The sequence below is a fragment of the Polaromonas sp. P1_E11 genome, assembly GCF_056405995.1.
In genome coordinates, this window is record NZ_JBFUBA010000002.1 from 397,304 (window position 1) to 453,671 (window position 56,368).

Sequence of the window (56,368 nt, forward strand, 5' to 3'; positions counted from 1 at the left end):
GTGCGGCCGGGGATGTATTCCATCACCAGGTAAGGTAGTTTTTCGAGGTCTCCCACCGCCACCAGGCGCGGCACATGCGGCCCGGTCAGCACGGAAAGCAGCTGCAGCTCGACCTCAAAGCCCACGATGTTTTCCGCACCGTCGCCGGGCGTCATGCGCGGCACCTTCATCACCAGCGGAAAAGGCACGGCGTGCGCTGTGTCTGCATACCCCACCTGGTAGATGTGCGCCATGCCGCCGGCATGCAGGCATTCGCCAACCACAAATCCATCCACCTCGGTCCCGGGTGCCATCAACCTCACAAGCCCGCCTCCAGCCGTTGCGCAAAGTATGCGGGCAGGCCGGCTGCGCGCACGTCGGCTGCGGCAGCCAGGTGGTCATAAGCCACGCGGTGGAAAGTCAGCTCGGCCAGTTCCGGGTCAAACAGCGCATACATGGCTTTGGTATTGCCGTCGCGCGGCTGGCCGACCGAACCCACGGTAGCGAGCCAGTAACGGTGCGCCGGCACCGGAATGAGCACACCCGGGGTTGGATGAAAGCGCATCAGCCCCTGCCCCGCGCCGTGGAAATACAGCGTCTGCTGGTGTACGTGTCCGCAAAACACATAGCGCACGTCCGGATCGAGCGATGCGGCATCAAGGCTGGCCTCGGCGCGGCGCTCGTTGTCCACATAGTGCCAGCGCCCCGGCGAGTCGGCACTGGCGTGTACCAGCAGCGCGGTGCCGAGGGTGGCCGTCAGTGGCAGTCCCTCCAGGAAATCCAGCTCATCCTTGTCCAGCCGCTCGTGCGTCCAGGCGGCGCCGCTCTGGTCGACCGAGCGGGCCTGTGCGGGCGGTGTTACCGTGTGCTGATCATGGTTTCCTCTGAGCACGACAGCACCCGCATCGGCCAGGCCGCGAATCCGTTGCACCACCTCGGCCGGCTGCGCGCCATAGCCCACCAGGTCTCCCAGTATGGCCAGACGGCCGGCGCCCTGCTCTGCAGCGTGGGCAAGGCAGGCCTCCAGCGCACGCAGGTTGGCGTGCACATCCGACAGCAGGGCTATTTTCATAAGGTGGGCCCAGTTTTATTTCACAGCAGGCAGTTCCATGCAGCTGATGTCCCGCCATTCGAGAGCAGGACAGTACAGTTTGCCGTAAAAGGAAGAGGCCGTGGCTGATTTTATGCCGCGTCAGCGCAGCTGCCATGCGCCAACAGGTAAGATGGCGGCCATCAGCATGCTACTGAATTAATAGCTGCTTGCGCTCGCCCTGACTGGGCTGCAGGCCAAAGTCATCTTTATCATCGCCTGCTTTATCGCTGTTGATCCCATCATGCATATCCGCCCTTACCAGGATTCGGACCTCACCGCAGTCGCTCTGCTGTTCACCGATGCGGTTCATGGCCTGGCGGGAAGCCACTACGACGCCGTGCAGCGCGAGGCCTGGGCGCCCCGCCCACCCGATCCGGGCCTATGGAAAACGCGGCTCGGGCCATTACAAATCTTGCTGGCGCAAGACGCGGAAGGCGGCGGTCTGCTGGGCTTTATTGGCTACGAAAAAAATGGCCATATCGACCTCCTGTTTACGTCGCCCGCTGCCGCACGCCGCGGTGTGGCCTCGCAGCTTTACGGCCATGCCGAAACTGCGCTGCGCGGTCTCTGCATCGTGGAGTTTTTTACCGAGGCCAGCCTGGTGAGCCGGCCATTTTTTGAGTGCCAGGGATTCGCGGTGAGGGAAGAACAACGCATTGAACGGCGCGGGGCCACACTGCGCCGCTTTGCGATGACGAAGACGGTTACCCTGGGCGACAAGGGTTAGTCAACGATTCAGATGGCGTCCGGCTCGTGCCGGATGCTTTCACGCGTGCGGTGGTGGTCGCGCAATTTTCCCAACGTATGGTCAAGCACCCGCTTGAGCTTGTCGCTTGCGCCGCGAAAGGCTTCGTCCTGGCTGGGCGCGTGGTGGTTGACCGCCAGTGGTTCATGGTGCGCCAGCCGCGCCTCCATCACGCAGCGCTTCTGGTCGGGGCTGATCTTGTCGCTGTTTTCATCACTCATATGGACTTCAATACGCGTGATGTCGCCCTTGAAGCGGCTCAGTGAGGTGTTGAGTTCGGTGCTGGCCCAGCGCTCGAACGATTCGCCGGTGTGCATGGTGTGATTGGAATTGACTTGGACTTGCATGGGTATTGTTTTCCTTTCAGGACGGTTACAGCGAAGAGGCCTGCCGGCCGGGCTGTCTTGTGGTTGCCAGGGAGGCAACTGGAAAATTCATTGTGCGCCCTGCACGACCGCGAGCGTGTAGTCCTGATCCCCACCCTGAAGTAAGGGGGGTTTTCCACACCGCACACGGCCGTACGGTTTCCTCAAGTGGCGAGTGCTTCACCGGGCTTCGGAAAGCGCCAGGCAGCGTGCGCCGATAAATTCCCTCAGCAGGCGCAGGCCGGGCGTCAGTTGTCGCCGCCCCGGTAACACCATGTACAGCGGTACAGCCTCGGTTTGCCATTCTGTGCACAGGGCGACCAGCCGCCCCGCAGCCAGGTCGCCCGCCACATCCAGCCGCGACTTGTAAGTGATGCCGCGGCCGGCCAGGGCCCATCGGCGAACCGCGTCTCCATCGTTGGCGACATTGCCGCCAGTGGCACGCACCGTGAGCTCTTCGCCATTTCTCCAGAACTTCCAACGGTCATACACGTCTTCGCCCAGCATGAAGCACAGGCAGATATGTTTTGCCAGTCCCTGCGGCGTGTCAGGCGTACCGTGCAACGCGAGGTAGGCAGGTGACGCACACAGCACGCGCCGATTCGTCAAATCCACCGGCAACGCCAGCATGCTGGAATCGGGCGGCTCGCCTTGCCGAAAAGCCGCGTCCACCAGGTCGCTGTAGACATTGGTCACGCGATCCGACAGGTGCAGCCGGTATTGAATGCCGGGATGCAACAGCTGAAACGCTTCCAGCCAGGGCAGCAGCACATTGCGGCCGAAGTCTGATGGCGCGGCCAGCTGCAGCACCCCGCGCACCTGCTGCCGGCCACTCGCAAGCTCCAGCTGGGCATCGCGCAATGCCGCCAGCGCGGGCCGGCAATGCGCCAGAAACACCTCTCCCTCGCGCGTGAGGCGCAGGCTGCGGGTGGAACGCACAAAAAGCGGCGCCTGCAGTTCCTCCTCCAGCCGCTTGAGCGCGGCACTGGCCGCGGCGGGTGTCAGGTCCAGGCCGCGGGCGGTGGCAGACAGGCTGCCGGTGTCGACAGTGCGAACAAAGATTTCCAAGTCTTGCAGGGCTTTCATTTACAAATTTTATTTGCAAATAGCTTCAATTTAAAGCCTATTTATCTTCATTTTCAAACCCAATAAAGTTCAGGCATCAGTTTTGAGCACGACTGACCACAACGCCACACCACACCACACGCAAAGGAAATCACCATGAAAGCCATCGGCTACACACAAGCCCACGCACTCAACCAGACCGGCCAAACCGGTTTGACCGACATCACCCTGCCCGACCCGACGCCCACCGGCCACGACGTGCTGGTCGAGGTGAAAGCCGTGTCAGTGAACCCGGTGGACACCAAAGTACGCGCCAGCGCGGCGCGCAGCGCTGGCTCGGATTACAAGGTGTTGGGCTATGACGCCAGCGGCATCGTGCGCGCCGTCGGCCCCGAGGTCACACTGTTCAAGGCCGGTGACAAGGTCTGGTATGCGGGGTCCATCGCCCGGCCCGGCACCAACAGCGAACTCCACCTGGTCGATGAACGCATCGTCGGCCGCATGCCGCAAACGCTGGGGTTTGCCGAAGCGGCCGCCCTGCCGCTGACCAGCATCACCGCCTGGGAAATGCTGTTCGACCGTCTCGGTATCGTGCCGGGCAAAACACCCAACAACAAAACACTGCTCATCATCGGCGCCTCGGGCGGCGTGGGCTCGATCATGACGCAGCTAGCCACGCGCCTGACCTCGCTCACCGTGATAGGCACCGCGTCACGGCCGGAAACCCAGGCCTGGGTGAAGGAACTCGGCGCCCATCATGTCATCGACCACAGCCGGCCGATTGCCGAAGAGCTCAAGCGTATCGGCATCCCCGTGGCGGACTACATCGTGGGCCTCACGCAAACCGACAGCCACCTGGCACAAATCGCCGAAGCCATCGCACCACAAGGCAAGTTCGGCCTGATTGACGACCCGGTGAAGTTCGACATCACGCTGTTCAAACGCAAGAGCGCATCCATCCACTGGGAACTGATGTTCACCCGCCCCCTCTTCGGCACACCCGACATGGTGGCGCAGCACCGCCTGCTCAATGAGGTCGCCCAACTTGTCGATTCCGGCTTGATCCGCACGACGCTGACGGAAACGTTTGGTGCGATCAATGCCGCCAACTTGCGGCGGGCGCATGAGTTGGTGGAGTCCGGGAAGGCGCGGGGAAAGGTTGTGCTTGAAGGATGGGTTTGAGTTTTCCTGTTGAGGCCGGGGCTTGTTCCGGCCTTAACGCCGCAAAGTCTTGAACATCACAAACGCATCCACCAACCCCAACCTCACATGCCGGAAAGCCCCCGGCAAGGTCCCCACAATCTCAAACCCCAATCTTTGCCATAACCGAACAGCACGCTCATTCGTCGACACCACCAGGTTGAACTGCATCGCCAGAAAACCCATGGCCAGCGCTTCCTGCTGGGAGTGCTCGCACATCGCCGACGCCAGGCCTTTGCCCTGCGCTTCGGGCGCGACCACATAGCCGCAGTTGCAGACATGCGCACCCAGCCCCGGCTGGTTGGGTTTGATGAAGTAGGTGCCTAGCACTCGGCCGTCGTCGCTGTTCCCCTCACGCACTACATACGTCGCCCGGGGCGCGTCCATCCACACCGCGTGTATTTCAGCTTCTGTGCTGTGGGGCGAAAAGGCATAGGTGTCGCCTGCTTCAAAGGTGGCGCGCAGCAGCGGCCAAACAGCGGGCCAGTCGGCCTCGGTGCAGCGGCGGATCAAGGGCTTGGGTTCATTCATGGCGGATAGGGTTAAAAGTTATTTGCTATATTTTTAGTAGCCATACATCCATGTATTGGAATGGCTACAACCTCAAATCGCTTACAAACCTCAAGCCTTTGGAGGCGCATCAACAACCTCGGCCGCCGTGCGAAATGCCTCGACCGCGGCGGGCAGGCCGCAATAAATGCTCGCGTGCAGCAGCACTTCCTGAAGCTGCTCCGGCGTCACGCCGTTGTTGAGCGCGCCGCGCACATGGCCTTTGAGTTCATGCTGCTTGCCAAGGGCCGTCAGCATGGCCACGGTGATCAGGCTGCGTGTTTTGAGGTCCAGCCCCGGCCGCTGCCACACATCACCCCAGGCATTACGGGTCACAAAGTGCTGGATCGGCAGGGAAAAAGCGGTGGCCTTGTCGAAAGCATTGGCCACAAAATCCTCGCCCATCACCTGCTTGCGGGTGGCGAGGCCTTTGTCAAAATCCTTGTCTGCGGGCTGCGTCATGAAGGCTCCTCAAAAGACGAAGGGTAATGGAAAGGAAAAAAGCCCGCTCCGGTCTTCACCGGGGCGGGCTTGGCCTCAATCAGCGCCTATGTGGGTCTGCTCAATCAGGCAAGGTCGTAGCGGTCAAGGTTCATCACCTTGTTCCAGGCTGCCACAAAGTCACGCACGAAGACCTGCTGCGAATCGCTGCACGCATAGACTTCCGCAATGGCCCGCAGCTGCGAGTTCGAACCGAAGACGAGGTCTATCACCGTACCCGTCCATTTGAGTTCGCCCGTCGTGCGGTCGCGTCCCTCCAGCACATCTTCTGCGCCGGCAGATTTCTGCCACTTCGTGCGCATGTCGAGCAGGTTCACAAAGAAGTCGTTGCTCAAGGTTCCGGGCCGCTTGGTGAAAACACCGTGCTGGGCCTGCCCGACGTTGGCATTCAGGGCACGCATGCCGCCGACCAGAACCGCCATCTCGGGAGCGCTCAGCGTCATCAGGTTCGCGCGGTCCACCAGCTGCTCGGCTGCCCGCTGCGCCTGCCCCTTGCGGATGTAGTTTCGGAAACCGTCTGCGGCGGGTTCCAGCACGGCAAACGACGCCACATCGGTTTGCGCTTGCGAAGCGTCCGTGCGGCCCGGTGAAAAAGGCACCTTCACGTCGTGACCGGCTTTCCGTGCAGCCGCCTCGACGGCCGCGCAGCCACCCAGAACTATCAGGTCAGCCAGCGAGATTTTCTTGCGGCCGGACTGCGCGCCGTTGAACTCGCCCTGGATGGCCTCCAGCACTTTCAGGACTTTCGCCAGCTCGGCCGGTTGATTGACCTCCCAATCCTTTTGCGGTGCCAGGCGGATGCGCGCACCGTTCGCGCCGCCGCGCTTGTCGCTGCCACGGAAGGTGGAAGCAGACGCCCAGGCCGTTGTGACGAGCTGGGAGATGGAGAGCCCGGAGGCCAGAATCTTGGCCTTGAGGCCTTCAATATCCTGCTCATTGACCAGCGGATGATCGACGGCGGGAACAGGGTCCTGCCAGATCAGGGCCTCCTTCGGCACCAGCGGGCCGAGGTAGCGCGCGGCTGGGCCCATGTCGCGGTGCGTCAGCTTGTACCAGGCCCGGGCGAAGGCATCCGCAAACTCCTGAGGGTTCGCCATGAAACGCCGCGAGATCTTCTCGTAAGCCGGGTCCATGCGCATGGCCATATCAGCCGTGGTCATCATCGGGGCGTGGCGCAGCGCGGGGTCATGGGCATCCGGTACGGTGGTCGCTGCGGCGGGGTCTTTTGGCTTCCACTGGTGGGCGCCGGCGGGGCTCTTGGTCAGCTCCCACTCGTAGCCGAACAGGTTTTCAAAGTAACCGTTGTCCCACTTGGTGGGGTTCTTGGTCCAGGCACCTTCGATGCCGCTGGTGACGGTGTGCACGCCGTGCCCGCCGCCGAACTTGTTGATCCAGCCAAACCCCTGGTCTTCAATGGTGCCGCCCTCAGGCTCGGGCCCCACGTACTGGCCCGGATCGGCTGCGCCGTGAGCCTTGCCGAAGGTGTGCCCGCCGGCGGTGAGCGCAACAGTTTCTTCGTCGTTCATCGCCATGCGGGCGAAGGTCTCGCGGATGTCCCGCGCCGAACCCAGCGGGTCCGGTTTGCCGTTCGGGCCCTCGGGGTTCACATAGATCAGGCCCATCTGGACGGCGCCTAGCGGGTTTTCGAGTTCGCGGTCGCCGGTGTAGCGTTTGTCGCCCATCCACTCGGCTTCAGGGCCCCAGTAAATCTCTTCCGGCTCCCAGACGTCCGGGCGCCCGCCGGCAAAGCCGAAGGTCTTGAATCCCATGGAGTCCATGGCCACGGTACCGGCCAGAACCATCAGGTCGGCCCAGGAGATTTTGCGGCCGTATTTCTGCTTGATCGGCCACAGCAAGCGGCGCGCCTTGTCGAGGTTTCCGTTGTCCGGCCAGCTGTTGAGCGGCGCAAATCGCTGTGTACCGGAACCGGCGCCGCCGCGCCCGTCCGCGATCCGGTAGGTGCCTGCGCTGTGCCACGCCATGCGAACGAAGAATGGGCCGTAGTGGCCGTAGTCCGCAGGCCACCAGTCCTGCGAATCCGTCATCAGCTCATGGAGGTCTTTCACCACGGCATGCAGGTCCAGGGTCTTGAATTCCTCGGCATAGTTGAACGCCTCGCCCATGGGATCGGACAGCGATGAGTTCTGGTGAAGGATCTTGAGGTTCAGCTGGTTGGGCCACCAATCGGCGTTCGTTGCGGCACCAGCCAGGGCGTGTTTGCGGGCGCCGCCGGAGAACGGGCAGGTGCCTTCGCTTTGCGTGTTGTGATCAGCCATGATGAGTTACCTTTGATGATTAAGTGGTGCCGAATGACGGCATGGATTTGCACTGCGGGACAGCCAGGACGCTTTGGTCAAGGCCGTGTTTTGGGGCTGCTGATGGAGTCTCCTTTGACGGGCTTGCCAGGCGAATGGCCTGTGAAACACAGTCTAGGTTTCGCTGAGAAATAATCAAAGTCAATTAAAGGTATTTATCTAATAGTTTTTATCAATTACATCTGTTTTGGCTTCAATTCCCCAGCGCGACCTGGCGGCTAATCTGCAGTTACGCTTGGACCGAGTAACTTATCGAGTCACTTATAAAGCCCGTGAAGGAAACCCTCATGACAAGCCCCAAAACCGCCGGCACGGCACCCCGGTATCCTGTTCCTGAACTGAAGGACCTGCCGGAGGACATCAAAGCCAAAGTCCTGGAGGTGCAGGAAAAAGCCGGCTTCGTGCCCAACGTATTCCTGGCCCTCGCGCGCCGCCCTGCCGAATGGCGTGCCTTCTTCGCGTACCACGATGCGCTGATGCTCAAGGAAGAGGGCTCCAACCCCAACGGCAGCCTGACCAAGGGCGAGCGCGAGATGATCGTCACCACGACCAGCGCAGCCAACAAATGCCTGTACTGCGTGGTGGCGCACGGCGCCATCCTGCGCATTTATGAAAAGAAGCCCCTGGTGGCCGACCAGGTGGCGGTGAACTACCGCAAGGCCGACATCACACCGCGCCAGCGCGCCATGCTCGACTTTGCGATGAAGGTGTGCCTGCAAGCGGACCAGATTGAAGACAGCGACTTTGAAGCGCTGTACGGCCACGGTTTTGACGATGAAGACGCCTGGGACATCGCGGCCATCACGGCTTTTTTTGGCCTCTCCAACCGCATGGCGAGCTTCAGCAACATGCAGCCCAACCCCGAGTTTTACCTGATGGGCCGTGTGCCCAAGCCGCCCAAGGCCACCTGAAACCGCTCAGGCGCGAATCACGCCCAACACCCCTGCGCACCCGCTATGCTCATGAATCAGCCTTTTCACAAGACTTAAAAACCATGGCACCAGACGCCGCGTCCACCGCCGCGACACCCTCCACCCCATCAGCCAGCGCTTACGGCCTGACCGTGCGCAAACTGGAGATCGACCTGAGCGATGGCTTTGACCGCCACTGGTTTGGCGGCGATGCGTTCCTGAGCCAGTATCACAACGCCTTGTCGATGAGCTTCCCGGTCGGTGAGCAGTCGTTCATCGACGCCGTGCGCGACTGCGCCAAATTGCTGCCTCGCACGCCCGAGCACGCGCCGCTGCATGAAGCGACTGCGCAGTTCATCGGCCAGGAGGCTACCCACCGCCACATCCACGGCCTGTACAACGCACAACTGGAGAGGCAGGGCCTGGTCAACCGCTGGCAACACTGGGCCACAGCCCGCATTGACTTTGCCAAAAAACGCGGTGTGGCGCCACACCACTTCCTTGCGGTCACGGCGGCCTACGAACACCTTACGGCGGTGCTGGCCGACTACATGCTTCGCCACGGTGACGCTCTGGACCAGGCAGACCCGAAGATGCAGACCCTCTGGCGCTGGCACGCAGCCGAAGAGACCGAGCATCGCGCGGTAGCCTACGACCTGTACCAAGCGCTTGGCGGAAACCACGCATGGCGCGTACGCTGGTATGTCTACGCGCTGCTGCTGTTTTCCTGGGACTCTGGCCGGCAAACGGTGCTGAACCTCTGGCACGACGGCACGCTGTTCAAACCAGGCACATGGTGGAGCGCGATGAAATTTTTCTGGGGGAAAAATGGCGTTGTGTGGCGCTGTACCGCCCCGTTGCTGGCCTACTTCAGGCGGGACTTCCACCCCGACCAGGAAACTGTTGCTGAACCCGGCCAGCAAACCCGCGCCATTGCCCAGCGCTGGTTAAAAGAGCACGCGGACAGCTTTCGCGCAGTTCGCTGAAGCTTTGCTGCGATGCTGCAGCACCCATATGCCGCCAGGATTGCTATCTTATTGATAGCTGCTTGCGCACGGCCTGATTAGGTCAACGGGCTTTTTCTTTCAGAATTACGCTTCAACCAGCTTGCGCATCCACTCGGGCAAGGCTTTGGCCTTTTGCGCCGGAAAGTCCACCCAGATGGTGGTGGCGCCGCCCGCGGCGCAGATCACGCCCGGCGTATCCGCGCGCTCCATGGTGGCCCAGCTTTCAAAGGTGGTGCGGCCAGGGTCGCTCACGTACATCTTCATCAGCACGTCGCCCGGGTATTCCAGTTGCTTGTAGAAATTACAAAAGGCATTGACGATGACCGGGCCTTCGCCTTTCGGGTCGGGCTTGCAGCCAATGCCGTACATCCAGTCGATGCGGATGATTTCCAGGTAGCGAAAGTAGGTGCCGTTGTTGAGGTGGCCCATCGCGTCCATGTCGCCCCAGCGGATGGGGATGTGCATCTCATGCACCAGCTTTTTCTTTTCGGGAATTTCAATTTTCATGACGCCAATTTCCCCTATCGATGAGCCCTGATGGAAGCCAGGATTCCCAGTGTGAACAACACGCAGGCAGACAGTTGTACCAGTGTGGGCCAGTGGCCATCCCAGGCAAACGAATACAGCAGTGCAAAAATGGTTTCACTCACGATGAGCTGCCCGCACAGGCTGGCGCTGAGCCGCTGGCTGGCCATGTTCCACAAAATTGTCGCCAGCCAGGTGGAACCCAGACCGGCCAGGACACAGAGCAGCAGGAATACACCACGGTCTTCACGGCCGGCCAGCACGCTTGCGTTCGAACCCGCAAGCAGCCACATCAACAATGCCCCGAGGCCGGTTGCCACACCCAGCCAGTTGGCCCAGTCGGTGGCGTTGACTTCAGGGTGCCGCTTGAGCCAGGCTGAATTCAGGATGGCAAAAGCCGTCCAGCACACCAGCGAGGCCGACACAAACAGCATGCCGCGCCAGAAATGTGTAGCCGTTCCCTGACCGGCCTCATGAGTGGAACCCATCATGAGTGCCAGCCCTGCCAGAGTGAGCGCCAGGCCGGGCAGCAGGGAAGCCCAGCGCAGGCCTTGCGGCTTGCCGAGCAACATGACCCAAATGGGAATGGTACCGATCACCAGCGAAGGCACTTCGGTGCCGGCGTCGCGTATGGCCAGCACCAACAGCAGGTAGTAGCCGCTGAACCCGAGAATGCTCATGACCAGAGCGGCCCACGCCTGCCGCACCGTGGGCAGGCGGCGGGTGCGCCACCCCGCCAGCATCACCAGCACAGCCACCAAGCCGTACACCGCAAAGCGCCCGGCCGTCAGGTCAATGGACGAATAGCCGCCCACGCCCATGTCGAGCATGCGCGGCGCCACAAACACCAGGCCCCACAGCGCGCCCGCCGCGAGCCCGGCCAGAATGCCCGTCAACATCCGTCAGGCAGCGTGCGCAGTGGCTACCAGGCGCAAACCCAGCAGCCCCATCGCACCGGCGGCGGTGCGGTCTACCGCAGCCTTGCTGCGCAGGTAAGCCGCGCGCGATACGGCTGAAGACAAAACCACCGCCACCACGGCATACCAGCCGGTTTCCATCACGAGCACACCCACGAGCACCAGCAGGGCTGCGGGCAAGGGAAACTGCGCGGGCAGCAGGGCCGCGAACACGCTGCTGTAAACCACCACGATCTTCGGGTTGCTCAGCTGCGTCACCAGCCCCTGGCGAAAGGATTGCAGCACCGTGCGGCGCGAAGCGCCCTTGTCATCGCCGCTCATTTCCAGCGGCTGGCGCGCGCCGCGCCAGATGTTGAAGGCGATCCACATCAGGTACAGGCCGCCCACAACCTTGAGCGCCATGTAGACACCAGGCAAGGCGGCCAGCAACGCCTGCAGCCCGGCCAGCGCCAACGCAGCAAACACCAATGCCCCCAGGCCCATACCCACCGCGGCGGCCAGGCCGTCAGCGCGTGAACGCGAAACCGCGATGCGCGCAACCTGCACAAAACTGGGGCCCGGGCTGACCACGCCCGCCAGCAAGGCCAGGAAAATAAGGCCTATCGGGCCGAGGTAAGGCACTACCGAATCCATCATGTTGCTCTCCAGAAATTCATACGCCAAAACCGTCATCCGCCGCTATCACCGCGCCGTTGACAAAGTGGCTCTCACCACTGGCCAGCATCACCAGCAGCGCATCCAGGTCCTGCGGTTTGCCGATGCGCTTGCGCGGCAACATCTGCACCAGCTTCTTGCCTTGCTCGGTCTCCCAATGGTGATGGTTGATCTCGGTGTCAATATAGCCGGGGCAGATCGCATTGACGTTGATGCCGAACTTGCCCCACTCCAGCGCCATGGCTTTGGTCATCTGCACCACAGCCGCCTTGCTCATGCAGTACACGCCGATCTGCGGCAGTACGCGCAAGCCGGCCATGGAGGCGATGTTGATGATGCGGCCGCCGGCATAGTTGCCGGGCCCGGCACCGCGCGAACGGGCCAGCATGCGTTTGCCGACTTCCTGCGCCACGAAGAAGGCGCCCTTCACATTGGTGTTGAAGATGAAGTCGTAGTCTTCCTCGCCCACGTCCTGGATGCGCTGCGTGGTGCTCACACCGGAGTTGTTGACCAGAATGTCGATGGGCCCGACTTCCGTTTCAGCATGGGCCACGCCGGCCTTGATGCTGGCGTGGTCGGTCACGTCGAGCTCAACCACATGCGCATCGCCACCCGCAGCCTCAATCTGCGCGCGCAGGTCCTTGAGTTTGTCGAGCCTGCGGCTGGCCAGCACCACGGCCGCGCCGGCTCGGCTCAGCGTTTTGGCGAACTGCGCACCCAGCCCGCCGGATGCACCGGTCACGAGAGCGACACGCCCCGACAGATCAATGCTGTAAGCCATTAGAGGCTCCTCTCTCAATTTAAACCGTACAAAAGAGAACGACCGTTCGCATCGCCGCTTTCGCGACATAAAATCCAACGCGAGACCGACAATCCTTCCTGAAAATCATTATCAGCGAGTCCCCGATGAATACCCAAGAAATTCTGGCCCAGTTCGGCCCGCGCGAAGCAATGGAATATGACGTGGTCGTGGTGGGCGGAGGCCCGGGCGGCCTGGCCACTGCCATCCGGCTCAAACAACTCGCCGCTGAAAAGGGCACAGATGTTTCCGTGGTGGTGCTTGAAAAAGGTTCCGAGCCCGGCGCGCACATTCTCTCGGGCGCAGTGATGGACCCGAAGGCGCTGACCGAACTGCTGCCAGACTGGAAAGCCCGGGGCGCCCCGTTGAACCAGCCCGTTACCGCTGACGAGGTGCTTTTCCTGAGCGAAAAGAGCGCAATCAAGACACCGGCCTTTTTTGTGCCGGACTGCTTTCACAACGAAGGCAATTACGTCATCAGCCTGGGCAATGTGGTGCGCTGGCTGGCTCAGCAGGCTGAGGGCCTGGGCGTTGAAATCTTCCCCGGCTTCGCGGCGGCCGAAGTGCTCTACAACGACGACGGCTCCGTCAAGGGCGTGGCCACCGGCAACCTTGGCATCGGCAAGGACGGCCAACCTACCGACAACTTCCAGCTCGGCATGGAGCTGCATGGCAAGTACACCGTGTTTGCCGAAGGCGCGCGCGGCCACCTGGGCCGCCAGCTGATCAATCGCTTCAAACTGGATGAGGGCAAGGACCCGCAAGCCTATGCGCTGGGCGTGAAGGAGCTCTGGGAAATTGACCCCGCCAAACACAAACCCGGCCTGGTGATCCACACCGCCGGCTGGCCCATGGACAGCGAGACTTACGGTGGTGGCTTCATGTACCACCTGGAGGACAACAAGGTCACTCTGGGCATGGTCACAGGCCTCGACTACACCAACCCTTACCTCAGCCCTTTTGAAGAGATGCAGCGCTGGAAGACCCATCCCAGCATCAGGCAGTATCTCGACGGCGGCAAGCGCATCAGCTACGGCGCGCGTGCCATCACTGCAGGCGGCGCACTCAGCCTGCCAAAGACCGTGTTCCCCGGCGGCGCGCTGATCGGCTGCGAAGCCGGCTACCTGAACGCGGCCCGCATCAAGGGCAGCCATGCGGCCATCAAGACCGGCATGCTGGCTGCGGAGGCGGCCTATGACGCCGTAACCTCGGGCCGCCAGCACGACGAACTGGCAGCCTATCCCAAGGCTTATGCCGACAGCTGGCTGGCGCGGGAGTTGAACCAGTCGCGCAACTTCAAGGCCTGGTTCAAGAAGGGCCTCTACGTGGGATCCTTCATGACCGGCATCGAGCAATGGCTGCTGCCACGGCTGGGCATCAAAAGCCCGCCATGGACCATCCACCGCAGCCAGCCCGACTACGCGATGCTCAAGCCTGCGGCCCAATGCTCGCCCATCAGCTATCCCAAGCCCGACAACAAGATCACGTTCGACCGGCTGAGTTCGGTCTTCGTCTCCAACACCAACCATGAGGAACATCAGCCTGCGCACCTGACACTCAAGGATGCGAGTGTGCCGGTCAATATCAACCTGGCCCGGTACGCCGGTCCTGAAAGCCGCTACTGCCCGGCCGGTGTATATGAATTTGTGAAGAACCCCGATAACTCCGATCGCCTGCAGATCAACGCGCAAAACTGTGTTCACTGCAAAACCTGCGACATCAAGGATCCGACCCAAAACATCGTGTGGGTCACACCTGAAGGCGGCGGCGGACCCAACTACAGCGGCATGTAAGCAAGGCCTCTCCATCAACGAAAGCCCGGGCTCCCGGGCTTTTTTCATGCGCCGAGTTAATTCCCGGGCAATCGGCGCAACGTGAGAGCGGACGCAGCGGCCCCTGATCTTTGTGACTTTTTGTCGTCTGCTGTAGAGACGCCAACCGCTCACAAACAGTTCGGCAGCCCACCAGCTGACGATTTTCGGCCGCCATTCACAAGTGCTTACCGAACGATTCGAAACGCTTTGAGGCCTGCGTGACAGCTTCCCACGCAGTTATGCGGCTTACGCTGACATCCTTTCTTCACGCGTCAAAGACACTCGTGACTAGCCCCTGAAAAGGGACGGTCTGGCGATGTCTGGATGCCGCCTTTCCATGCAGCCCCCTGACGTGAACATGTTTCCGCAGTGTTACGCTGGCGCCGTGACCCGTATCAAATCCAACCCGCTGCAATGCAGCCTTTTGCAATGACCCTGAACAAACCGAGCGTGCTGCTAACCGGCGGAGCCGGATACATCGGAAGCCATACATTTGTGGCGCTGGTGAATGCCGGCTACCAGCCAGTCATCCTCGATGATTTTTCCAACAGCCATCCTGCGGTGCTGCACCGGCTGCAGCAACTGACGGACCAGCCCGTACTCTGCGAACGCGGCAATGTACTGGACACCGATTTTGTGGCCGGAGTCCTGCAACGCCATCGCTGCGTTGCGGCCGTTCACTTTGCAGGGTTCAAGGCTGTGGGGGAAAGCGTGCAACGCCCTCTTATTTACTACCAAAACAATGTTGGCGGCCTCCTGAGTTTATTGCGTGCGATGGAAATGACGGACTGCCGGGCCGTGGTCTTTTCTTCAAGCGCCACGGTCTATGGGGACCCCGCCACCGTACCCATCAACGAGCAGTTTCCGTGCATGCCGGAAAGCCCCTATGCCCACACCAAACTGATGTGTGAAAACATCCTGGCATCGCTGCGCATTTCAAACGCGGCGTGGCGGGTCGGGGTGCTGCGCTACTTCAATCCGGTGGGCGCACACCCCAGTGGACTGATCGGTGAGGACCCCAATGGAATCCCCAACAACCTGATGCCGTATGTCACACAGGTAGCCGTGGGCAAACGAGCCATGCTCAATGTGTTCGGCAATGACTACCCCACACCCGACGGCACCGGGGTGCGCGACTACCTGCACGTCATCGACCTTGCAGCAGGCCATGTCGCCGCAGTCGATGCTTTGCTGGCAAGCGGCAAAAGCTTTACGGTCAACCTGGGCACCGGCCAGGGCACCAGTGTTCTCGGCGTGGTCAAGGCGTTTGAGCGGGCAAGCGGACGGCCAATCCCTTATGAATTTGCACCTCGGCGAGCGGGGGACGTCGCACAGTACTTTGCAGATGTTTCCCTGGCCGGCAGCCTGCTGGGCTGGCGCGCCACATGCACGATCGACGACATGTGCCGCGACTCCTGGCACTGGCAGCAGCGCAATCCCGAGGGCTATAGGAACACGTCCGAAACCGGCTTGGAACTGCCTGCATCTGACCCCGCGCGCAATAGTCCGAACGGGCTCATCCTGCCGGCAGTCAGCATGTGAGCGGCTCGGGCCTTGCCTCAAGAATGAGCCACGCATTTTTGAACTCCATAGATAGCATAAAGCGCGCCATAAGCCATTCGGACTATTGTCAATTGCTGCACTGCACAACAAACTCTTTTCCTGCTTTGACAGAAGGAAAACCCTATGTTTCGAACCCTGTTTACCGCCATTTTGGCCACCTGGATTGCTTCAGCATCGGCGTCTGCCAACCAGCCTGCAGCGCCCGTGGCCGTGACGCCGACGGGAACTGCCGCCAAAGCCACACGCATGAAATTGCAGCCCGGGACTGAGCCCGTCAAGGTCAACACGGTTCACAGTGTGGACACGGTGCGCACCGGTCAGTCCGGCCAGTCCGGCTTGGGTGGCACGGCGGCGGGCGAGGCAGATACGGACGAATCCGGATGGCACCCTTACGGCACGCTGCTGGCCACACTGGCGTTGATGGGAGTGATTGCCGTTCGCCGCCATAAAGCAGGAAGGTCCTGAGCATGAGTGGCCTCGGCCGTCCGGGTGTTGCAGCGGTCAAATGGAGCGCCGTTTCCACAGCGGCACGCTTTGGGCTGCAGCTGGTGGCCCAGGTGATTCTGGCCCGCACCCTGGGGCCGGAGATTTTTGGCGTTTTTGCCATCGGCATGGTGGTGCTGACCTTCGCCACATTTGTCTCCGGTTTCGGCTTCAGCTGGAGCCTGTTGCAACGCACCACACTGAGTGACGAGGACATCCGGTTTGCATGGACATGGCAACTGATCGTGGGTATCGCCACCATGCTCGCCCTGTATTTTCTGGCGCCGCTGCTGTCGGTTTATTTCAGGGAGCCGCGTGCGCAATTCGTTATTGAATGGTTGTCGGTGGCTTGCCTGCTGGGTGCTGCGGCAGCACCAGCTACCTACCTGCTGCAGCGTGACCTGAACTTCCGCGCAGTGGGACTGATCCAGGTCGGCAGCTATGCTGCAGGGTATGTAGCTGTTGGGGTGCCGATGGCACTGCTTGGCCAAGGCGAGGCTTCACTGGTGGCGGCCTGGCTGGTTCAGGCGGCGGTTGTGTTTGTGGCAAGTTATGCCCTCAAGCCGCATGCGCTTCGTCCCCTGTTCTGGTATGCCGATGCAAAGTCCGCCGTCGGTACGGGACGCACGGTCTTTTTGACCAATATCGTCAACTGGGTGCTCAACAACCTTGACCGGGTATTGATAGGCCGGTTGCTCAACGCGCAATCGCTGGGTCTCTATAACGTGGCTTACAACCTCGCCACCATGCCCAACACCTTGCTGCTGGGGGCACTTCAGCCCGCGTTCCTGGCGGCCGGTGCCCGCCTGCAAAACGACCGGCCACGACTGGGCCGCGCTTACCTGCAGATGCTGGCCACCATTGTGGTGCTGGGACTTCCCGCCTTTGCGACGATTGCCTTCCTGTCGCCTGACATCGTGCGTGTACTTTATGGGCCCGCATGGAGTGGTGCGGCCTGGGTACTGGGAATTTTGTTCCTCTGCATGCCGGCATACGTCATCTGGGGACTGTCGACACCCGTGCTGTGGAACACCGGACGCAAGCACTACGAATTTGCGCTGCAGATCCCGTTGATCGTTTTGGGCATCCTCGGTTTTTACCTTTTTGCAGGTCAGGGAATCCACATGGCTGCAGTCGTGGCGGGTGTGTTGCTGGTACTGCGCGCAGCCGTCACGGCTACGGCAGCATTCCGTGCGCTGGGGCTTGGCTGGATGGCCCTGCTGCCGGATGCCCTGCGCGGGCTGCTTCTTTGCGCCGCTTGCGTTTTAGGTGTGATGGCAGGTCAGCTCGCAGTTGCAAGGTTTGATATCCCCCTGCTCTCGCTGCTTGCCGGAAGCCTGTCCGCAGCAGTTTTTCCCGCATTGCTGCTGGCCCTGAGGCCGCAAATGCTGGGGCGGGAAACATCCGAAATGGTCATACGGTTTGTCCCTGGACTGGCGAATTTTTTGCGCCGCGGTATTTCGGCACCACGTACCGATCTTCCCAATTCCCTTGAGCAGCCACTCTAAGGAGCTATCCTGGACCAACCCATCGTTATTTCGGTTCTGGTTGCCGGTGCCATTTTGGCGGCGCTTCTGGCAACGCTGGGCATGGCGGGTGCAGTTCATGTCACGTCACGCCGTGCGCACGGATACATGCATGTCATTTTCTACGCCATCCTGGCAATGGTGGCCCTGAACAATTTCCTCTCGGGGCGCGACCTCTCCAGCAGTGCGTTTAAATTGGACGAAGTTGCGGTAGTGGTGCGCCACCCGCTGGTGGCTTTGGCGCAGCCGCTGGTATCCCTCTTGCTACTCACGCTGGCCGGGGAACGCATCATCACGCACTGGCTTCAACGCGACAGGACGGCGCAGGCCCCCCCGGTGATGCTGATCACCTTTGTTGTTTTCTGGGCTGGCACGGTGGCCTCACCGGCTCTTCTGGGCCTGCATCCGCATGTGTCACACGATTATGTGTACCCGCTGCTCATCGGTATCGCGGCAGTGCTTGCCACCAGCATCGAAAGAGACCTCGCATTCAAGGCGGCTCGCAACGCCCTGCTTCTCTTTATGGCAGCGGGATTGCTGCTGATCCCTTTCAAGCCAACGCTGGTGCTGGACCTCTCCTATACGCAGGGCCTGCTGCCGGGCGTACCGCGGCTGGCAGGGCTGGCCGCACATGCTGTGTCACTCGGCATGCTGGCTCAACTGGGCCTGCTGTGCCTCCTCGCGCGTCCTCTGGAGAGTATCTGGCTGAACCGCCTGGCGTGGGGAATGGGGCTTCTTGTACTTTTTCTCGCTCAATCCAAAACAGCCTGGATTTCTTTTACCCTGTGCTCCGCCTGCATTCTTGCTGTACGCCAGGGGCCTGCGTTTCTGCGCCGCGCCAGTGACCCGGTGCGGCCGGAATTCGGCATCGTCTCGTTGGTGGGGTTCATGGTCGCGGTGGCCGGCGTCACGCTGGTACTGATGTTTGGCGATGTCGATGCGCGCTTGTCCAGCTTCTTTGACAGCGCCCAGGGCGCACAACTCGCGTCCATGACCGGCCGTGATCAGATCTGGGCAATTGCCTATGATGAATGGCAGCGCAATCCCGTGTTCGGCTACGGACCCACCCTGTGGGATGTCAGTTTCCGTGAAAGCATCGGCATGCCCAATGCGACCCACGCGCATAACCAGTTCATGGATACCCTGTCGCGCTCCGGCACGGTGGGTGCCGCTGCACTGGTGTTGTACGCGTTGGTGCTGCTGGTCCTGTCCATCCGCTATGCACGTGCCAGCGGCGGCCTTTCACTGGCGTTGTTCGTGGCGCTGGCATTGCGCGCCATCAGTGAAGTGCCGCTGCTGCTCTTCGGTTACGGCCCCGAGCTCACCACCCACGTGCTTTTGCTGATGACGCTGGCGGCCGCAGCGCGCGAAGCCCATGCCCGCAGAAAGCAGCCGGCAAGCTTGCCGGAAGGCGCCGTACCCCGCTTTGCCGGGAACTTCCATCCGTCCCCGGCCACCTCTCGAGCCCGACCATGAAATTTTCGATTGTCATTCCGCTTTACAACAAGGCGCCGTACATCAACGACACCATCGCGTCGGTGCTGGCGCAGACCTTCTCGGACTTCGAGGTCATTGTGGTGGATGACGGTTCCACCGACGGCGGTGCGGAACTGGTAACGTTCATACTTGACCCACGGTTGCGTCTGGTGCGCCAGGCCAATGCCGGTGTTTCCGCCGCCCGGAACCTGGGAATTTCGCTGGCAAAAGGCGAATGGGTTTCCTTTCTCGACGCCGATGACTGGCACCATCCCCAGTACCTGGAAACCCTTCTGCGGACGCAGGCGCGTTACCCGCAGGTCGACACGGTGGCCACCGACTTCCTGCCGGTTCCCGATACCCACACCATGTGGCCGCCGAACTGGCCAGCGCTGGCAGATCAACCGGAAGTGGAACTCATCACCGATCTGCCGCGGCGCTGGATGAGCGCGCCATCGCTGTGCACCAGCGCAGTGTCCGTGCGAAACGCGCGCTTGCGACAAATGCAGCCATGCTTTCCCTCGGGAGAGTCGCACGGCGAAGACCTGGATCTATGGTTCCGTCTGGCTGAGAAAACCCCCGTTGCGCTGGTCCGGTCGCCCTTGATGGCGTATCGGCTGGCTGTGGAAGGCGGCCTGACGACATACCACCCCGACCTGGCCATGCCACCGTTTCTGGAACGCATGCGGGCACGTGCTCTATCAGGGGCCATGACCACAGCTCAACGCCGGTCTGCGCTGTGGCTTGTGGCGCAACACGAGTTGACCCTGGCGCGGCAGGCACTGGCATCCGGAAGCCGCCGTGAGGGCTTTGATTGGCTGGTGCGCGCACACCGCGCGGCGGCCGGAAGACGTTGGTGGCTGACCGCGGCCATGCTTTTCATGCCGGGCAAGGTGGTGAAAAACTGGCAGCTTTGGCGCACGCGGCGGACGATTCACACCGGCAGTCCGGCCGAAGCAGGATAGAAAAAATGAACCCCAAATCACCCCGCAAAATCACCCCTCTCTGGCATTCCTGCCGGGTCTCCGTGGTCATCAAGGCATTGAATGAGGAAAAACGCATCCGGGCGACCATCGAGAGTGCGCTGCGCGCTGTTTCCGCCGTGGGCGGAGAGGTCATTCTTGCCGACTCCTGCTCGACCGACAGCACGGTGGAGCTGGCATGCACTTACCCCATACGTATCGTCCAGCTGGCCAATCCCAACGAGCGCTGCTGCGGCGTAGGCCCCCAGCTGGGCTATCAGCATTCGCATGGCGACTTCATTTATATCCTCGATGGCGACATGCAGATGCAAGAAGGCTTTCTTGAGAAAGCACTCGATTTTCTGGATACCCATGAGGACGTCGCAGGCGTTGGTGGACGCGTGGTGGAGCAAAACACCGAGAGCCTGGAATACCTGGCGCGTGGAGAACGCGCCTCGCCGCACCTGCTGCCTGGCGAGGTCGACCGGCTCGACGGCGGTGGGCTTTACCGTCGCACCGCCATTGAGGCCGCAGGCTATCTTTCCGACCGTAACCTGCACAGCTATGAAGAATTTGACCTGGCCATCAGGCTGCGCGCTCTCGGCTGGCACCTGTGGCGCCTGCCGGTGGATGCCGTCAACCACTTTGGCCACGATGCACCACCCTATCGCTTGTTGATGCGGCGCTGGAGCACCCGCTATATCTGCGGGCTTGGCGAACTGGTCCGCGCTGCCGCCGGCCAGCCCCGACTGCATCTGGCACTGCAGGGGCTGCGGGAACTGCGCCTGTACCTGGCCGTTCTGGGCTGGTGGGCGGTCATGGCCAGCCTGGTATTCTGGCCGGTGTCGGCTCCCCTGCGCATGGCGTTCTTTTGCATCATTGTCACGGCGCCGGTGTTGCTGATGACCTGGCGAAAACGGTCTGTCACCAAGGCGCTCTATTCGGTGATCTCATGGTGCTTCAATGCCGCGGGCCTCATACGCGGCCTGCTTCGCCGGCAACGCCCGGCTGGCGAGGCTATCGCGAGCCGGATACTCAAGGACTTCTCGATGGCGCCTCGCCAGGCAATTCAGGGGAGCGCCCATTGACCGGCCCCGATGGAAGCCCGCAGAAGCCGCAGGCGACGCAGCAATTCACGGGCGTACAGATTCTGAGGTTTGCTGCAGCCATGCTTGTCGTGGTCATGCACATTACCCAGGCCATCTCCATCCACATCGGCGGAACCGGCCCCACCCGTTATTGGGCAGACGGCTCTGCAGGCGTGGACATCTTCTTTGTCATCAGCGGGTTTGTCATGGCCATGTCAACGTCGGCACTGCCTTCCGACGCTGCGTCGCGGATCAATGCCGCCTGGGTGTTCATGCGAAGGCGCTTGCTGAGGATCGCACCGCTCTACTGGTTCTATACCTTGTTGAAGGTCGCCCTCTTGCTGGCTTTGCCGACCCTCGCATCCCGCGCGTCCGTTGAGCCCGGACATCTGACCGCCTCCCTTTTGTTCATCCCTGCCGTGAGCCCCTGGGGCCTTGTATTGCCCACGCTGCCCGTCGGCTGGACGTTGAATTTTGAAATGCTTTTTTATGCCGTTTTTGCGGCAGCCATTGCCCTGGGCGCACCACGCATCCGGTTTTGTTTGCTGGTTTTTCTGCTGATTTTCACAGCTGGGCGTTATGTACCGGATTCGGTGGTGCTGGGTTTCTACGCCCAGACCATTGTTTTCGAGTTCATTCTTGGGGTCTGCATTGCCTATGCCTTTTTGCATTTTCGGCATGCATCGCCAGGAGTCGGCCTGATCGTCATGGCCGCTGGCGTGATGTTCATGTTTATTCCTGACTGGGGGCACTCGGCCGACCGTTTCGCCACATGGGGCTGCGGTGCTGCGCTGGTCGTCCTCGGGTCAATCTGGCTCGAGCCATGGACCTTGCGCGCGCCACTGGCTTCCCGCCTGTCTTTTCTGGGTGACGCTTCCTATTCCATCTATCTCTCACACACCTTCGTGGTACCGGCCGGTGTGCTGGCTCTTAAAAAACTGGGCGTGCAGGACAGCCTGGCCATCGTGCTTGCCGTGGGCACGGCTGTGGTGGTTGCCGGTTGCATCTCGTACGTGTGGCTGGAGCGCCCCATGACGACCTTCTTCAAGCGCGCACTCTTTAGAAAGCCTGGTCTTTCTTATCAAGGTACAGGAAAGTAATTATGAGAAGTGAATCGCTGCCGCATTCGGCCGCAAGAGAACGCGAGGGGCGCTACATCTACCTTGCGTGTCCCTGGACGCCCAAGGGCGGCGGCATGTTCAAGGTCGCGGACTACCTGATCCAGGCTCAGGCGTTTTCAGCCCCTGCCGATGCGGCAGAACTTCGTCCGCTTGACACTCGTGGCGGCGCCAACGCGCTGTATTCACTTTGGGTGCTGGCTACTGCCATGGCCAGAATAGTGCGCGGAAAAATCAACGGCAGGCTGGCGGGTGTCCATGTGAACATGGCCGAGCGGTTGAGCCTCTTTCGCAAGAGCGTGATCATCATTGTCTGCCGCACCCTCGGTATTCCGGTGGTGCTTCATTTGCACGCTGCGCAGCTGCACCATTTCTACCGGTCGTTACCCCGTCCGCTGCAGATGCTGACGCGCTGGGTATTTTCATTGCCGGCCAGTTGCGTGGTGCTGGGATCATCCGCACGGCGCTTTGTGGTCGAAGAGCTCGGCGTGCCGGCCAATCGTGTGGAGATCGTGATCAACGGTGTTCCCGAACCCACCCATGCACGGCGCATAGCCTCGGAACAAACCGTGCAGCGCGTGCTCTTTTTGGGAAACCTGTCGGAACGCAAAGGCGTATCGGATCTTTTGCAAGCGCTGGCGCTCCCGGGATTTGATGCCTCACGAACCGAAGTGATTCTGGTCGGCGGCGGGGATATCGAAGCCTACCGGATAAAGGCAAAGCAGCTGGGCATTGAAGCACTGCTTGATTTTGCCGGCTGGTCAGACCAGCAACAGGTCGCACGCCTGATCGCTCGCGCCGATGTCCTGGTATTGCCTTCTTACGACGAGGGACTGCCACTGGTCATCCTGGAGGCCATGGCCAACGGCGTTGCGGTGGTCTGCAGCCCGGTAGGCGAAATACCTTCCGTGTTGACCGATGGCGTCAATGCCTGCTTCGTGCAGGCCGGTGACGCGGCCGGTATTGCCAGGGGTCTGCAGCGGGTGCTGGACGAGCCTGCACTGAGGACTTCACTGGAACGCAACGGCCGGGCACTTTATGAACAGAACTTTTCCCTTGCCCGTTTCTTTGCCAGCGTTGCACGTATCCACCAACGCAATTTCGGCGTGGCGGCCCAACCGTTGCGCACTGCCAAATCTGCCCCGGATGCCCCCCAATGATCACGCAGGCCAATGACATTCAGGCCGGCAGCCGCCTTCAGGCGGACGTCTGCGTAGTGGGTGGCGGCCCTGCGGGCATTGCATTGGCGCTTACGCTGTCGGAGCAAGGACATTCCGTGCTTCTGCTGGAGTCGGGGCAGTTGCAGGCACACGCTCCCACCCAGGCGCTCTGCGAAGGAGAAGTCGCGGATGAACGGCTGCACAGCCCCCCCGGAAAATATCGCCAGCGGCGCCTTGGGGGATCCACGGCGATCTGGGGCGGACGCTGCATGCCCTTCGATCCGATTGATTTCGAGACCCGCAGTCATATTCCGCACAGCGGGTGGCCGCTGTCTTACGAAGACCTGCTGCCCTACTACCCGCGTGCCAATGCCCTCGCGGAAGCCGGTCGGTTCATTTATGACGCCGGTAACGCCCTGGACCCGAACACCGGTCCGTTGATTGCGGGGTTCGACAGTTCCCGCGTGCTAAGCAATGGGCTGGAGCGGTTTTCCTGCCCCACGCATTTTGGCAATCGCTATGGACGGCGGCTTGAGCTGGCTCCCAACATCCAGGTACTGCTGGGAGCCAACTGCACCGCGGTGCGGCTGCACGCCGATGGAAGAGCCGTACGGGAACTCGAGGTGCGTACACTGGCAGGAACACATTTTTGGGTGACTCCGAATACCACGGTACTGGCCATGGGCGGGCTCGAAACTGCGCGTTTGTTACTGGCGTCGCGAGACGTCGTTCCGCAAGGCGTTGGCAACCAGCATGATGTGGTGGGTCGCTACTACATGTGCCACATCGCCGGGAATGTCGGTACCCTGACGGTTCATGGGCCCGTCACCAATGTGCGGCACGGCTATGAAATTTCACCGGAAGGCACCTATTGCAGGCGCAGGCTGGCTGTGGCTGCCCACGAGCAAAGGCGGCTGGGCCTTGCCAACGCAGTCGCCCGTCTGCACTTCCCGCGCATCACCGATCCGGTGCATCGCAACGGGGTGTTGTCGGGGCTGTTCCTGGCCCGCAAGCTGATCAGCTACGAATACGGCAAGCGGCTCAACGATGGCCATGCCCCCACGGCAGGGACTTACGCCCGCCACCTCCTCAATGTGGTGGCCGACCCTCTGGACACCACGGCTTTCCTGGCCCATTGGCTGGCCAGGCGCTCCTTCGCTGAACGCAAATTCCCGTCAGTGATTCTGCGCAACCGCACCAACCGCTTCAGCCTTGAAGTTCATGGTGAGCAGATACCCCAAGCCCACAGCCGGGTCACACTTGCCGGCACTGTCGATGCGCTGGGCATGCCGCGCCTGAAGGTGGATTGGCGCTATAGCCAGGCGGACATCGACTCAGTCCGCAAAACCCTGGACGTGATGGCCGAAGAATTCGCGCGCAGCGGGAAGGCCCACTTCGACTACAACCGCCACACCCTTGAGGACGACCTTGTGCGCTTCGGCGCCTATGGGGGACACCACATAGGTACCGCACGCATGGGCGATGACGTGCGCACCAGTGTGGTCAATGCCGACTGCCAGGTTCACTCGGTGCACAACCTGTTTGTAGCCGGAAGCGCGGTTTTTCCTACGTCAAGCCAGGCCAATCCGACTTTGACCCTGATTGCCATGTCGCTCCGGCTGGGCGACACACTGTCGCATCGCTTGCGTGCAGAGCGGACACCGATCCAGCTGAAGGAGGCCGCATGAAGGTGCTGGTATTGGGAGGGTCGGGCCACATCGGCAGGCGACTGCTGGAAATGCTGCACAACACTTCGTGGGCAACCCCCACGGGCGCGTCCAGACAGAAGAATTCTGCGAACGGCACGGAAAATTTGCGGGCCTCATGGCTGGAACTGGACACCCGAGACGCCGGGCAACTTGCGGTGGCATTAAAAAACTTCGATGCGATTGTTAACTGCGTGGCGGGCGATGCGGCTTCCATTTCCGAAGGCATGCGCACGCTGGTTGACGCCGCGCTCAAGGCAGGCAGCCCGCGCATTGTTCATTTGAGCACCATGTCGGTCTACGGCCCTGCAGAAGGCCTGACCCGTGAGGACGCACCCCGTGATCCCGGCCTGGGCTGGTATGGCCGTGCCAAGTGCGAAGCGGAAACCAGCCTGGAGGAATTTGCTCGCCGCGGTGGTACAACCGTGATGCTGCGGCCTGGCTGTGTTTTTGGCCCCGGCAGTGAACTCTGGGTCGGACGTATCGGCCGCTGGCTTCAGTCCGGGCGTCTCGGCGACCTTGGCACCGCAGGCGATGGTTGGTCCAATCTTGTCCACGTGGACGACGTTTGCCAGGCTCTGCTGGTTGCACTGCAGCTGCCGGTGGCTCCAGGCGAGTTGCCGACTTTCAATCTGGCTGCGCCAGACAGTCCTCGCTGGAACGACTACTTTGTCGACCTGGCTCTCGAAATCAAGGCAACGCCGGTGAAGCGCATCGGCCAGCGCCGCCTGAAGGTGGACTCCTGGGTAGGTGGCCCGCCACTCAAGGCAGCTGAGCGGGCCTTGAAACTTCTTGGCAGCAACGGCTGGCAGCTACCCGATGCGTTGCCACCGGGATTGCTCCGTTTGTGGTCACAGCACATTCAGCTCGACTCGCAGGCAGCAACGGAACGATTGGGATTGGCGTGGACACCTTATCGCACCGGCGTGCATGATTCGGCCCGGTGGTTCTGTACCGGGGCATCGGCCAGCGGCCAAACCATGGAAAAAATAGCATGCCTTCCCTGAAAGCCGATATTCACCGGAAATTTGGCCGATCCGATGGGCATCTGGCGTTGAAAGGCGCCCTTCTGGATCCGGCATTTCGCGTGGTTGTCACTTTGCGTCTTTGCCAGATAGCCCAGCAACTACCGCCTGCATGGCGCTGGCTCGCGATGATCCCCGCAAAACTGCTGTACCGTCTGACGAGCCAGCTGGCAGGGATCGAAATACCCTGGCGAACCGCCATTGCGCCCGGACTTGCACTCACCCATGGCCGCGGCATCGTCGTCAACGCGAACGCACGTATCGGCAGCAACGTCACGCTGTTTCATGGCGTAACGATCGGGCAGCGGGACTACATCGACAGTGAAGGTCGGCGGAACACCGTTTATCCCGTGATTGAAGACGATGTGTGGATCGGCCCGCACGCGATTGTGGTGGGCGGCGTGACTGTGGGGAAAGGCAGCAGGATTGCCGGCGGAGCGTATGTCTTTGAGAGCGTCCCCCCCTACAGCGTGGTGATGGGCAACCCCGGCCAGATTGTTAAGGCCAACTGCACACCGGATGTAGACAACCGCTACGCGCCGGTAGCCGTAGACGAAGAAAGCCAGCACTTGCGGCCGCAACGTCAATCGCTCGCAGTGAATGCCGGATCAGCGCCGGTTCACCGAGGCCAGGCGCAAGGCCCGCGTTAAGAATAGCGGATTGCCTATAACGTAGCGCTGAAACAACCGGCGCGGCTCCAGCGCCAGGCGAAACAACCACTCCAGGCCGGCTCTCTGCATCCATATCGGTGCACGCGGTGTTTTTCCGCCCAGAAAATCAATGATGGCTCCGCCGCAAACGATCAGGCAGGGGAAATCCAGCAAAGCGCGCAGCCTGGCCGCCACTTCCTCCTGCCGGGGCATCCCCATGCCGAGCACGATCAGCGACGGTCGATGCTGAACTGCCAGTAGGGCGTATGCCTCAACATCCAGGAAGCCATCGGCTGCAATGAGCTGGCTGTGGGGAGCCAGTTCCTGCTGGATACGCAGCCGGCCCTTGGCCAGATAGGGATCACGTGTACCAAACAACGCAATGCGGCGGCCGTCAAACGCCCGGATCAGTTGCGGAATGAAGTCCGTCCCATTGAGATTGAGGCCGGGCTGCATCCGCAGCAATTTAAACAGCGTTGCCATGCCGGAGCCGTCCCTGAGCACCAGGTCGGCCGAGCGCATTGCCTCAAAAAAAGGAACCGACGCCACCATGGAATTCATCGCATGAGCATTGGCGAAAGCCAGTACCAGCGGCCTTGCAGGGTGGCTAAGGGACGCCAGCAGTGCCTGACTGTCGACAGGGGTTTGCACCCGCTCAATCTTTTCCACCAGTAGCGCCCAGCGCTGGCGCCAGTCAGCAGGGCTGTCAAAGGAAGAACTCAGCATGGCCTCACCCATCCATCCCGCGGCATGACAAAATCGTGGTCATGTTGAACACCGTAACCTTGGGCAACCCCTTGCGCACCCTTCGCATCCTGGCGGGCATCACCGTCGTCCTGACGGCCGCAGCGCTTTACATCCTTGGCGCGCAGCCCGTTGCCGTTGGGCTGTTCCCTGCGCCCTGGGACAAACTGGCGCATCTGCTCGTCTTTGGCATGGTGGGCGCGGCTGCCGGTATTGCAAGCGGAACGCGCGGCTGGCGCATGGTGCTTTGCTGCGTAGCCAGCGCCGTCATGGTAGGTGCCATGGATGAGTTGCATCAGGCTTTCCTGCCGGGCCGGGCAGCCAGCTGGTCTGACCTGGCTGCGGACGCCGCAGGCGGATTTCTGGGATCCGCCGCGCTTGAGGCCACCTATCGGCTGGGGGCTGGCCGCTTCTTCAAGCATCGTTAAGCACGGAGCCCACCAAAGCCACCCCGAACTCCCGCAGACTGTGGGTAAAACGGGTCATTTGCGGCATGGAACTCATGTTCTGCCTCGCCACAACCAGAGCAGCCCCTGCTCGGACTGCCACCGTGTGCGCATCGGCACATTCGCTGGCAGGCGGAGTGTCGATGATGATGACGTCAAAGTCCTCGCCCAATGACTGCAGCAGTTTGGAAAATTCCTGCCGCCCAAGCAGCTCCTGCGGATTAGGCGGAATGACCCCCGCAGGCAGTACCGACAGATCCTGCAGGGCCGGTATGCTGATGACCGCTTCCGGCCCGGCGCGGCCAGCAAGCATGTCAGACAGGCCCGCAGTGGCCCCAAGGTTAAAAAGCTGGTGCTGCCGTGGCGTCCGCATATCCGCATCGACCAGCAAAGTCCGCTCCCCGAGCTGTGAAAACACGATGGCCAGGTTAGCCGCAATATAGCTGCGCCCTTCTTTCGCTCCGGCGCTGACAATCGCCAACCCCCGGCGCTCGGCCCCGGTGTCAAACCAGCGCAACATCAACTGGCTGCGCAGCGCACGCAACTGTTCAACCGGCTGGCTGCCCGGCTGGTACGCCGCCACCAGCTCCCGGCTGAGCTTGGTTTCATTGGCAAGGTAGGGATAGTCAAACTGGACCGAGAGGGCAAAACGCACATCGTCGTCACTCAGCAGGCCCAGGGCCTTGCCGGAATCGCCAAAGCGCAAGCCGCGGTCCCGTTGGAAATGGAGGATACGTTCGGCATCAGGCGGCGACAGCCGACCTGCGTCCACCAGGATTGTCCCCATGGAGCGGCCGGCACCCGTGGCCGGTTTGCTGGGAACTGTCAGGGGAACCGATCGTATCGTCGGAGCGTTGTTTCTATTCATGCTGTCCCTCCATTGCCTAGCATCAGGCGGCGCGAACCGGGAAGCCTGCCGCTTCCTCCATCCGAAGAAATGCTTGCCAGCACAGGCAGGCCCAATATCTGCACCAGGTCTTCAGCAGAGCGCACGCGGCGGTTGGCCAGTTCAAGCAGCAATCCGCATGCAATGCCGAGCAAAGTCCCGCCAAAAGCAGCGACCAGCAGATTCACCAGCAGTTTCGGGCTCGAAGGGTTGACGGGAGGCGTTGCCATGTTCAGCCGCACAACATTGGTCTGGTTGCTCAGGCTCTGAAGGCGTGTCTGCGACGCACTCTGGCTGACAGCCTCAAAAGCGCGCTGGGCCGACTCCACATCGCGGCGATATACATTGAGTTCGTCCCGCTGCTTGTTCAGTTCGAGGACACGCGCTTTCTGTGCGCCCACTGCGGCCTGCAGTTCACGCTCCCGGTCTTTGCCCACGCGGTAGGTTGTTTCGATGGAAGCTGTGATACGCGCAGTCTCGGTTGCCAGCCGGCTTTTTACGGCAGCCAGTTCGGATTCAGCGCGTTGCCGTTCCGGGTGATTGGCGCCTAGACGCACGCTGATCTCTTGTACCTTGGCCTCCAGCCGCGAAAGATCGGCCTTCAGGCCATTAATCAGCGGACTCTGCATGACTTCAGCGACGGTATCTCCGCGAGAGCTGCGTTTGCTCTGGCTGTCGGTAGTCTCGCCCTGCACAGTCGTGAGCTGGGAGGAAATTTCCCCAAGCTTCGCGGTCTCGTAGTCCACACGCTCGTCGCTGCTGACAATACCGGCCTTCTGCTGGTATTCCGACAGGCGCGCCTGGGCTTCTTCAAGCTTCGCGCGGGATGCCTTGGTCTGGTCATCAAACCATTCGGCATAGATCTTGGCAGGCTCCGTCTTTAGCGACAGGTTGGTATCGAGATAGGCCTGGGCAAAGGTATTGGCCGTAGTGGCGGCGACATCCGGATCGCTGCCCTTGTAGGTGATGTTGATCACGTTGCTTTCGCGCGCGGGCCGCACATCCAGGCCCTTCTGCAGGGACTCGGCCAGCCAGCTCTCAAGCGACCCGCGTCCGTCGGTGGCCTCAAGCCAACGGGCTTTGGTGCGCGGGTCTTCATCCAGCTTGAGCATTTTCACCACGCGTTGCGCCACACGGTCACCGCCGATGATGTCCACCTGGGTCGCCATATAGCTGGGTGCAACCAGGCCGGGCAAGGCCGCACCGCCGGCAACCGGATCAGGTGAACGCACGTCAACCAGTACGGCGGCCTGGGCGGTGTACTTCCGGGGAAGCGCCAGGCTGACGGCCAGCGCGGCCAGTATGGCCGCCAGAATGACAAGCACAACGACCCGATAGCGGGCTCGCAGGATCAGCAGGAATTGATGGAGTGTCATGATGTTTTAAAAGAGGCTTTCACGAACATAGATCACATCCTCGGCGCGAACAGGGTCGGTGAGCCGAGGAGTAGTCTCGACAACCTTCCCCGCCGCGTCGCGGCGATGCAGGCGCAGCCGGTTTTCACTGCCGCGCACCGTGGGGCCGCCACCCTGGGCAAGCGCTTGCATCACGGTCATGCCCCGCTCGATGCGGTATGGTCCGGGACGTTGTGCTTCGCCGTAGATATAAAACACCGGTGCCTTGTTGACATACAGCGTGTCTCCGCCAGCAAGCACAATGTCTTCATCTGATTTCTCGTTCAGAAAGAGTGCCGGGATATCAATCACTTTCCGAAACGGCTTGCCCTCACGCTGGCCGGTCAGGATCAGTACATCGTCACCCGTAGGGGTCACGCCGCCGGCCGCAGCCAGCATATCGCTGACGCGGGTGTTAAATGTTTCCAGGGGGAAACGGCCCGGACGGCTTACCTGCCCCAGCACGGCGACCTGATTGCCCCGTACCTGGCGCAAGACGATGTTGACCTGCGGCACCTTGACGAAACCGCCGGTTCGCAAAGCATCTGCAATCTTCTTCTCGGCTTCACCAATCGTCAGGCCACCCAGCTGAACGCTGCCAATCAGGGGATAGCTGATCACGCCGCTTTCAGATACCCGTGCGTCGACCGAGAGGTCCGGACTCTGGTACACCTGCACGCCAATTGAATCGCCGGCACCCAGGCGATAGTCCTGGTTGGTTGGCACAGCCGCAGCACCGGCAGCAACCGGTGCGACAGGCGCAACCGGGGCCGTCACTGCAGCAGACTGATTTGGTGCGGCCGGCTGGGCGAACGCGGGGACCATCATCGCCAGACACAAGGCCAATAAGACCGGGGGAAAGTTACGAATCATGAATTTCATCTTGTTGTCGCCTTTTCGGAAAGCAAAATGTCTGTAAAGGACGCCGCAGGCAGGGGCCACGCCGGCGCCTGAAAGCGGGGTTGGTTGAAGGATTCCATCAAAAGCTCGCTTGCGCTGAAAGACCAAAGGCATTGCTGGTGTAGTCAAAACCCGGCTCGGTGGATTTGCGCCTGTCACGCTGCACTGAAGCTATCAACTTGAGGGCACGCAGCGCCTGCCACTCAAGCGCCAGGGAAACCAGATTGCTGGTGTCGTGGCGGTCCGTTGCGGCAAAGCCCGGCAAAGGCCCCCGGAAGTCGCGTGCGCCGTGGTCGTAGCGCAGGCGAACGGCCGTCTTCTCGCTGGGTTTCCAGGTCGGCGCTATGAAGAAGCGATAGCCTTCGTAATAGCTGGCGTTAGACGTCTGATAGCTACCCAGCTCCCGCACCAGGCCTCCGGCAAGACTTGTCTTTGCCGTGATGTTCCAGGTCGCATCAAGCTGGCCAGTGAAGCCCGAAAAATCCCGCGCAGCCAATCCATCGTGTTCGCGGTCGAGATGAGACAAGCGTGCCCGCAGGGTGGTTTTTCCGGTCGGCGCCCAGTCCAGCCGGAACTCGTGTTCAGTATCCGTGAAGCTGCCCGCGAACGTTGACGACGGCACCCGGCCCGGATAGTCGCCGTTGCCCCGCTTGTAGCGATAAGCCATGGAAGTGTTCGACGGGAAGACATAACGCACGCCGCCCTCGGCGCCCCGAATTCGTGAGTCACCTTCAAAGGTGAAAGGCTGGCTGCTGGTGCTTGTGCGTTCGAAAAGCCCGCCAACCAGCCGCCACGCACCATCGAGTTCGTATTCCGCATCAAACACGGTTGAGCGGTTGGTTCGACGATTGAGTTGCCCTGAATTCTGGACGTCCGCGGTGTTGTCGACATACTCCCGCCGGTCGGAGGTCAAATTGCCGTGCAAGGCCGGCGTAAAACTCCAGCGCCAGGCGGCCGCATAGTTCACCGCGGTGAAATCAAGATTGGAAAAGCGGCTGTAATGATGGTCTTCGACCGCGGCGTCGAGTTCAAATCTCTGAAGCCCGAAAGGCTTGTTGACCTTGAAGCCTGCTGTCGTCACCGAGACTGTGTCCGCGCGATCCGTGGTTCCTATCAGTGCCTGGGCATTCGCCGTATCGGACAACCTGAAGATATTGCTGTCATGCGTGACGGATTGCCCGGCCTTGAATTGAAGGGTGTCAAGCTCATCGGCATGCGCCACCAAGGGAAACAGGCTCAGCAACAGGAGAGGAATGGGAAGGAGGTCGCGGTGAGGCATCAGCTGTCCTTTTTTTTGCTTTTAATAAGCCGCACTGTCCTTGAAGACCAGGCGGATCGTTTTCAGAATGATGAAAAAATCGAGCTGCAGCGACCAGTTGCGCAGGTAATCCAGGTCGCAATCGATACGCGACTGCATCTTGTCGAGCGTGTCGGTTTCGCCGCGCTGCCCATTAACCTGAGCCCATCCGGTAATGCCAGGCCTGACCTTGTGACGAACCATGTAACCCTTGATGAGTGAGCGGTACATCTCGTTGTGTGCCACGGCGTGCGGGCGCGGCCCGACGATGCTCATGCGCCCCTGCAATACGTTGATGAATTGCGGCAACTCGTCGAGTGAAGTTTTGCGCAGGAAAGCACCCAGGCGGGTGATCCGCATGTCATTCTTGCGGGCCTGTTGAATCGTGCCGCCGTCTTCGGTAACAGCCATGGACCGGAACTTGTAGACCAGAATCTGCTCGCCATCCAGGCCATAGCGCCGCTGCTTGAAAATGACAGGCCCGGGAGAGTCAAGCTTGACCATCACCCCGATCACCAGCATGATCGGAAAAATCAGCAACAGGATCAGCAGCGACAGCACGATGTCACTGGCCCGTTTCAGTACGCCGCTGACACCCCGGAATGGCGTATCACAGACAGATATCACCGTGACCCCGCAAACCGAATCGCTGCGGCCCTGTATCAGGTCTGTAATGAACATGTCGGGGACAAAATAAATCGACGCTGTGGTGTCCTTCAGGCCATCCAGCACCTGCAAGATGCGCGGCCGAGATGCCATGGGCAGGGACAAATAGATAAACTGGATCCGATGCTGCTTGACGTAAGCCGGAAGGTCGTCAATTTTTCCCACCAGCTGGTAGTCATCCTGTGACTCCCTGCGGTCTTCCCCGCGGTCATCGAAAAAGCCCTTCAAATCAATGCCCGAATACGCCGAACCTGTGATGTGCCGGGCCAGAGAAACACCCTGCTCGTTCATGCCGACGATGACAGCACCGCGAACCGCCCCCTGCAACTTCAGCAACTGCGGAGCGGCAGCGCGCAGGGCCACATGCGCACCCGCCTGAGCAACCGGCGCGACCCATAGCCAGTTAACCAGTACCGTCATGGAGAATTTATAGAAATATTCGGTGGCAAAACCTGTCAGCAGCAACAAGCCGGCAATCCATATCCAGTGAAATGCAATTTTCGAGAACACCTTCCACACGGGCAAACGCAGTTGGGAGGTACCGGGAAACGTCAGCGAAAACACGATGACCGACAAAATTAGATAGGCGGGACGCACCGACCCCTCGAAGAACAAAGCCAGTCCCCAAAGCGAGAACACCAACACCAGAGGATCCAGCGCGGCTTCGACTGCGGTGAAAAGATGGCTTCGTCCCAACCCCATGGAGCGGGGTTCGCGCCGGTTAAGCCATGCCGAGGCCGAATTAAGCGGGTTGACATCATCCATGTAAGCTCACCCGCGTAATCCTGGAGACAGCCTGGGCCCGGTTAAATACGTTGAGCTTCTGGAATATGCGCTGCATGTGGTTCTTCACCGTGTAGCCACTGATGTTGAGGATGGTTCCGATCTCGGCATTGGTTTTTCCCATGGCGACCCAGGCCATGATTTGTGTTTCCCGCTCGCTCAGGCCGGACGCGTCGTCGGCTCCGTTGCGCGCCGTAACGACAGCTTGCGGGTGCTGCTGTGGCAACAGCGCCATCTGCCGCAGCGCGTTATCAATGGCGGGCATCAGCATTCTCATGGCCTTCAGCCCTGACTCCCTGGGTATCTCATCTGCACGAAAAAACGCATACAGACAGTCCTGGTGCGCCCTTTCGTCATGCATCGCGTGAACGAGCACCGAGCGCATGCCCGCCAGGGTACGGGTGAAGGAACCCGGCAAGCTTGCATTGCCCAGCAAATATTCGAACTGGCTGAAATTGAGGAGGCAGGGCTGTCCGCCGGCCGCCACCCAGTGGTCATGAAGCCGCCCAAGCAAAAAGGGCACGCCGTCTGTACCGTCTGCATATGAACGTACGCCTGGCAATTCAGAAAGAATGTCGTGCTGGATAGCACCGTCCTGAAAGTCTCCCCAGCCCACCATCAGGATGTCATGTGGAAGGGAGTATTGGACGCCACCGCGCAACCATTCGAGCAGGTCGGCGTGCCGGGTGATGGCCGTAGCCTGCGTTATCAGCGCCGCATAGTGCGCAGAATCTTCGCTGAAAAGCGGAGCGTAAGATTTCATGCCTTGATATCACTTCCTGTGTTTTGTTCTGCCTGTTGCCTGCGTGTGCATGCGTGGCAGAAGGGGCCCACTGAGAATCGTTTAGCTTGGTGTAAGTCGCAATACCAATGACGGCACAGTTGATGTAGGAACAAGACGACTCAGTGTAGGGTGGCAGGTATGCGATTGAGATGTCAGAACCGGGCGTATTGGTTGCAACTACGTAACAGCTGTGCGCTTCATAACGGTAGCCTCGCAAAACGAAACGGCTTGCAACAGTTTGCTTTCTTTTGGCGCACAGCCGCGGCTGCTATTGACTACCCTGCGCACATAATTTGTGCACGCAGTCGCAGTAAGCCACACCGCAAAGAAGCAAGAAGAGGAACGCAAGGCCGATGACCGGTAAGAAAATGAAGCGCAGCATGGAAGTGGATACGGTAAGAGGCATCGCCTGCATCTTGCTGGTTCTGTTTCATGTAGTAGGGGATACGCCCTCAGTGGGCCTGAAGGTTCCTGAGGGGCACTGGCTGCAGATATTCAATGAGGGGTTGGCCTATATCCGCATGCCGCTCTTTTCTTTCATATCGGGCTATGTGTATGCATTTCGCCCCTATGAAGGCAATGCTGCTGAATTCATTAAAGGCAAGGTCCGGCGGTTGCTGCTCCCCCTGATTACGGTGGGAACCATTTTTGCCGTCGTGCAGGCCTTCACGCCAGGCGCCAACTCGTCGGTCAGCCAGTGGTGGCTGCTGCACATTGAGCCCGTGGGGCACTTCTGGTTTCTTGAAGCGCTTTTTATTGTCTTCCTGGTCGTTCTGCTGCTGGAACACCTCAACGCACTTTCTACTGCGGCCGGATTTGCAGTGGCCTGGGCACTCAGCGCGGTGCTGTTTGACTACTTCAGCCCACCCAACTATTTCGCCGCCCGGGGCGCTGTTTACCTTCTGCCTTTTTTCCTGGCCGGGCTTGCCTGCAAACGATTTGACATCGGGACGCCAAAAGCCCGGCTTGTGGCAGCGGCAGTATTTATTTGCGCCGCCACCGGAGCCATGCTTTTTCCGCAATTTTCCGAGCAGGGAAGTTCTATCGCCGCACTGGCGCTCGGTGTCTCAAGCGCCTTTCTTCTTCTGCGGAGTGGCTGGAGTTTCGCGCCCCTGGCCTACATTGGATCCTTCTCATTTGCGATTTACCTGCTGCATGTTTTTTTTACGGCCGCGAGCCGTATCGCCTTCAGGAAACTGGGTATCACGGACACCTATGTCCTGATGACGCTGGGACTCGCCGCCGGGATTGCTGGTCCCGTCCTATCCGCGCTGCTCATCAGCCGGCACGCAGCCCTGAATCTGTGGCTACTGGGAACTGTGCCGGGCAAGCCGAAAACCAATCCGAAGCCCGTCGTAGCAGTCTGAAGGATCGGGGCTCGGGCCAACGGCCCAATTCACTCTGGCGCCAAGCTGCTCATCGCTGGCGGCGCCCTGGCGCCCCAATCAGTGACTCTGCTGCCGCGGCGAATCCTGAACGAATCGAACGTCGGCGCGGGAGCCGTGCCGCCGGAGTTGCACGATATTTTTCTCCGAGCATCCTCCAACCCGGCACCATCTGGCTGCGTGGAACGACTCCTCATTCGAACTAAACTGCCTGACGTACCGCAGGCAACCGGATCGGTGCGGACATGCAGGCGAGTAAGCAACAAAAAGATGGAGACAACATGCCCATGAATATCGTCATCACCGGTGGCGCCGGATTTCTCGGGGCCAGGCTGGCCCGGCGACTTCTGGACGCGGGGCAATTGGCCCTCGCGGGCAGCGCACCGCAAACCATCCGGACAGTGACGCTGGTTGACAGGGTGGCGCCGCCGGCCGCACTGGCCGAGGACAACCGCATTCGAGCCGTCACTGGCGATCTGAACCGGCTGCTGGAAGACGGCCATCCGCAAGCACTTGTGGTGACGGAAAAAGACACGCTGATATTTCATCTGGCGGCGGCAGTCAGCGGTGAATGCGAAGCGGACTTCGACCTCGGCATGCACAGCAATGTCGACGCCACGCGCGCGCTGCTGCAGGCGTGCCGCAGCCTGAAAACATCGCCCACCGTCGTATTCGCCAGTTCGCTTGCAGTGTTTGGCAATTCACCCGAGCAACCGCTCCCGGCGGTCATCGATGACAGAACGCTGCCCACACCGCAGAATAGCTACGGCATCCAGAAATTCATCGGCGAACAACTGGTGGCTGATTACGCGCGCAAGGGTTTCATACGCGGCCGCAACGTACGCCTGATGACCGTGAGCGTGCGGCCCGGAAAACCCAACGGTGCGGCATCAAGCTTTCTCAGCGGCATGATCCGGGAACCCCTTGCGGGAACGAGGGCACAGTGCCCTGTCCCTCCCGAAACGGCCGTGGCTCTTGCGTCACCCGGCCGCACAGTTGAGGGATTGATTCGCGCTGCGCAAGCCAGCGACACCGAGTGGGGTGCCCGCACAGCCGTCAACCTGCCGGCCCTCAAGACAACAGTTGGCGAAATGGCGCAAGCCTTGGCACGGGTGGCCGGCAAAGATGTGGCGGATCTGATCGACTGGGTGCATGACCCTGTCGTCACAGCCATTGTGGGCAGCTGGCCTGGCAATATCGACGCAGCACGCGCGCGGTCGCTGGGCCTGCTGCCTGACAGTGATTTTGAAAGCATCATTGCAGCGTACTTAAGCGAAAACCCGCGCACGACCGCAAACGCATCGCGGCAATAATGCGTGTGCTTATGGTCGGAGAATCCTGATACAGGACCGGCCCCAGTCGTCCACAGGATTTCCGGCCCGATCACCCAACGGAGACAAACAACATGAAGCTTTCAAAACTGATTATCGGTATGACGCTCGCAGCGGGATTCATGGCGTCTGCAAATGCACAGACCACCATGAAAATCAGCATTTCCACGGCCCAGAATTCGCATCAGGGCATTGCCATTGACACCTTTGCCAAAGAAGTCGAGAAACGCACAGCAGGCCGCTACAAAGTCCAGACCTTCTACAACGGAGCCTTGGGCGGCGAACGCGAATCCATCGAGGCCGTGCAGCTGGGCACCCAGGAGCTGGCCTTCTCCTCCACCGGCCCCGTACCCAACTTTGTCCCCGAGACCAAGATCCTCGACGTTCCTTTCCTGTTCCGGGACAAGGCGCACGCACGCGCCGTGCTGGACGGCCCCATCGGCCAGAATTTACTGACCAAATTCGATGCCAAGGGCTTTAAGGCGCTGGCCTGGGCCGAAAACGGCTTTCGCCACATGACCAACAGCAAGCGGGACGTGAAAGTTCCGGAGGACCTGAAGGGACTGAAGATGCGCACCATGGAAAATCCGGTGCACATCGCCGCCTACAAAGGCCTGGGCATCATCACCACGCCCATGGCCTTTCCCGAAGTGTTCACGGCGCTGCAGCAAGGCACAGTCGACGGCCAGGAAAATCCCCTGTCCGTGATCATGTCCGCCAAGTTCGACCAGGTGCAAAAGCACCTTTCACTGACCGGTCACGTTTATTCACCCTGTATTTTTGTCATGAACAAGGCAGCTTTCGACAAGCTCAGCGCCGGCGACAAGACGGCATTCATTGACGCCGCCAGGGAAGCGACCAAGGCGAACCGGGCCCGCGTGGACCAGGACGATGCCAACGGTGTAGCCGAGCTGCGCAGCAAAGGCATGACCGTGATCGAAAACGTGGACAAGGCGAAGTTCGTGGCAACGCTGGCGCCGGTCAACGCCGAATTTGAAAAGCAGTTCGGCAAAGCCAACATCGACGCGATCAGGAACTACAAGTAACCGTACCGCGGCTATTTTGCTACTTTTTTTGTAGCTGCTTGCGCCCGCTGCCATTGGCCTGCGGGCGTTTTCATTGCATACTTTCATGTATCGGCGCCTCCATGAAACAAGCCTTTCTTCAACTTGAACGGTGGACCACCGGTTTCTCCATGCTGGTGGCCTGCCTGATGCTGGTCATCGCATCGGGGCTCGGCGTGTTCCAGATCCTGACGCGTTTTGTCTTCGAGCAGCCTGCAGAGTGGAGTGAAATCCTGATCCGCCTCAGCCTGATCTGGATGGTCTTTATGGGAATCCCCATGGCTTTCCGCCAGGGCGCCATGGTCAGCGTGGACGTGCTCTATCGCTGGAGCCCACCTCGCATCCGGCGGGTGCTGGACTGGCTGGTCTGCCTCGCCGCCCTGCTCCTCGTCGCGGTCATCGTCTGGTGGGGCTGGGACTATTCCCTGCGCGGGCGTGCGCAGTCCATGGCTGGCCTTGAATCCATTTCGATGTTTTGGGGCTATGTGGCCATGCCGATCGGCGGCATGTTCTGCGTAATGGGCATCATCGGCAACCTGATCGACCCACAGCGCAACGAACTGGAGACTGCGCAATGACCGCGGTAATGATTTCCACCATGGTGCTGTGCTTTGCGCTCACCGTTTCCGTGGCCGTTTCCATCGGCCTGGCGTCCATCTTCGGTATCCAGGCGTCCAGCGCCAACATGCTGATTTCAGTCAAGGAGATGTTCTCCTCGATCAACAAGTTTCCGCTGGCCGCGATCCCCTTCTTCATCCTGGCCGGCAACCTGATGGAAACCGGCGGCATCTCGCGCCGGCTTGTCGAGTTCGCCAAAAGCATTGTGGGGGGCGTCCAGGGCGGCCTGCCCATGACCTGCGTGCTGACCTGCATGATCTTCGCCGCGGTGTCCGGCTCCTCCGTGGCCACCACCTTCGCCATTGGCGCCATCCTGATCCCGGCGCTCATCAAGCACGGTTACCCCACCGCCTACGCCGCAGCCCTGCAGGCCACCAGCGCCGAGTTGGGCGTGATCATTCCACCTTCCATTCCCATGATTCTTTATGGCGTGAGCGCCGAAGTGTCGATCGGCGAACTCTTCATTGCCGGCTTCGGCCCGGGGCTGCTGATCGGCTGCGCACTGATGCTGTTCGTGCACCTGTATTGCCGCTGGAAGGGTTGGGGAAAGCAGGACGGTGACGGCCGCCTAGGCTTTGGCAAGGCGACCTGGCAGGCGGGCTGGGCATTGTTGATGCCGGTGATTATTCTGGGCGGGATTTACGGCGGGATTTTCACGCCGACCGAAGCCTCTGCCGTGGCGGTGTTTTATGCGCTGGTCGTGGGCATCGTGATCTACCGCGAAATCAAGCCGGCCGACCTGTACGTCATCCTGCGCAAATCGGTGCTCTCCAGTGCCGTGATCATGTTCATCATCGCCAATGCCGGGTTGTTCGCCTTCCTGATCACCCGGGCTGGCGTGCCGGACGCCATAGGCCATTGGCTGGAAGCCGTGCTGCAATCGCCCGCACTCTTCCTGCTCGGCGTTAACGCGGCGCTGTTCATCATCGGCATGTTCATTGAAACCAGCGCAGCCATCATCGTGCTGGCGCCCATCCTGGCGCCGGTGGCGGTGCATTTCGGCATTGACCCGGTGCACTTCGGGCTGGTGATGGTGGTCAACCTCGCGCTGGGGATGATCACGCCGCCATTCGGCGTGAACCTGTTTGCAGCCTGCACCGTCGCCAGGATATCGCTGGACCGCATCGTGACCCACCTGATCCCCTTTGTGCTCGTTATCCTGGCTTGCCTGATGGTGGTCACTTACGTCCCGCAGCTGTCGCTGGCTTTGCGGGATCTGGTCTACGCCAAATAGCTTTTCGGACGGGATTCACGAGGCTGTCATTTTCAGCAGCCATGCTCGGGGTTTCATTTGAGGATGAAATCCATGCAGCTCCATAAAACCGACCGTGCCCGCGCCGAGCTCAAGCCCGGCGTGAGAACGCTAGGCCAGCGCGAGCGCACCCTGCTGCTGATGGCCGACGGCAGCAAGTCTGCCCAGGACTTCCGCCCGCTGTTTGAGGGCGACGGCGAAGCCATTGCCCTGCGCCTTTTGCGTGACGGCTTTCTGGAAGCCCATCCTGGCAGGGCGTCCGCACCGGCAAAAAATCCCTCGCCTGCACCCGCCCACACACTCACGCCGGCGCAGTTGCAGAATTTCCCCAGCCCCGAGACCACGCAAGCCATTCAGGTCTCCGCCGACCAGTTTGAAGGCAAGCGCTCGCTTGCCACAACCCGGATGTTCCTGTTCGATATTTGCGAGCGCATGTTTGCCCGGCGCGACCCGGTGATGGCCGAGCGCTTTCGCGAAGCGCTGCGCAATGCCAAGGACCGCGAGACCATGCTCGCCGCCTCGCGCCAAATGCTGGAAGAAATCGAGAAAATCGCGGGCCATGAGCGTGCCGACTCCATCAGCGAGCGGATCGCCATGCTGCTGCCCCAGCATCTGGCTGCCTGATCAGGCTCGGAGCAGCTTCCGTTACACTTGGCTGGTCAGGAGAGAGTTTTCCTTAGCGAAAACCGCCGAAGGCGCACGAGCACCCTGGGGGTACCCCCAAGTAGCACTGAACGCTCAGGCAAAAGGACTGGCAACCGCCCTGCGGCGCACCACGCGGCGAGGCGTTCCCTACTGGAGAGAGGCCGCCCTTCACGGGCAGCCCACCGAAGGAGCAAGCCCGCATCGCCGGGTGAATCTCTCAGGTAAAGTGGACAGCAGGGGCAGCCCATGGATTGAGAACAAGTTCTTGCCATGACCGTGTTTGCCCCCCGGAGAATGCCTTGTCCGATTCGTCCACTTCTTCCGCTGCCCCCGAAGCCCTGCTGAAAACGCCGCTGCACGACCTGCACGTGGAGCTAGGCGCGCGCATGGTACCTTTTGCCGGCTATTCCATGCCGGTGCAATACCCAGCGGGGCTTATGGCGGAACACCACCATACGCGCCAGGCTGCCGGCCTTTTCGATGTGTCCCACATGGGCCAGTTGCGCCTGGTGGGCGCGGATGCAGCGGCGGCGCTTGAATCCCTAATCCCTGTCGATGTGATTGACCTGCCTGCCGGCAAGCAGCGCTACGGCCTGTTGCTCAACGACGACGGCGGCATCATCGACGACCTGATGTTCTTCAACCGCGACTACGCGAACGGCGGCGACCTCTTTGTCATCGTCAACGGTGCGTGCAAGGCGGGCGACATCGCGCACATCCAGGCCAAAATCGGTTCGCGCTGCGAAGTCATCCCCATGCCCGAAATGGCGCTCATGGCGCTGCAGGGCCCGCAGGCCGTCACGGCCTTGCAGCGGCTGGCCCCAGGCGTCGAAAAGCTGGTGTTTATGACCGGTGGGCGCTTCACCGTGGCAAATTGCGACTGCTTCATCACCCGCAGCGGCTACACCGGCGAAGACGGCTTTGAAATCTCGGTGCCGGCTTCGCAAGCCGACACACTCGCACGCGCACTGCTCGCGCAGCCCGAAGTCAAGCCCATCGGCCTGGGCGCGCGCAATTCGCTGCGGCTGGAGGCCGGCCTGTGCCTCTACGGCAACGACATCGACATCACCACCACGCCGGTGGAAGCCAACCTCAACTGGGCCATGCAAAAGATTCGCCGTACCGGCGGCGCGCGTGCCGGCGGTTTCCCGGGCGCGGACAAAATCCTGGCGCAACTGGCTGACCCCGCCCTGCTCACCCGCAAGCGCGTCGGCCTGGTGGCGCTGGAGCGCGTGCCGGTGCGTGACCATACCGAGTTGCAAAGCACCGATGGCACAGTCATCGGCGAGGTCACCAGCGGCCTGTTGGGGCCCACGATCAACCAGCCGGTCGCCATGGGCTATGTCAAACCTGAATTCGCCGCGCTGGGCACGCGCGTGAACGCGATGGTGCGCGGCAAGGCCGTACCCATGGAAGTCGCCGCCATGCCTTTTGTTCCCGCCCGCTATTACCGCGGCTAGACCCTGAAGCTGTCACTTCATTTTTTTTCACCCCGCCACTCAACCCCGGAGAACCTCATGACCGTCAAATACACCGAAGACCACGAATGGGTCAAGATTGAAGGCAACGTTGCCACCGTTGGCATCACCGTGCATGCGCAGGACGCGTTGGGCGACGTGGTGTTTGTGGACCTGCCGGCTGTCGGCACCACTTTCGCCCAGAAAGAAACCGCCGGTGTTGTCGAATCCGTCAAGGCCGCGGCCGACGTGTATATGCCCTTGAGCGGCGAAGTGACCGAAATCAACGAAGCCCTGAAAAACGACCCATCGCTTGCCAACAGCGACCCGATGGGCGCCGGCTGGTTCTTCAAGGTCAAGTTATCTGACCCTTCACAGCTTGACGCGCTGATGGACGAGACCCGTTACACAGCCTTCGCCGCCTGATTTCCTGACCGACTTTTTTTGATTCCTGGCTGCCAAGCCTGACACGGGACCCGACATGTTGATGCAATCCGCCAAGCCCTTGGGCGATCTTGAAAATCCTTCCGAGTTCATTGCCCGCCATATCGGCATTGACGACGCCGACGAAGTCCACATGCTCAGCATCGTGGGCTCGGCTTCGCGGCGCGCGTTGGTGGAAGGCATCGTTCCGCGCTCGATTGCACGCAGCACGGCCATGGCCATCCCGGCTCCTGTAACGGAGGCAGCAGCACTCAAGCAGCTCAAGGCCATCGCGGCCAAGAACCAGGTGTTCAAGAATTTCATCGGCCAGGGTTACTACGGCACCTGCACGCCCGGCGTGATCCTGCGCAATATCCTGGAGAACCCCGCCTGGTACACAGCCTACACGCCCTACCAGGCCGAGATTTCTCAAGGCCGCATGGAAGCGCTGATCAACTTCCAGACCATGGTTTGCGACCTGACCGGCATGCCGATCGCCAACGCCTCCATGCTCGACGAAGCCACCGCCGCCGCCGAAGCCATGACCCTGGCGAAGCGCAGCGTGAAAAGCAAGAGTAATGTCTTCATCGTCGCGGGTGACTGCCATCCACAAACGATTGAAGTCATACACACCCGCGCCAAGCCGTTGGGCATCGAGGTGAAGGTCAGCACGGCGGCCGTCACGGTGCCGCAGTTGATGGCCGAAGGCAACTACTTCGGCGTGCTGGCGCAATACCCCGCCACCACCGGCAGCATCCATGACCTGCGCCCACTGGCCGGCCAGGCCCACGTCGACGGCGCGGCACTTTGCGTCGCGGCCGACCTGCTGGCACTGACCCTGCTCACACCACCCGGCGAATGGGACGCCGACATCGTGCTCGGCAACACGCAGCGTTTCGGCATGCCCATGGGCAACGGCGGCCCCCACGCCGCTTACCTTGCCTGCCGTGATGAATTCAAGCGCTCGCTGCCGGGCCGCCTGGTCGGCGTCACCGTCGACAGCCACGGTAACCCGACCTACCGCCTGGCGCTACAAACCCGCGAACAGCACATCCGCCGCGAAAAGGCTACGTCCAATATCTGCACCGCGCAGGTGCTGCCGGCCGTCATCGCCAGCATGTACGCGGTCTACCACGGCCCGCAAGGCCTCAAGCGCATCGCCGAGCGTGTGGCGGCCTACACCGCCATCTTCGTGCAGGGCCTCAAAGAGCTGGGCTATGAAATCACCAACACAGGCGCCTTCGATTCCGTCACGGTGAAGACGGGTGATGCTACCAATTTGATAGCTGACCGCGCACGTTCGGCGGGCGCCAACCTGCGCTTTCGCCTGAACAACCATCTGGGCGTGTCGCTGGACGAAACCACCAGCCGCAAGGACATCGAACTGCTCTGGTCCTTCTTCGCCAAACCCGGCCAGACCGTGCCCGTGGTCAGTGCGTTTGAAAAAGGCATTGAATCGCTGATTCCTTCCGAGCTGCGTCGCACCAGCGCCTTCCTGTCGCACCCGGTGTTCAACACCCACCACTCCGAAACCGGCATGCTGCGCTACATCCGCATGCTCAGCGACAAAGACCTCGCGCTGGACCGCAGCATGATCCCGCTGGGCAGCTGCACCATGAAGCTCAACGCGACCAGCGAGATGATTCCCATCACCTGGCCGGAGTTCGCCAACATCCACCCGTTTGCCCCTGCCGATCAACTGCAAGGCTACGCAGAACTCGACAAGCAGCTGCGCGACTGGCTGTGCCAGGCCACCGGCTACGCGGGCATCAGCCTGCAGCCCAATGCCGGTTCGCAAGGTGAATACGCGGGCCTGCTGGTCATCAAAGCCTTCCACGAGGCCAAAGGCCAGGGCCACCGCAACATTTGCCTGATTCCATCGTCGGCCCACGGCACCAACCCGGCCAGTGCACAGATGGTGGGCATGACCGTCGTCGTCACTGCTTGTGACGCGCAGGGCAATGTCGATATGGCCGACCTCAAGGCCAAGTGCGAACAGCACAGCGCCAACCTCGCCTGCGTGATGATTACCTATCCCAGCACACATGGCGTGTTTGAAACCCAGGTGAAAGAGCTCTGCGCCATGGTGCACAGCCATGGCGGACGCGTTTACGTGGACGGCGCCAACATGAACGCACTGGTCGGCGTGGCCGCGCCAGGCGAGTTCGGCGGCGACGTAAGTCACCTGAATTTGCACAAAACTTTCTGTATTCCGCACGGCGGCGGCGGCCCTGGCGTAGGCCCGGTCTGCGTCGTGGCCGACCTGGTGCCTTACCTCCCCGGCCATGCCACAGCCGGCATTCCCGTCAACGGCGTGGGCGCGGTTTCTGCGGCCCCGCTGGGTAACGCAGCGGTGTTGCCCATCAGCTGGATGTACTGCCGCATGATGGGCCCGGAAGGTCTGACGCAAGCGACCGAAGTGGCCATCCTCAGCGCCAACTACATCAGCTCACGCCTCAAGGACCACTACCCCACGCTGTACGCCAGCGAGAACGGCCATGTCGCGCATGAATGCATTCTCGATCTGCGCCCGCTCAAGGAAACCAGCGGCGTCACCGCCGAAGACGTGGCCAAGCGCCTGATGGACTACGGCTTTCACGCGCCCACATTGAGCTTCCCTGTGCCCGGCACCTTGATGGTGGAACCTACCGAAAGTGAAACCCTGGCCGAGCTGGACCGCTTCATCGACGCGATGATCGCCATCCGCGAAGAGATCCGCAAAGTCGAAGCCGGCCAATGGCCCCAGGACAACAACCCGCTCAAGCATGCGCCGCACACGGCAGCCAGCCTGATGGGCGCCGACTGGGACCGTCCCTACTCACGCGAGACCGGGGCCTTCCCACTGGCTTCGCTCAAGCAGGTCAAATACTGGCCACCCGTGGGCCGCGTCGACAACGTCTACGGCGACCGCAACCTTTTTTGCAGCTGCGTACCCGTGAGTGATTACGCCTGAGTTGGACGCTCACATCATCCTCATCGTCGCGGGCGCGGCGGCGGCAGGTTTTGTCCAGGGCCTCTCAGGCTTTGGCTTCAGCCTGGTTGCCATGTCTTTCTGGGCCTGGTCGATAGACCCGAAGCTGGCGGCTGTCATGGCAGTGTTCGGCGGCCTGATGGGCCAGGTCATGGCGGCCTTCACGGTCAGCCGCACGACTGACTGGAAACGCCTGCTGCCATTTCTGGCAGGCGGCCTAATTGGGCTGCCGCTGGGCCTACTGCTGTTGCCACGGCTTGACGTCCAGTTGTTCAAACTGTTTCTCGGCGTGCTGCTGGCGGTATGGTGCCCGGCCATGCTTTTTTCGGGCAAGCTTCCGCGCATTCACCACGGAGGCCGCGTCGCCGACGGCACGATAGGCGTGGCCGGCGGTTTTATGGGTGCATTGGGTGGCTTCAGCGGCGTGATCCCGACGCTGTGGTGCACGCTGCGCGGCTACGAGAAGAGTGCCCAGCGCGCCGTCATCCAGAACTTCAATCTGGCCGTGCTGACCGTCACCATGGCCAGCTACGGCGCCGCCGGCCTGGTTACCCGCGAGACACTTCCCATGCTGGCCATCGTGGCGCCTGCTGCGCTTATTCCTGCCTGGCTGGGTGGACGGGTTTACACGGGTATCAGTGACCTGGTCTTTCGCAGGCTGGTGCTGAGCCTGCTGACCTGCTCCGGCGTGGCGATGCTGGTGTCATCCGTGCCAGAGTTGTTACGACGGATGGGCTAGGGCCTGCTAACGCTATTGATGCAAATGCGAATGGGGTGAGCAAGCCGCCGATCAGTAGAAACGGGAACCAGCCCGTAGCTCGCGAATGGCCCGCATCATGGTGGGTGCCAGCGCATTCCATTGCAACGCCCGCAGCGATCGGCGGTAACGCAGCCCGCTGCCCCCCAGGGATGCCGACACCAGTTCCAGGGGATCGCTCACCACGCACAGAAGCCGCGTGAGCATGGGGTCCTGCTCGGTAGGCACACCGCCGAGGAAGGCGTCGTTCTTTCCGTCCCACAGAAGCTGGGCATTGATGTGGATACCCCAGCCGCACTCCCAGCCGTTCGCTTTCAGGCGTTCGAGCGCCGCAGCCACGTATTCGGCATCGAAGATATAGGTGTCGGTGCGCACCCAACGGCCCAGCCAGAACTCCGCCAGCGGCCGCGCCGCCGGCGTGGCCCGGGGGATCAGGCCGCGAAGCATCTCGCCGCGCATCTCCATGTAGCGCACACGGGCCGGGATGCCTGCGGAGCGCATCAGCGCGATCAGCAGCGTCACCTTGTCGTCGCCGTCGCCCCCGCGTGCCTCGAGCACGTCGCGAGCCGTCGGGTACTGCAGCTTGACTCGCTTGGTATAGGGCAGGCGCTTGACGAAGCGATAGATGGCCAGCGCCTTGTCCCGCTCGGTGCGGCACAGCTGGACAATCGAGCGAGCCTTCAGGCGCAGCTTGGTGTCGTCCAGGTCCAGCAGTGGCGTGGTGCCAAGCCAGTCTTGCGGCCGGTCACTGGCTCTTTGACGCAGCCGGCGGGGCGAATCGAATTGTGCGGCAAGTGCCACCATGGAACCACCGGCGGAGTGAATGGTTTACGCATCGTAACCCCGGAGGCGCAATTGCGGCGAATTTCCGTTCCTCGCCCAGACGCTGAGGGACTGGCCCCTTCTTCCTCTGGAGAAGGCAGGCATGAGGGTTCGCGGCGTTGGATGTTGCGCCGCAACATGCCGTCAAACGCTGTTGACCAGCCGGCGGTTCAGGCACCAGTGCCCAAGGTACTTCCGGTTTCAGCTAACGCATTGCGCAGCTGGGCCTGTGCGATGGGCAGTTGCAGCGCTACGGCGCGCTCCACCACGGGTGCCAGGCGACGCTGCTTCTTCTGTGCGTGGTCCTTGGCAATGTCGGCCAGACGGTGTTCCAGAAACGGGTTGAGCAGACGGTCGCGCAATTCCACCAGGTAGGCGCGGGCCTCGGGGCCTGTGCCCTCGGCGTCAAATACCGGCAATACCTCGTCGGCCCACACCGCCTCCAGCGGAGTGCGCAGCGCCGGAGTGTGCATGGCCTGCATCACGGTCATGTCCGCAGCACCGCCCAGCAGCTGCCAGCGTTCGGCCAATACCGTGTGGCCCAGGTTCAGCAGCCAGAGCTTGCGTTGCTCGAATGGGGCCAGTGCATCCGTCACCACCATCGCCGGGTGGCTGCAAGGTAGCACCATGCGCGGCTGGCGTTCGATGGCCCACAGCGCATAGGGCTCGGCCACCGCACCGGCGGGTTCCAGCGGAGACGAGACGATGCGGTCCACCAGTGAATTGACCCACACGCAGTGCTCCCGCACATAGCGAAGGAAGGCGAGCGTAGCGCCCCAGTTCTGGGCCAGCGTGGATACCAGGTCGCGCAGTGTGTCACCGTTGCGGCTGACCAGTTCGCAGGGATATAGCGTCAGGGGAGCCTCGGGCTGCTGCTGCCAGCGGTGGTGCAGAAGCACCACCAGCTTGGCCGGGTAGCTGCGCGGCGTCGTCGAGGGGCTACGCAGCAGCGCTGCGTTGTCGGAGTCGTCCAGTGCATAGCCCATATCTGCTGTGTTGGAGATGATGACCTGCACGGTGGTGGCCATGGCATCGCACAACTGTGTCCAGTCGCGGCGGGCATGCCAGACGGTCTGTACTGCGTTCACTTGCACGGTTTCCTCGATACGCTGGCCATGCTGCATGCCGCGCAATTCGACGCGGTAGCCGTGTGCCAGTGCCGCGGCGCGCGCACTGCTCTGCGGGCTGTCTGTGCTCTGCACGACGGTAATGCCGCCCAATGCCTGGCCTTGGGCCAGGGCTTGGGACACAAACAGGTCTGCATGCGCCTGCAGAAAACGCCCGGTGCCAAACTGGAGGATGGGCGTACTCACGTGCACGCTCCGGTCAGCATTCGATCAGCGCCTTGACCACGCCCTGCGTGGGGTCCAGCAGCGTGGCAAACCGGGCGGGTACATCGGCCAGGGCCATGCGATGGGTGTTGAGTGCCGCGGTGGGGATTTTGCCGCCCCGCATCGCCTCAAGCACTGTTTCGAAGTCTTCCATGGTGGCATTGCGGCTGCCCAGCAGTGTCGCCTCGCGTTTGTGAAACTCCGGATCGGCGAAGGTAATGTTGTCCAGCACTATCGACACCAACACATACTTGCCGCCATGGGCAATGAACTGGAAGCCGCGCTCCATGGCTTTTGCGTTGCCTGTGGCGTCAAAAACGACATCGTAAAAATCTCCATCGGTCAGTGCGCGCAGCTCGTCCAGGTCCTTGTCACCTATCACAACACCCGCATGCGCACCCAGCTGTTGTTTGCAGAACTCCACCCTTTCCTTTCGGGTGTCCAGCGCTGTGACCCGGCCACCACGCAGGCCGGCGAATAGCAAGGCGGCCATGCCGATGGGGCCCGTCCCTACCACCAGTACACGCTGACCGGGCTGCACGTCGGCGCGACGTACGGCGTGGGCACCAATGGCCAGAAATTCCAGCATGGCGGCCTGGTCCAGTGAAACACCCTCTGCCTTGCGCACAAACTGCGCGGGTACGTTGAGATACTCGGTGAAGGCGCCGTCGCGGTGCACACCCAGTACCTGGATGTTGACGCAGCAGTTGGTCTTGCCCTGGCGGCAGGCTACACACCGGCCGCATGACAGGTAAGGCATGACGAAGACGCTGTCGCCGGCCTGAAGGGGGCTGTCCGCTGGAGCTTCCTCTACGGTACCCGCGATTTCGTGGCCCATGACGCGTGGATACGCCAGGAAGGGTTGTTTGCCGGTGAAGATGTGCAGATCGGTGCCGCACACCCCCACGCGGCGGATGCGCAGCAGCACATCGCCTTCATTGCGGATGGGCATGGCCCCTTCGACCGTGCGCAGCACGCCGGGAGTTTCGCAAATGACTGTCAGCATAGATGTCCTTGGGTGGAAGTGGTTAGTCAATGTGGAATACGGATTCCATGGCGGCCCAGTGCTCGCCTGGGCTGCGGGTTTGAAGGGGGCGTTGGCAGGGGCCGCAGAGGGTCCACCAACGCTGCGTCTCGGCATCAGCGGCGATAGCGGCCATGTCCGCGTCAAAGTCCCGGCCGTGATATTCCCAGTAGCCGAACAGCAGGTTTTCCGGCTCTCGCAGAAAAATGCTGTAGTTGCGCACCTGCGATTGGTGAATGCGCTGCAGCACAGCGGGCCAGACGGCCGCGTGCAGGCGCTTGTATTCGGCGATGTGCCGGGGGTCGATACCAATGACCCATCCCATTCGTTGCATGTCAATTTCCGTCTATATGTTGGCCAAGGTGGTACAGGCGGCGCGCATTGCCGCCAAAGATGGCGGACAGTGGCCAGTGCGGTTTGCCAGATTCCGGAAATGCTGGTGCGCGTCGATCAGCATGGGGTTTTCCTCAAGCTGGTACTGGCGCATCGGGATGCAGCAGGCCGCGGCTGCGCAGGGCCTGCCACATCGTGGCGGGAATGGGCGTCTCCAGCCAGGCGACGTTCTGTTGCAGCTGGGTTGCGGTGCGGGTGCCGGTGACGCAGCTCACCACCGCAGGGTGCCCCAGTGGAAACTGCAGTGCGGCGGCCTGCAGGGGCACGCCGAATTCCTCACAAGCCAGCGCCAGCGCTTGCACGCGTGCCACTATGGCGGGCGGAGCTTCCGCATAATTGAACTTGGTGTTGCCCGCCAGGACGCCGGAGTTGAACGGCCCGGCCGCCACGATAGCGTTGCCGCGGCGCATGCACTCGTCCAGAAAGGGGGTGAGGCAGTCCTGCTCCAGCAGGGTGTAGCGCCCGGCCAGCATGGTGCAGTCCAGGTCGAACTCCTGCATGCTGTCCATCACCACCTGCCATTCGTTCACACCCAGGCCCACTGCCCTGGTGGCACCGCTTGCGCGCAATTCGTCCAGCGCGCGGAAGCCGCCCCCCGTGGTCAGTTGTTGCCAATAATGCGCATGCTGTTCGCCGTGGGTGTCGCGGCCGATGTCGTGTACGTACAGGATGTCGATATGGGCCAGGCCCAGCCGCTGCTGGCTGTCCTCGAATGAGCGCATCACGCCGCTGTAGCTGTAGTCATACTGCGGGCGAAACGGGTAGGGGTTGGCCCAACCTCCATCGCCAGGAGCCACGCTGGCATCGGGGCGCAGCAGGCGGCCCACTTTGGTGCTGACGACATACTCATGGCGTGGGCAATCGGCCAGCTGGGCTCCCAGGCGGTGCTCGGAGCGGGTGTAGCCATAGTAAGGCGCAGTGTCGAAATAGCGCACGCCGGCCGCCCAGGCGCTGGCAAAGACTTCCTCCACCTCGCGGGCGCTGGTGGCACGGTACAGGCCGCCCATTTGCGAGCAGCCCAGGCCCAGGGCTGTCAGCCGCAGGTCCACGCGTGGAAGGCGTTTCAAATCCGTGGTATGCATATGCCCATCCTCCGGCAGCCGGTGCCGGAGGGGTCCTTGGGTTGGAGCGGTTTAGTAGAGAACGTTCTTGGCAGCGGGCGTGTCGATGTTTTTCTTGGTCACCATCAACACACCGGTATCGCGGAACGCGGGCACTTTCTTGCCTGCCACGATTTCCGCCACAGTCTTTACGCCCAGGTTGCCCATCTCGAAGGCGCTTTGCACGGCAATCGCCTCAATGGTGCCGTCTTTCACAAAGCCTTGCAGGTCGGAGTTGCCGTCAAAGCCAATGGCGACCACTTTGCCGGCTTTGCCCGACTGAACCAGTGCGCGGCCCATGCCGATAGCGGTGGGTTCGTTGGCACCGAAGATGCCCTTGAGGTCGGGATTGGCAGCCAGCACGTCGGTGGTCTGGTTCAGTGCGGTACCCATCTGCGAGTTGGAGTAGAAGGGGCCTACGATCTGCAGCTTGGAGTGTTTCTTGATGTAGTCGGTGAAACCTCCCACGCGGCCGATTTCCGAGCCCGAGCCCGCCGTATAGGACATGACGGCGATCTTGCCGGTGGTACCGACTTTCTCGATCAGCGTCTTGGCGGACATTTCTCCGGCAGTCTTGTTGTCGGTGGCCAGGAAGGATTGGTAGTAAGCCTTGCCGGCATCCGATGCGGCGGAGTCAATCAACACAACCGGAATCTTGGCTTCCCAGGCTTTTTTGATGGCGGGGATCAGGGCATCCGGATCCGACGGGGCCAGCACGATGCCGGCGACCTTGCGGTTCACGGCGTTTTCCACCAGGGCTACCTGCCCGGCCAGGTCGGTGTCGGATGCTGCGCCCTGGAAGGTGGCGGTGTAGCCCTTGAGATCCCCCACGGCAGCGTTGGCGCCTTTCTTCACGTTTTGCCAGAAGTCCGAGTTGGCGGTCTTCACGATGACGGCAATTTCCTTGTCGGCGGCCATAGCCATCGACGACGCAGCCACCAGGGCGGCTGCGATCAGTGTGTGGACAAATTTTTTCATTTCTTTCCTCATGGGTAGTGGTTGTGGAGGTTGTCTCTCGAAGTCCCGGTAAGCCCTGCCGGTAGGGATCACTTGCGATGGCGCATCTGGTCGATCCATACGGCCAGCAGGATGACGACGCCGATCAAAATTTGTTGGGTGAAAGCGGACACCCCGCTCATGTTCAAACCGTTGCGCAGGATGCCAATCACAAACGCACCGATGACGGTTCCCGACACCGTGCCCACACCACCCGTGAGCGAGGTGCCGCCTATCACCGCGGCGGCAATGGCATCAAGTTCGTACATCAGGCCCTCACTGGGCTGGGCCGTCACCAGGCGTGACATCAGCACGCAGCCGGTCAGCCCGGCCAGCAGGCCGGAAAGCACATAGGCAAACAGCGTCACGCCGTTAACGTTCACGCCCGAGAGCCGGGCGGCTTCCAGGTTGGAGCCGATGGCGTACAGATGGCGCCCCAGCGTGGCACGGTTGAGCAGGATGGAGACGGCCAGCGCCAGCACGATCATGAGCACCACGGGGTAAGGGATGCCGACGAACACCACGTCGGGGAAGCCGTCCGCACCGATGTTGACGATGCGGAACAAGGCTCCGTTGCCCAGTTCCGCAAAGCTGTCGCCCAGGCCGCTGATGGCGCGGGCATCGGTCAGCTGCAAAGCCACGCCGCGTGCCACCAGCATCATCCCCAGGGTGGCAATAAAGGGCGGCAGTTTGAGCACCGTCACGCACAGGCCGTTGATCAGCCCGCACAGGGCACCAACCAGCAGGCCGGCAAACATGCCCAGCGGCACGGGTGCGCCCGCCTTGACCAGCATGGCGGCCACGACGCCGGACAGTGCCAGGATGGCGCCTACCGAGAGGTCGATACCGCCGGTGATGATCACGCAGGTCGCTGCGATGCCGAGGTAGGCAATGGAGGTCACCTGGAGCGCCACGGTCATGCCATTGCCCACGCTGAAGAAGGCGTTGCTGGTGAACGAGAAGATGGCGATGAGTCCCAGCAGGCTGGCCAGCGCGGCAAATTTCTGAAACAGGTCTTGTTGTTGTTCGGTCATGGTGTGGTTCGGGGAAAGAGTCTTGGAGGTTCAGTTGATCAGCTGGTCGGCGGGCAGAGGCGGCACGCTGCGGCCGGAGGCGTAGTGCATGACCTCCTCCTGGTGGGTCTCGCGGGTCGGGAGGATGGTGACCAGGCGGCCTTCATGGAAGACCGCGACACGGTCGGTCATTCCCATGATTTCGGGCAGCTCGGAGCTGATCATCACGACGCCGATGCCCTGCCCTGCGAGCTGGTCGAGCAACTGGTAGATCGCGTACTTGGCGCCCACGTCGATGCCGCGGGTGGGCTCGTCAAAGAACAGCACGCGTGATTGGCGGAACAGCCATTTGCTGATCACGAGTTTCTGCTGGTTGCCGCCCGAGAGCAGACGCACGATCTGACTGCTGCTGGGCGTGCGGATGTCGAGTGCGCCGATATAGTGGCGTGCGGCATCCTGCTCTTTGGCAAACTGGATCATGCCCGCACGGTTGGACACGGCTTCCATGTTGGCCAGCGTGATGTTCTGTGCCACGTTCATCTTCAATGCCAGCCCGTCGTGCTTGCGGTCCTCTGACAGGTAGGCCAGCCCCTGGCGCACGGCATCCCGCGGCGAGTGAATGGTGAGACGCTGCCCGGCCAGAAACACCTCGCCGGCGTCGATGGGATCGGCACCAAAAACGGCGCGGGCCACTTCGGTGCGGCCGGCCCCCATGAGCCCTGCGAAGCCCAGAATTTCGCCACGGCGCAGCTCAAAGTTTACGTCGTGAAACACACCCTGGCGTGTCAGGCCCTGCACGCGCAACAACACGTCGGTCGTGGGCACGGACGTTCTCTTGGGGAATACATCGTCCAGCGAGCGCCCCACCATTTTGGCCACGATCCCTTCCACACTGGTGTCGGCCAGGTGTTCGGTGGATACGTAGCGACCGTCGCGCAAGACAGTGACGCGGTCCACGATGAGCGCCAGTTCGTCTAGGCGGTGGGAGATGTAGACAATACCCACCCCCGTACGCTTGAGCTCGTGGATGATGGCAAACAGCTTCTCGGTCTCCGACTCCGTGAGGGACGAGGTGGGCTCGTCCATGATGAGCACCTGGGCGTTGAGCGACAGCGCCTTGGCAATTTCCACCATCTGCTGCTGGGCGACAGACAGGGTTTTGACCAGAGCATCCGGTGAGATGTCCTGCCCCAACCGGTCCAGGCATTGCTGTGCCTGGCGGCGCAGTGCCGCCCTGTCAATCAGCCAGCCTTTGCGCGGCTCGCGGGCCAGGTAAATGTTTTCGGCCACCGTGAGATGTGGAGCCAGGTTCAGCTCCTGGTGAATGATGGCAATGCCGACAGCCTGGGATTCGGCGGTGGATTGGAACTGGCAGGCTTCGCCGCGGTAGTACAGGCCCCCCGCATCGGGCTGGTACTGGCCGCTGATCACCTTCATCAGCGTCGATTTGCCCGCGCCGTTTTCGCCGCACACCGCGTGTACCTCCCCACTTCGCACCTCAAAGCTCACACCATCCAGTGCCAGCACTCCCGGGAAGCGTTTGGTAATCCCTTCCAGGCGCAACAGTACGCCAGCCTCAACGGGGCTGGGCGCGTCGGGACGGACGGGATCGGACACGGATGACAGCAATGCGAACTCCTCTTTGGTGGGCCAGGGAACCGGGAGGGACGAATTTGCATGTTTTGCAAATTGGTAAGGCCACCTGACACGATGTGCCGTATTTGGCCTTACCGGGAAGTGCGTGTGTATTGGTGCTTACCCGTGATCCAGGGTCAAAATCGGTGTGAAAAAACGAAACAAAATCTGCGCAATTGCACAGGCCTGACCACGAGCTGCAGAGCTTGGGCTCATGACCATTCGCGGCGGTTCTCGACCCAGCGCTGTTCGGAGGCTTGCAGATGCATGCGCATGGCGTTCTGCGCGGCCAGTACGTCCCGGTTCTCCAGGGCGCGCAAGATGGCCTCATGCTCCTGTAGCGCAATGGCCCAGCTTTGGCCGGATTCGGAGTGCGCGCTCAGGCGCGCGGCAATCGGGCTATGGCGCTCGTCAAACAGCTCGCCCACCAGCCGCTCCAGCACGGAGTTGCCTGTCACGGCTGCAATCATCTGGTGAAACTGCCGGTCAAAGGCCAGGGGCGAGCGGTTTTGCGCCATGGCGGACAGCATGTTGTCCAGAATCTGTCGCAGCGCCAACAGTGCTTCGGGCGTGGCTTTGGCGCAGGCCTGCAGCACGATGGTGCCCTCGATGGCGGCGCGTGCCTGCATCAGCTCGATCGGACTTTCGCCCATGGTGGCCAGGGACTGCGGCTTGCGCTGGGCCGCGCTGCAGACGTACACGCCAGCGCCCATGCGCACTTCCACGCTGCCCTCAATTTCCAGTGCAATCAGTGCCTCGCGCACCGAGGGGCGTGAGACGCCCAGCTGCAGGGCCAGATCGCGCTCCGGCGGCAACCGCGCACCCGCGGTGTAGTTGCCCTTGTCAATGAAGGCGCGGATCTGCTCGGCAATTTGTTGGTAGAGCCGACGGTTGTCAACCTGTTTGAGTTGGTCCAGCATGAGTCCTCCGCGTGAAGTGCAGTTTATGCGACAGCGGTTTGGCTATCGGCTTATGGCTCGAAAAGGTAAGGCCAATTTAATACTTTTGCGTCGGCTTTACCAATTTTGGAGCCAATTTTGTTTACATGGGGTACC

Annotated in this window: 54 protein-coding genes and 2 riboswitches (1 of these 56 only partly in view); of the genes, 27 read left to right on the forward strand and 27 right to left on the reverse strand. The window is 61.3% G+C overall.

Annotation, left to right across the window (positions count from 1 at the left end; translation table 11 throughout):
• Positions 1–302, reverse strand: the start of a protein-coding gene (locus AC1D11_RS09325; RefSeq protein ID WP_477646181.1) for a protein kinase domain-containing protein. It extends 1,174 nt beyond the left edge of the window; 302 of the gene's 1,476 nt are visible here — the first part of the coding sequence; the start codon lies at positions 300–302; the stop codon falls past the left edge of the window.
• Positions 299–1,051 (reverse strand): metallophosphoesterase family protein, encoded by a 753-nt coding sequence (locus tag AC1D11_RS09330; protein ID WP_477646182.1) that lies wholly within the window; start codon positions 1,049–1,051, stop codon positions 299–301. The genes AC1D11_RS09325 and AC1D11_RS09330 overlap by 4 nt, the downstream gene beginning before the upstream one ends.
• Positions 1,052–1,313: 262 nt before the next feature.
• Here AC1D11_RS09330 and AC1D11_RS09335 point away from each other — a divergent pair, with 262 nt between their 5' ends.
• Entirely contained in the window at positions 1,314–1,799 is a 486-nt protein-coding gene (locus AC1D11_RS09335) for a GNAT family N-acetyltransferase (protein WP_477646183.1), read from the forward strand.
• 8 nt (positions 1,800–1,807) lie between these two features.
• Here the strand turns inward: AC1D11_RS09335 and AC1D11_RS09340 are convergent, their stop codons facing one another.
• Both AC1D11_RS09340 and AC1D11_RS09345 read right to left on the reverse strand, forming a co-directional pair.
• A complete protein-coding gene (locus AC1D11_RS09340; protein WP_477646184.1) occupies positions 1,808–2,164 on the reverse strand; it encodes an HPF/RaiA family ribosome-associated protein in 357 nt (118 codons plus the stop codon).
• Between the two features lie 198 nt (positions 2,165–2,362).
• Positions 2,363–3,268 (reverse strand): LysR family transcriptional regulator, encoded by a 906-nt coding sequence (locus tag AC1D11_RS09345; RefSeq protein ID WP_477646185.1) that lies wholly within the window; start codon positions 3,266–3,268, stop codon positions 2,363–2,365.
• A gap of 135 nt (positions 3,269–3,403) precedes the next feature.
• Here AC1D11_RS09345 and AC1D11_RS09350 point away from each other — a divergent pair, with 135 nt between their 5' ends.
• Positions 3,404–4,429, forward strand: coding sequence for a zinc-binding alcohol dehydrogenase family protein (locus tag AC1D11_RS09350; RefSeq protein ID WP_477646186.1), 1,026 nt, complete (start codon positions 3,404–3,406; stop codon positions 4,427–4,429).
• 33 nt (positions 4,430–4,462) lie between these two features.
• On the opposite strand, the gene AC1D11_RS09355 is transcribed toward AC1D11_RS09350, so the two are convergent.
• The 3 genes from AC1D11_RS09355 to katG all read right to left on the reverse strand — a co-directional run bounded on the left by AC1D11_RS09355 (position 4,463) and on the right by katG (position 7,773).
• Positions 4,463–4,978: a GNAT family N-acetyltransferase gene (locus AC1D11_RS09355; protein ID WP_457280170.1), complete on the reverse strand. Its 516-nt coding sequence runs from the start codon at positions 4,976–4,978 to the stop codon at positions 4,463–4,465.
• Positions 4,979–5,068: 90 nt separating this feature from the next.
• Positions 5,069–5,458, reverse strand: a complete 390-nt coding sequence (locus AC1D11_RS09360; protein WP_477646187.1) for a carboxymuconolactone decarboxylase family protein — start codon at positions 5,456–5,458, stop codon at positions 5,069–5,071.
• Between the two features lie 104 nt (positions 5,459–5,562).
• On the reverse strand, positions 5,563–7,773 hold the full coding sequence (gene katG, locus AC1D11_RS09365) for a catalase/peroxidase HPI (RefSeq protein ID WP_477646188.1): 2,211 nt from the start codon (positions 7,771–7,773) through the stop codon (positions 5,563–5,565).
• 326 nt (positions 7,774–8,099) lie between these two features.
• Here katG and AC1D11_RS09370 point away from each other — a divergent pair, with 326 nt between their 5' ends.
• Entirely contained in the window at positions 8,100–8,723 is a 624-nt protein-coding gene (locus AC1D11_RS09370) for a peroxidase-related enzyme (protein WP_477646189.1), read from the forward strand.
• Positions 8,724–8,806: 83 nt separating this feature from the next.
• A complete protein-coding gene (locus AC1D11_RS09375) occupies positions 8,807–9,709 on the forward strand; it encodes a metal-dependent hydrolase (protein WP_477646190.1) in 903 nt (300 codons plus the stop codon).
• A 105-nt stretch (positions 9,710–9,814) separates the two neighbouring features.
• Here the strand turns inward: AC1D11_RS09375 and AC1D11_RS09380 are convergent, their stop codons facing one another.
• The 4 genes from AC1D11_RS09380 to AC1D11_RS09395 are packed head-to-tail and all read right to left on the reverse strand — an operon-like array spanning position 9,815 to position 12,607.
• On the reverse strand, positions 9,815–10,237 hold the full coding sequence (locus AC1D11_RS09380) for an acyl-CoA thioesterase (RefSeq protein ID WP_477646191.1): 423 nt from the start codon (positions 10,235–10,237) through the stop codon (positions 9,815–9,817).
• Positions 10,238–10,251: 14 nt separating this feature from the next.
• Entirely contained in the window at positions 10,252–11,154 is a 903-nt protein-coding gene (locus tag AC1D11_RS09385; RefSeq protein ID WP_477646192.1) for a DMT family transporter, read from the reverse strand.
• 3 nt (positions 11,155–11,157) lie between these two features.
• Positions 11,158–11,808: a LysE family translocator gene (locus tag AC1D11_RS09390; RefSeq protein ID WP_477646193.1), complete on the reverse strand. Its 651-nt coding sequence runs from the start codon at positions 11,806–11,808 to the stop codon at positions 11,158–11,160.
• A 16-nt stretch (positions 11,809–11,824) separates the two neighbouring features.
• Positions 11,825–12,607: an SDR family oxidoreductase gene (locus AC1D11_RS09395; protein WP_477646194.1), complete on the reverse strand. Its 783-nt coding sequence runs from the start codon at positions 12,605–12,607 to the stop codon at positions 11,825–11,827.
• 125 nt (positions 12,608–12,732) lie between these two features.
• On the opposite strand from AC1D11_RS09395, the gene AC1D11_RS09400 reads away from it, so the two are divergent.
• From AC1D11_RS09400 to AC1D11_RS09455, 12 genes are all read left to right on the forward strand, one after another.
• Positions 12,733–14,418, forward strand: a complete 1,686-nt coding sequence (locus AC1D11_RS09400) for an electron transfer flavoprotein-ubiquinone oxidoreductase (protein WP_477646195.1) — start codon at positions 12,733–12,735, stop codon at positions 14,416–14,418.
• Positions 14,419–14,868: 450 nt separating this feature from the next.
• On the forward strand, positions 14,869–15,981 hold the full coding sequence (gene galE / locus AC1D11_RS09405) for a UDP-glucose 4-epimerase GalE (RefSeq protein WP_477646196.1): 1,113 nt from the start codon (positions 14,869–14,871) through the stop codon (positions 15,979–15,981).
• 144 nt (positions 15,982–16,125) lie between these two features.
• On the forward strand, positions 16,126–16,467 hold the full coding sequence (locus tag AC1D11_RS09410) for a hypothetical protein (protein ID WP_477646197.1): 342 nt from the start codon (positions 16,126–16,128) through the stop codon (positions 16,465–16,467).
• A 2-nt stretch (positions 16,468–16,469) separates the two neighbouring features.
• Entirely contained in the window at positions 16,470–17,993 is a 1,524-nt protein-coding gene (locus AC1D11_RS09415; RefSeq protein WP_477646198.1) for a lipopolysaccharide biosynthesis protein, read from the forward strand.
• A gap of 126 nt (positions 17,994–18,119) precedes the next feature.
• Positions 18,120–19,487 carry an O-antigen ligase family protein gene (locus AC1D11_RS09420; RefSeq protein ID WP_477646199.1) on the forward strand — a complete coding sequence of 456 codons (1,368 nt, stop codon included), beginning with the start codon at positions 18,120–18,122 and terminating at the stop codon, positions 19,485–19,487.
• Positions 19,484–20,452, forward strand: a complete 969-nt coding sequence (locus AC1D11_RS09425) for a glycosyltransferase family 2 protein (protein ID WP_477650992.1) — start codon at positions 19,484–19,486, stop codon at positions 20,450–20,452. The genes AC1D11_RS09420 and AC1D11_RS09425 overlap by 4 nt, the downstream gene beginning before the upstream one ends.
• 5 nt (positions 20,453–20,457) lie before the next feature.
• Positions 20,458–21,537, forward strand: a complete 1,080-nt coding sequence (locus tag AC1D11_RS09430; RefSeq protein ID WP_477646201.1) for a glycosyltransferase family 2 protein — start codon at positions 20,458–20,460, stop codon at positions 21,535–21,537.
• Positions 21,534–22,637 carry an acyltransferase family protein gene (locus AC1D11_RS09435; RefSeq protein ID WP_477646202.1) on the forward strand — a complete coding sequence of 368 codons (1,104 nt, stop codon included), beginning with the start codon at positions 21,534–21,536 and terminating at the stop codon, positions 22,635–22,637. The genes AC1D11_RS09430 and AC1D11_RS09435 overlap by 4 nt, the downstream gene beginning before the upstream one ends.
• Positions 22,638–22,639: 2 nt before the next feature.
• A complete protein-coding gene (locus AC1D11_RS09440; protein ID WP_477646203.1) occupies positions 22,640–23,815 on the forward strand; it encodes a glycosyltransferase family 4 protein in 1,176 nt (391 codons plus the stop codon).
• The gene (locus AC1D11_RS09445; RefSeq protein ID WP_477646204.1) at positions 23,812–25,503 is read left to right on the forward strand and encodes an FAD-dependent oxidoreductase; all 1,692 of its coding nucleotides are present in this window, start codon (positions 23,812–23,814) and stop codon (positions 25,501–25,503) included. Before AC1D11_RS09440 ends, AC1D11_RS09445 begins: the two co-directional genes overlap by 4 nt.
• Positions 25,500–26,528, forward strand: coding sequence for an NAD-dependent epimerase/dehydratase family protein (locus AC1D11_RS09450; RefSeq protein ID WP_477646205.1), 1,029 nt, complete (start codon positions 25,500–25,502; stop codon positions 26,526–26,528). Before AC1D11_RS09445 ends, AC1D11_RS09450 begins: the two co-directional genes overlap by 4 nt.
• Positions 26,516–27,196 carry a serine O-acetyltransferase gene (locus AC1D11_RS09455; RefSeq protein ID WP_477646206.1) on the forward strand — a complete coding sequence of 227 codons (681 nt, stop codon included), beginning with the start codon at positions 26,516–26,518 and terminating at the stop codon, positions 27,194–27,196. The genes AC1D11_RS09450 and AC1D11_RS09455 overlap by 13 nt, the downstream gene beginning before the upstream one ends.
• On the opposite strand, the gene AC1D11_RS09460 is transcribed toward AC1D11_RS09455, so the two are convergent.
• A complete protein-coding gene (locus AC1D11_RS09460) occupies positions 27,155–27,865 on the reverse strand; it encodes a WecB/TagA/CpsF family glycosyltransferase (RefSeq protein WP_477650993.1) in 711 nt (236 codons plus the stop codon). The two genes, AC1D11_RS09455 and AC1D11_RS09460, sit on opposite strands and share 42 nt — an antisense overlap.
• Positions 27,866–27,963: 98 nt before the next feature.
• On the opposite strand from AC1D11_RS09460, the gene AC1D11_RS09465 reads away from it, so the two are divergent.
• A complete protein-coding gene (locus AC1D11_RS09465; protein ID WP_477646208.1) occupies positions 27,964–28,368 on the forward strand; it encodes a VanZ family protein in 405 nt (134 codons plus the stop codon).
• Here AC1D11_RS09465 and epsG read toward each other — a convergent pair.
• The 6 genes from epsG to epsA all read right to left on the reverse strand — a co-directional run bounded on the left by epsG (position 28,355) and on the right by epsA (position 35,075).
• Positions 28,355–29,254: a chain length determinant protein tyrosine kinase EpsG gene (gene epsG / locus AC1D11_RS09470; RefSeq protein WP_477646209.1), complete on the reverse strand. Its 900-nt coding sequence runs from the start codon at positions 29,252–29,254 to the stop codon at positions 28,355–28,357. The two genes, AC1D11_RS09465 and epsG, sit on opposite strands and share 14 nt — an antisense overlap.
• Positions 29,251–30,648, reverse strand: a complete 1,398-nt coding sequence (gene epsF, locus AC1D11_RS09475; RefSeq protein WP_477646210.1) for a chain length determinant protein EpsF — start codon at positions 30,646–30,648, stop codon at positions 29,251–29,253. Before epsF ends, epsG begins: the two co-directional genes overlap by 4 nt.
• A 6-nt stretch (positions 30,649–30,654) precedes the next feature.
• Positions 30,655–31,539, reverse strand: a complete 885-nt coding sequence (gene epsE / locus AC1D11_RS09480) for a polysaccharide export protein EpsE (protein ID WP_477651039.1) — start codon at positions 31,537–31,539, stop codon at positions 30,655–30,657.
• 106 nt (positions 31,540–31,645) lie between these two features.
• On the reverse strand, positions 31,646–32,845 hold the full coding sequence (epsL, locus tag AC1D11_RS09485; RefSeq protein ID WP_477646211.1) for an XrtB/PEP-CTERM-associated polysaccharide biosynthesis outer membrane protein EpsL: 1,200 nt from the start codon (positions 32,843–32,845) through the stop codon (positions 31,646–31,648).
• A gap of 21 nt (positions 32,846–32,866) precedes the next feature.
• Positions 32,867–34,294: an undecaprenyl-phosphate glucose phosphotransferase gene (locus AC1D11_RS09490; protein WP_477646212.1), complete on the reverse strand. Its 1,428-nt coding sequence runs from the start codon at positions 34,292–34,294 to the stop codon at positions 32,867–32,869.
• On the reverse strand, positions 34,287–35,075 hold the full coding sequence (gene epsA / locus AC1D11_RS09495) for an XrtB/PEP-CTERM-associated transcriptional regulator EpsA (RefSeq protein WP_477646213.1): 789 nt from the start codon (positions 35,073–35,075) through the stop codon (positions 34,287–34,289). The genes AC1D11_RS09490 and epsA overlap by 8 nt, the downstream gene beginning before the upstream one ends.
• A 374-nt stretch (positions 35,076–35,449) precedes the next feature.
• Between epsA and AC1D11_RS09500 the strand changes: the two genes are divergently transcribed.
• The 10 genes from AC1D11_RS09500 (at position 35,450) to AC1D11_RS09545 (ending at position 46,981) form a co-directional block, all read left to right on the forward strand.
• Positions 35,450–36,463, forward strand: a complete 1,014-nt coding sequence (locus AC1D11_RS09500) for an acyltransferase family protein (RefSeq protein WP_477650994.1) — start codon at positions 35,450–35,452, stop codon at positions 36,461–36,463.
• 305 nt (positions 36,464–36,768) lie between these two features.
• Positions 36,769–37,794 (forward strand): D-erythronate dehydrogenase, encoded by a 1,026-nt coding sequence (gene denD, locus AC1D11_RS09505; protein ID WP_477646436.1) that lies wholly within the window; start codon positions 36,769–36,771, stop codon positions 37,792–37,794.
• A gap of 92 nt (positions 37,795–37,886) precedes the next feature.
• Complete coding sequence (locus tag AC1D11_RS09510) at positions 37,887–38,858, forward strand: TRAP transporter substrate-binding protein (protein ID WP_477646215.1); 972 nt, start codon at positions 37,887–37,889, stop codon at positions 38,856–38,858.
• 101 nt (positions 38,859–38,959) lie between these two features.
• Positions 38,960–39,454: a TRAP transporter small permease gene (locus AC1D11_RS09515; protein WP_477646216.1), complete on the forward strand. Its 495-nt coding sequence runs from the start codon at positions 38,960–38,962 to the stop codon at positions 39,452–39,454.
• Entirely contained in the window at positions 39,451–40,728 is a 1,278-nt protein-coding gene (locus AC1D11_RS09520; protein WP_477650995.1) for a TRAP transporter large permease, read from the forward strand. Before AC1D11_RS09515 ends, AC1D11_RS09520 begins: the two co-directional genes overlap by 4 nt.
• A gap of 72 nt (positions 40,729–40,800) precedes the next feature.
• The gene (locus tag AC1D11_RS09525) at positions 40,801–41,370 is read left to right on the forward strand and encodes a hypothetical protein (protein ID WP_477646218.1); all 570 of its coding nucleotides are present in this window, start codon (positions 40,801–40,803) and stop codon (positions 41,368–41,370) included.
• A gap of 26 nt (positions 41,371–41,396) precedes the next feature.
• Positions 41,397–41,510, forward strand: a riboswitch (glycine riboswitch).
• 21 nt (positions 41,511–41,531) lie between these two features.
• Positions 41,532–41,635, forward strand: a riboswitch (glycine riboswitch).
• Positions 41,636–41,690: 55 nt separating this feature from the next.
• Positions 41,691–42,851, forward strand: coding sequence for a glycine cleavage system aminomethyltransferase GcvT (gene gcvT / locus AC1D11_RS09530; protein WP_477646219.1), 1,161 nt, complete (start codon positions 41,691–41,693; stop codon positions 42,849–42,851).
• A gap of 57 nt (positions 42,852–42,908) precedes the next feature.
• A complete protein-coding gene (gcvH, locus tag AC1D11_RS09535; RefSeq protein ID WP_477646220.1) occupies positions 42,909–43,274 on the forward strand; it encodes a glycine cleavage system protein GcvH in 366 nt (121 codons plus the stop codon).
• A gap of 55 nt (positions 43,275–43,329) precedes the next feature.
• Complete coding sequence (gene gcvP / locus AC1D11_RS09540) at positions 43,330–46,224, forward strand: aminomethyl-transferring glycine dehydrogenase (RefSeq protein WP_477650996.1); 2,895 nt, start codon at positions 43,330–43,332, stop codon at positions 46,222–46,224.
• A gap of 1 nt (position 46,225) precedes the next feature.
• A complete protein-coding gene (locus AC1D11_RS09545) occupies positions 46,226–46,981 on the forward strand; it encodes a sulfite exporter TauE/SafE family protein (protein WP_477646222.1) in 756 nt (251 codons plus the stop codon).
• A 51-nt stretch (positions 46,982–47,032) separates the two neighbouring features.
• On the opposite strand, the gene AC1D11_RS09550 is transcribed toward AC1D11_RS09545, so the two are convergent.
• The 9 genes from AC1D11_RS09550 to AC1D11_RS09590 all read right to left on the reverse strand — a co-directional run bounded on the left by AC1D11_RS09550 (position 47,033) and on the right by AC1D11_RS09590 (position 56,233).
• The gene (locus AC1D11_RS09550) at positions 47,033–47,803 is read right to left on the reverse strand and encodes a transglutaminase-like domain-containing protein (protein ID WP_477646223.1); all 771 of its coding nucleotides are present in this window, start codon (positions 47,801–47,803) and stop codon (positions 47,033–47,035) included.
• A 188-nt stretch (positions 47,804–47,991) separates the two neighbouring features.
• A complete protein-coding gene (locus AC1D11_RS09555; protein ID WP_477646224.1) occupies positions 47,992–49,134 on the reverse strand; it encodes a mannitol dehydrogenase family protein in 1,143 nt (380 codons plus the stop codon).
• Between the two features lie 13 nt (positions 49,135–49,147).
• Complete coding sequence (locus tag AC1D11_RS09560; protein ID WP_477646225.1) at positions 49,148–50,158, reverse strand: zinc-binding alcohol dehydrogenase family protein; 1,011 nt, start codon at positions 50,156–50,158, stop codon at positions 49,148–49,150.
• 22 nt (positions 50,159–50,180) lie between these two features.
• Complete coding sequence (locus AC1D11_RS09565) at positions 50,181–50,510, reverse strand: L-rhamnose mutarotase (RefSeq protein WP_477646226.1); 330 nt, start codon at positions 50,508–50,510, stop codon at positions 50,181–50,183.
• Between the two features lie 133 nt (positions 50,511–50,643).
• Positions 50,644–51,651 carry an aldo/keto reductase gene (locus AC1D11_RS09570; protein ID WP_477650998.1) on the reverse strand — a complete coding sequence of 336 codons (1,008 nt, stop codon included), beginning with the start codon at positions 51,649–51,651 and terminating at the stop codon, positions 50,644–50,646.
• A 51-nt stretch (positions 51,652–51,702) separates the two neighbouring features.
• On the reverse strand, positions 51,703–52,647 hold the full coding sequence (locus AC1D11_RS09575; protein ID WP_477646228.1) for a substrate-binding domain-containing protein: 945 nt from the start codon (positions 52,645–52,647) through the stop codon (positions 51,703–51,705).
• Positions 52,648–52,715: 68 nt separating this feature from the next.
• Positions 52,716–53,699 carry an ABC transporter permease gene (locus AC1D11_RS09580; protein ID WP_477646229.1) on the reverse strand — a complete coding sequence of 328 codons (984 nt, stop codon included), beginning with the start codon at positions 53,697–53,699 and terminating at the stop codon, positions 52,716–52,718.
• A 30-nt stretch (positions 53,700–53,729) separates the two neighbouring features.
• Entirely contained in the window at positions 53,730–55,304 is a 1,575-nt protein-coding gene (locus AC1D11_RS09585; RefSeq protein ID WP_477646437.1) for a sugar ABC transporter ATP-binding protein, read from the reverse strand.
• A gap of 221 nt (positions 55,305–55,525) precedes the next feature.
• On the reverse strand, positions 55,526–56,233 hold the full coding sequence (locus tag AC1D11_RS09590; RefSeq protein ID WP_477646230.1) for a FadR/GntR family transcriptional regulator: 708 nt from the start codon (positions 56,231–56,233) through the stop codon (positions 55,526–55,528).
• Positions 56,234–56,368 lie beyond the last annotated feature (135 nt).

Excerpts from the sequence above, each read along its gene's own strand:
- AC1D11_RS09330 (WP_477646182.1), bottom strand. The coding sequence starts at position 1,051 with ATGAAAATAGCCCTGCTGTCGGATGTGCACGCCAACCTGCGTGCGCTG.
- AC1D11_RS09335 (WP_477646183.1), top strand. The coding sequence starts at position 1,314 with ATGCATATCCGCCCTTACCAGGATTCGGACCTCACCGCAGTCGCTCTG.
- AC1D11_RS09340 (WP_477646184.1), bottom strand. The coding sequence starts at position 2,164 with ATGCAAGTCCAAGTCAATTCCAATCACACCATGCACACCGGCGAATCG.
- AC1D11_RS09345 (WP_477646185.1), bottom strand. The coding sequence starts at position 3,268 with ATGAAAGCCCTGCAAGACTTGGAAATCTTTGTTCGCACTGTCGACACC.
- AC1D11_RS09350 (WP_477646186.1), top strand. The coding sequence starts at position 3,404 with ATGAAAGCCATCGGCTACACACAAGCCCACGCACTCAACCAGACCGGC.
- AC1D11_RS09355 (WP_457280170.1), bottom strand. The coding sequence starts at position 4,978 with ATGAATGAACCCAAGCCCTTGATCCGCCGCTGCACCGAGGCCGACTGG.
- AC1D11_RS09360 (WP_477646187.1), bottom strand. The coding sequence starts at position 5,458 with ATGACGCAGCCCGCAGACAAGGATTTTGACAAAGGCCTCGCCACCCGC.
- katG (WP_477646188.1), bottom strand. The coding sequence starts at position 7,773 with ATGGCTGATCACAACACGCAAAGCGAAGGCACCTGCCCGTTCTCCGGC.
- AC1D11_RS09370 (WP_477646189.1), top strand. The coding sequence starts at position 8,100 with ATGACAAGCCCCAAAACCGCCGGCACGGCACCCCGGTATCCTGTTCCT.
- AC1D11_RS09375 (WP_477646190.1), top strand. The coding sequence starts at position 8,807 with ATGGCACCAGACGCCGCGTCCACCGCCGCGACACCCTCCACCCCATCA.
- AC1D11_RS09380 (WP_477646191.1), bottom strand. The coding sequence starts at position 10,237 with ATGAAAATTGAAATTCCCGAAAAGAAAAAGCTGGTGCATGAGATGCAC.
- AC1D11_RS09385 (WP_477646192.1), bottom strand. The coding sequence starts at position 11,154 with ATGTTGACGGGCATTCTGGCCGGGCTCGCGGCGGGCGCGCTGTGGGGC.
- AC1D11_RS09390 (WP_477646193.1), bottom strand. The coding sequence starts at position 11,808 with ATGATGGATTCGGTAGTGCCTTACCTCGGCCCGATAGGCCTTATTTTC.
- AC1D11_RS09395 (WP_477646194.1), bottom strand. The coding sequence starts at position 12,607 with ATGGCTTACAGCATTGATCTGTCGGGGCGTGTCGCTCTCGTGACCGGT.
- AC1D11_RS09400 (WP_477646195.1), top strand. The coding sequence starts at position 12,733 with ATGAATACCCAAGAAATTCTGGCCCAGTTCGGCCCGCGCGAAGCAATG.
- galE (WP_477646196.1), top strand. The coding sequence starts at position 14,869 with ATGACCCTGAACAAACCGAGCGTGCTGCTAACCGGCGGAGCCGGATAC.
- AC1D11_RS09410 (WP_477646197.1), top strand. The coding sequence starts at position 16,126 with ATGTTTCGAACCCTGTTTACCGCCATTTTGGCCACCTGGATTGCTTCA.
- AC1D11_RS09415 (WP_477646198.1), top strand. The coding sequence starts at position 16,470 with ATGAGTGGCCTCGGCCGTCCGGGTGTTGCAGCGGTCAAATGGAGCGCC.
- AC1D11_RS09420 (WP_477646199.1), top strand. The coding sequence starts at position 18,120 with ATGCATGTCATTTTCTACGCCATCCTGGCAATGGTGGCCCTGAACAAT.
- AC1D11_RS09425 (WP_477650992.1), top strand. The coding sequence starts at position 19,484 with ATGAAATTTTCGATTGTCATTCCGCTTTACAACAAGGCGCCGTACATC.
- AC1D11_RS09430 (WP_477646201.1), top strand. The coding sequence starts at position 20,458 with ATGAACCCCAAATCACCCCGCAAAATCACCCCTCTCTGGCATTCCTGC.
- AC1D11_RS09440 (WP_477646203.1), top strand. The coding sequence starts at position 22,640 with ATGAGAAGTGAATCGCTGCCGCATTCGGCCGCAAGAGAACGCGAGGGG.
- AC1D11_RS09445 (WP_477646204.1), top strand. The coding sequence starts at position 23,812 with ATGATCACGCAGGCCAATGACATTCAGGCCGGCAGCCGCCTTCAGGCG.
- AC1D11_RS09450 (WP_477646205.1), top strand. The coding sequence starts at position 25,500 with ATGAAGGTGCTGGTATTGGGAGGGTCGGGCCACATCGGCAGGCGACTG.
- AC1D11_RS09455 (WP_477646206.1), top strand. The coding sequence starts at position 26,516 with ATGCCTTCCCTGAAAGCCGATATTCACCGGAAATTTGGCCGATCCGAT.
- AC1D11_RS09465 (WP_477646208.1), top strand. The coding sequence starts at position 27,964 with ATGTTGAACACCGTAACCTTGGGCAACCCCTTGCGCACCCTTCGCATC.
- epsG (WP_477646209.1), bottom strand. The coding sequence starts at position 29,254 with ATGAATAGAAACAACGCTCCGACGATACGATCGGTTCCCCTGACAGTT.
- epsF (WP_477646210.1), bottom strand. The coding sequence starts at position 30,648 with ATGACACTCCATCAATTCCTGCTGATCCTGCGAGCCCGCTATCGGGTC.
- epsE (WP_477651039.1), bottom strand. The coding sequence starts at position 31,539 with ATGATTCGTAACTTTCCCCCGGTCTTATTGGCCTTGTGTCTGGCGATG.
- epsL (WP_477646211.1), bottom strand. The coding sequence starts at position 32,845 with ATGCCTCACCGCGACCTCCTTCCCATTCCTCTCCTGTTGCTGAGCCTG.
- AC1D11_RS09490 (WP_477646212.1), bottom strand. The coding sequence starts at position 34,294 with ATGGATGATGTCAACCCGCTTAATTCGGCCTCGGCATGGCTTAACCGG.
- epsA (WP_477646213.1), bottom strand. The coding sequence starts at position 35,075 with ATGAAATCTTACGCTCCGCTTTTCAGCGAAGATTCTGCGCACTATGCG.
- AC1D11_RS09500 (WP_477650994.1), top strand. The coding sequence starts at position 35,450 with ATGACCGGTAAGAAAATGAAGCGCAGCATGGAAGTGGATACGGTAAGA.
- denD (WP_477646436.1), top strand. The coding sequence starts at position 36,769 with ATGAATATCGTCATCACCGGTGGCGCCGGATTTCTCGGGGCCAGGCTG.
- AC1D11_RS09510 (WP_477646215.1), top strand. The coding sequence starts at position 37,887 with ATGAAGCTTTCAAAACTGATTATCGGTATGACGCTCGCAGCGGGATTC.
- AC1D11_RS09515 (WP_477646216.1), top strand. The coding sequence starts at position 38,960 with ATGAAACAAGCCTTTCTTCAACTTGAACGGTGGACCACCGGTTTCTCC.
- AC1D11_RS09520 (WP_477650995.1), top strand. The coding sequence starts at position 39,451 with ATGACCGCGGTAATGATTTCCACCATGGTGCTGTGCTTTGCGCTCACC.
- AC1D11_RS09525 (WP_477646218.1), top strand. The coding sequence starts at position 40,801 with ATGCAGCTCCATAAAACCGACCGTGCCCGCGCCGAGCTCAAGCCCGGC.
- gcvH (WP_477646220.1), top strand. The coding sequence starts at position 42,909 with ATGACCGTCAAATACACCGAAGACCACGAATGGGTCAAGATTGAAGGC.
- gcvP (WP_477650996.1), top strand. The coding sequence starts at position 43,330 with ATGTTGATGCAATCCGCCAAGCCCTTGGGCGATCTTGAAAATCCTTCC.
- AC1D11_RS09550 (WP_477646223.1), bottom strand. The coding sequence starts at position 47,803 with ATGGTGGCACTTGCCGCACAATTCGATTCGCCCCGCCGGCTGCGTCAA.
- AC1D11_RS09560 (WP_477646225.1), bottom strand. The coding sequence starts at position 50,158 with ATGCTGACAGTCATTTGCGAAACTCCCGGCGTGCTGCGCACGGTCGAA.
- AC1D11_RS09565 (WP_477646226.1), bottom strand. The coding sequence starts at position 50,510 with ATGCAACGAATGGGATGGGTCATTGGTATCGACCCCCGGCACATCGCC.
- AC1D11_RS09570 (WP_477650998.1), bottom strand. The coding sequence starts at position 51,651 with ATGCATACCACGGATTTGAAACGCCTTCCACGCGTGGACCTGCGGCTG.
- AC1D11_RS09575 (WP_477646228.1), bottom strand. The coding sequence starts at position 52,647 with ATGAAAAAATTTGTCCACACACTGATCGCAGCCGCCCTGGTGGCTGCG.
- AC1D11_RS09580 (WP_477646229.1), bottom strand. The coding sequence starts at position 53,699 with ATGACCGAACAACAACAAGACCTGTTTCAGAAATTTGCCGCGCTGGCC.
- AC1D11_RS09590 (WP_477646230.1), bottom strand. The coding sequence starts at position 56,233 with ATGCTGGACCAACTCAAACAGGTTGACAACCGTCGGCTCTACCAACAA.